The sequence below is a fragment of the Micromonospora sp. DSM 43699 genome (assembly GCF_055517075.1).
This window is the reverse complement of record NZ_JBTMMT010000002.1, coordinates 1-57192: the sequence shown is the minus strand read 5'-3', so window position 1 is coordinate 57192 and position 57192 is coordinate 1. Positions and strand designations below refer to the sequence as shown.

At 72.3% G+C, this 57192-nt stretch carries 52 protein-coding genes, 2 tRNA genes and 1 pseudogene (1 of these 55 only partly in view); 35 read left to right on the top strand and 20 right to left on the bottom strand.

Annotation, left to right across the window (positions count from 1 at the left end; genetic code table 11):
• From AC0AIB_RS01670 to rpmH, 7 genes are all read right to left on the bottom strand, one after another.
• On the bottom strand, window positions 1-320 hold the beginning of the coding sequence (locus tag AC0AIB_RS01670) for a ParA family protein (RefSeq protein ID WP_442930855.1). The gene continues 868 nt to the left of window position 1, outside the view; the window shows 320 of its 1188 coding nt (coding positions 1-320); the start codon lies at window positions 318-320; its stop codon lies off the left edge, out of view.
• 484 nt (window positions 321-804) lie between these two features.
• On the bottom strand, window positions 805-1506 hold the full coding sequence (gene rsmG / locus AC0AIB_RS01665) for a 16S rRNA (guanine(527)-N(7))-methyltransferase RsmG (RefSeq protein WP_328348986.1): 702 nt from the start codon (window positions 1504-1506) through the stop codon (window positions 805-807).
• Between the two features lie 118 nt (window positions 1507-1624).
• Window positions 1625-2203: a Jag family protein gene (locus tag AC0AIB_RS01660; protein WP_328341708.1), complete on the bottom strand. Its 579-nt coding sequence runs from the start codon at window positions 2201-2203 to the stop codon at window positions 1625-1627.
• A 220-nt stretch (window positions 2204-2423) separates the two neighbouring features.
• The gene (yidC, locus tag AC0AIB_RS01655) at window positions 2424-3419 is read right to left on the bottom strand and encodes a membrane protein insertase YidC (protein ID WP_328341706.1); all 996 of its coding nucleotides are present in this window, start codon (window positions 3417-3419) and stop codon (window positions 2424-2426) included.
• 3 nt (window positions 3420-3422) lie between these two features.
• Window positions 3423-3662, bottom strand: a complete 240-nt coding sequence (yidD, locus tag AC0AIB_RS01650; protein ID WP_218108252.1) for a membrane protein insertion efficiency factor YidD — start codon at window positions 3660-3662, stop codon at window positions 3423-3425.
• A 44-nt stretch (window positions 3663-3706) separates the two neighbouring features.
• A complete protein-coding gene (gene rnpA / locus AC0AIB_RS01645) occupies window positions 3707-4138 on the bottom strand; it encodes a ribonuclease P protein component (protein ID WP_465095856.1) in 432 nt (143 codons plus the stop codon).
• 34 nt (window positions 4139-4172) lie between these two features.
• Window positions 4173-4310, bottom strand: a complete 138-nt coding sequence (gene rpmH, locus AC0AIB_RS01640; RefSeq protein WP_067300964.1) for a 50S ribosomal protein L34 — start codon at window positions 4308-4310, stop codon at window positions 4173-4175.
• 634 nt (window positions 4311-4944) lie between these two features.
• On the opposite strand from rpmH, the gene dnaA reads away from it, so the two are divergent.
• The 5 genes and pseudogenes from dnaA to AC0AIB_RS01615 all read left to right on the top strand — a co-directional run.
• A complete protein-coding gene (gene dnaA / locus AC0AIB_RS01635; RefSeq protein WP_328341692.1) occupies window positions 4945-6753 on the top strand; it encodes a chromosomal replication initiator protein DnaA in 1809 nt (602 codons plus the stop codon).
• A 784-nt stretch (window positions 6754-7537) separates the two neighbouring features.
• Window positions 7538-8671: a DNA polymerase III subunit beta gene (dnaN, locus tag AC0AIB_RS01630; protein WP_328341690.1), complete on the top strand. Its 1134-nt coding sequence runs from the start codon at window positions 7538-7540 to the stop codon at window positions 8669-8671.
• Window positions 8672-8712: 41 nt separating this feature from the next.
• Window positions 8713-9585 (top strand): phosphogluconate dehydrogenase (NAD(+)-dependent, decarboxylating), encoded by an 873-nt coding sequence (gene gnd, locus AC0AIB_RS01625; RefSeq protein WP_328341688.1) that lies wholly within the window; start codon window positions 8713-8715, stop codon window positions 9583-9585.
• A gap of 16 nt (window positions 9586-9601) precedes the next feature.
• A complete protein-coding gene (gene recF / locus AC0AIB_RS01620; protein WP_328341686.1) occupies window positions 9602-10735 on the top strand; it encodes a DNA replication/repair protein RecF in 1134 nt (377 codons plus the stop codon).
• 196 nt (window positions 10736-10931) lie between these two features.
• Window positions 10932-11495 (top strand): annotated as a pseudogene (locus tag AC0AIB_RS01615) (DciA family protein); the annotation flags it as partial.
• Window positions 11496-11498: 3 nt separating this feature from the next.
• On the opposite strand, the gene AC0AIB_RS01610 reads toward AC0AIB_RS01615, so the two are convergent.
• Window positions 11499-11726, bottom strand: coding sequence for a hypothetical protein (locus AC0AIB_RS01610; protein ID WP_328341685.1), 228 nt, complete (start codon window positions 11724-11726; stop codon window positions 11499-11501).
• 89 nt (window positions 11727-11815) lie between these two features.
• On the opposite strand from AC0AIB_RS01610, the gene AC0AIB_RS01605 reads away from it, so the two are divergent.
• On the top strand, window positions 11816-12307 hold the full coding sequence (locus tag AC0AIB_RS01605; protein ID WP_465095855.1) for a MarR family winged helix-turn-helix transcriptional regulator: 492 nt from the start codon (window positions 11816-11818) through the stop codon (window positions 12305-12307).
• Window positions 12308-12326: 19 nt separating this feature from the next.
• Here AC0AIB_RS01605 and AC0AIB_RS01600 read toward each other — a convergent pair whose 3' ends face one another.
• On the bottom strand, window positions 12327-12911 hold the full coding sequence (locus AC0AIB_RS01600) for a hypothetical protein (protein WP_328341681.1): 585 nt from the start codon (window positions 12909-12911) through the stop codon (window positions 12327-12329).
• 529 nt (window positions 12912-13440) lie between these two features.
• On the opposite strand from AC0AIB_RS01600, the gene gyrB reads away from it, so the two are divergent.
• The 8 genes from gyrB (at window position 13441) to AC0AIB_RS01560 (ending at window position 22341) form a co-directional block, all read left to right on the top strand.
• Window positions 13441-15387 (top strand): DNA topoisomerase (ATP-hydrolyzing) subunit B, encoded by a 1947-nt coding sequence (gyrB, locus tag AC0AIB_RS01595; RefSeq protein ID WP_328341679.1) that lies wholly within the window; start codon window positions 13441-13443, stop codon window positions 15385-15387.
• A gap of 121 nt (window positions 15388-15508) precedes the next feature.
• Complete coding sequence (gyrA, locus tag AC0AIB_RS01590) at window positions 15509-19291, top strand: intein-containing DNA gyrase subunit A (RefSeq protein ID WP_465095854.1); 3783 nt, start codon at window positions 15509-15511, stop codon at window positions 19289-19291.
• Window positions 19292-19295: 4 nt separating this feature from the next.
• Window positions 19296-20195, top strand: a complete 900-nt coding sequence (locus AC0AIB_RS01585; protein ID WP_328341674.1) for a DUF3566 domain-containing protein — start codon at window positions 19296-19298, stop codon at window positions 20193-20195.
• 298 nt (window positions 20196-20493) lie between these two features.
• Window positions 20494-20567: transfer RNA gene (locus AC0AIB_RS01580), tRNA-Ile, on the top strand.
• 50 nt (window positions 20568-20617) lie between these two features.
• Complete coding sequence (locus tag AC0AIB_RS01575; RefSeq protein ID WP_328341672.1) at window positions 20618-20746, top strand: DLW-39 family protein; 129 nt, start codon at window positions 20618-20620, stop codon at window positions 20744-20746.
• A gap of 42 nt (window positions 20747-20788) precedes the next feature.
• Window positions 20789-20864, top strand: a tRNA-Ala gene (locus AC0AIB_RS01570).
• Window positions 20865-21149: 285 nt separating this feature from the next.
• Entirely contained in the window at window positions 21150-21950 is an 801-nt protein-coding gene (locus AC0AIB_RS01565) for a hypothetical protein (protein WP_328341671.1), read from the top strand.
• 55 nt (window positions 21951-22005) lie between these two features.
• Window positions 22006-22341: a DUF952 domain-containing protein gene (locus AC0AIB_RS01560; RefSeq protein ID WP_328341669.1), complete on the top strand. Its 336-nt coding sequence runs from the start codon at window positions 22006-22008 to the stop codon at window positions 22339-22341.
• Window positions 22342-22362: 21 nt separating this feature from the next.
• On the opposite strand, the gene AC0AIB_RS01555 is transcribed toward AC0AIB_RS01560, so the two are convergent.
• Window positions 22363-22986 carry an NAD(P)-dependent oxidoreductase gene (locus AC0AIB_RS01555; protein ID WP_465095853.1) on the bottom strand — a complete coding sequence of 208 codons (624 nt, stop codon included), beginning with the start codon at window positions 22984-22986 and terminating at the stop codon, window positions 22363-22365.
• Between the two features lie 102 nt (window positions 22987-23088).
• Between AC0AIB_RS01555 and AC0AIB_RS01550 the strand changes: the two genes are divergently transcribed.
• Both AC0AIB_RS01550 and AC0AIB_RS01545 read left to right on the top strand, forming a co-directional pair.
• On the top strand, window positions 23089-23547 hold the full coding sequence (locus AC0AIB_RS01550) for a winged helix-turn-helix transcriptional regulator (RefSeq protein ID WP_328341665.1): 459 nt from the start codon (window positions 23089-23091) through the stop codon (window positions 23545-23547).
• Between the two features lie 494 nt (window positions 23548-24041).
• Window positions 24042-25025 carry an L-threonylcarbamoyladenylate synthase gene (locus tag AC0AIB_RS01545; protein ID WP_465095914.1) on the top strand — a complete coding sequence of 328 codons (984 nt, stop codon included), beginning with the start codon at window positions 24042-24044 and terminating at the stop codon, window positions 25023-25025.
• 99 nt (window positions 25026-25124) lie between these two features.
• Here AC0AIB_RS01545 and AC0AIB_RS01540 read toward each other — a convergent pair whose 3' ends face one another.
• Window positions 25125-29540, bottom strand: a complete 4416-nt coding sequence (locus AC0AIB_RS01540) for an HAD-IC family P-type ATPase (RefSeq protein ID WP_465095852.1) — start codon at window positions 29538-29540, stop codon at window positions 25125-25127.
• A 202-nt stretch (window positions 29541-29742) separates the two neighbouring features.
• Here AC0AIB_RS01540 and AC0AIB_RS01535 point away from each other — a divergent pair, with 202 nt between their 5' ends.
• The 5 genes from AC0AIB_RS01535 (at window position 29743) to AC0AIB_RS01515 (ending at window position 33179) form a co-directional block, all read left to right on the top strand.
• Window positions 29743-30003 carry a hypothetical protein gene (locus tag AC0AIB_RS01535; protein ID WP_328341661.1) on the top strand — a complete coding sequence of 87 codons (261 nt, stop codon included), beginning with the start codon at window positions 29743-29745 and terminating at the stop codon, window positions 30001-30003.
• A gap of 89 nt (window positions 30004-30092) precedes the next feature.
• Entirely contained in the window at window positions 30093-31463 is a 1371-nt protein-coding gene (locus AC0AIB_RS01530) for an MFS transporter (protein WP_328341659.1), read from the top strand.
• Window positions 31464-31558: 95 nt separating this feature from the next.
• Window positions 31559-32344, top strand: a complete 786-nt coding sequence (locus AC0AIB_RS01525) for an SDR family oxidoreductase (protein WP_328341658.1) — start codon at window positions 31559-31561, stop codon at window positions 32342-32344.
• 37 nt (window positions 32345-32381) lie between these two features.
• Window positions 32382-32576 (top strand): hypothetical protein, encoded by a 195-nt coding sequence (locus AC0AIB_RS01520; protein WP_328341657.1) that lies wholly within the window; start codon window positions 32382-32384, stop codon window positions 32574-32576.
• Between the two features lie 54 nt (window positions 32577-32630).
• On the top strand, window positions 32631-33179 hold the full coding sequence (locus AC0AIB_RS01515; RefSeq protein ID WP_328341656.1) for a YbaK/EbsC family protein: 549 nt from the start codon (window positions 32631-32633) through the stop codon (window positions 33177-33179).
• Between the two features lie 65 nt (window positions 33180-33244).
• Here the strand turns inward: AC0AIB_RS01515 and AC0AIB_RS01510 are convergent, their stop codons facing one another.
• From AC0AIB_RS01510 to proS, 4 genes are all read right to left on the bottom strand, one after another.
• Window positions 33245-33877, bottom strand: coding sequence for a DsbA family oxidoreductase (locus AC0AIB_RS01510; RefSeq protein ID WP_328341655.1), 633 nt, complete (start codon window positions 33875-33877; stop codon window positions 33245-33247).
• Between the two features lie 20 nt (window positions 33878-33897).
• A complete protein-coding gene (locus tag AC0AIB_RS01505) occupies window positions 33898-34323 on the bottom strand; it encodes a SufE family protein (protein WP_219465416.1) in 426 nt (141 codons plus the stop codon).
• A gap of 138 nt (window positions 34324-34461) precedes the next feature.
• Window positions 34462-34881 carry a CBS domain-containing protein gene (locus AC0AIB_RS01500; protein WP_465095851.1) on the bottom strand — a complete coding sequence of 140 codons (420 nt, stop codon included), beginning with the start codon at window positions 34879-34881 and terminating at the stop codon, window positions 34462-34464.
• 63 nt (window positions 34882-34944) lie between these two features.
• A complete protein-coding gene (proS, locus tag AC0AIB_RS01495; protein WP_465095850.1) occupies window positions 34945-36768 on the bottom strand; it encodes a proline--tRNA ligase in 1824 nt (607 codons plus the stop codon).
• A 168-nt stretch (window positions 36769-36936) separates the two neighbouring features.
• Between proS and AC0AIB_RS01490 the strand changes: the two genes are divergently transcribed.
• The 5 genes from AC0AIB_RS01490 (at window position 36937) to AC0AIB_RS01470 (ending at window position 41780) form a co-directional block, all read left to right on the top strand.
• Window positions 36937-37266, top strand: coding sequence for a hypothetical protein (locus AC0AIB_RS01490; protein ID WP_465095849.1), 330 nt, complete (start codon window positions 36937-36939; stop codon window positions 37264-37266).
• A gap of 254 nt (window positions 37267-37520) precedes the next feature.
• Window positions 37521-38291, top strand: coding sequence for an SGNH/GDSL hydrolase family protein (locus tag AC0AIB_RS01485; RefSeq protein ID WP_328341644.1), 771 nt, complete (start codon window positions 37521-37523; stop codon window positions 38289-38291).
• Window positions 38292-38293: 2 nt separating this feature from the next.
• Window positions 38294-38848 carry an imidazolonepropionase-like domain-containing protein gene (locus tag AC0AIB_RS01480; RefSeq protein ID WP_328341643.1) on the top strand — a complete coding sequence of 185 codons (555 nt, stop codon included), beginning with the start codon at window positions 38294-38296 and terminating at the stop codon, window positions 38846-38848.
• A 177-nt stretch (window positions 38849-39025) separates the two neighbouring features.
• Window positions 39026-39928 (top strand): sulfurtransferase, encoded by a 903-nt coding sequence (locus AC0AIB_RS01475; RefSeq protein ID WP_328341641.1) that lies wholly within the window; start codon window positions 39026-39028, stop codon window positions 39926-39928.
• 220 nt (window positions 39929-40148) lie between these two features.
• Complete coding sequence (locus tag AC0AIB_RS01470) at window positions 40149-41780, top strand: hypothetical protein (protein WP_465095848.1); 1632 nt, start codon at window positions 40149-40151, stop codon at window positions 41778-41780.
• Here the strand turns inward: AC0AIB_RS01470 and AC0AIB_RS01465 are convergent.
• The gene (locus AC0AIB_RS01465; protein ID WP_328341637.1) at window positions 41752-42162 is read right to left on the bottom strand and encodes a DUF7144 family membrane protein; all 411 of its coding nucleotides are present in this window, start codon (window positions 42160-42162) and stop codon (window positions 41752-41754) included. The genes AC0AIB_RS01470 and AC0AIB_RS01465 overlap by 29 nt on opposite strands.
• A 160-nt stretch (window positions 42163-42322) precedes the next feature.
• On the opposite strand from AC0AIB_RS01465, the gene AC0AIB_RS01460 reads away from it, so the two are divergent.
• Both AC0AIB_RS01460 and AC0AIB_RS01455 read left to right on the top strand, forming a co-directional pair.
• On the top strand, window positions 42323-42928 hold the full coding sequence (locus AC0AIB_RS01460; RefSeq protein ID WP_465095847.1) for a TetR/AcrR family transcriptional regulator: 606 nt from the start codon (window positions 42323-42325) through the stop codon (window positions 42926-42928).
• Between the two features lie 233 nt (window positions 42929-43161).
• Window positions 43162-44499 carry an acetyl-CoA carboxylase biotin carboxylase subunit gene (locus AC0AIB_RS01455; RefSeq protein WP_328341633.1) on the top strand — a complete coding sequence of 446 codons (1338 nt, stop codon included), beginning with the start codon at window positions 43162-43164 and terminating at the stop codon, window positions 44497-44499.
• 46 nt (window positions 44500-44545) lie between these two features.
• Here AC0AIB_RS01455 and AC0AIB_RS01450 read toward each other — a convergent pair whose 3' ends face one another.
• Window positions 44546-45448 carry a hypothetical protein gene (locus tag AC0AIB_RS01450; protein ID WP_465095846.1) on the bottom strand — a complete coding sequence of 301 codons (903 nt, stop codon included), beginning with the start codon at window positions 45446-45448 and terminating at the stop codon, window positions 44546-44548.
• 400 nt (window positions 45449-45848) lie between these two features.
• On the opposite strand from AC0AIB_RS01450, the gene AC0AIB_RS01445 reads away from it, so the two are divergent.
• Both AC0AIB_RS01445 and AC0AIB_RS01440 read left to right on the top strand, forming a co-directional pair.
• Window positions 45849-46004, top strand: a complete 156-nt coding sequence (locus AC0AIB_RS01445) for a hypothetical protein (protein WP_328341629.1) — start codon at window positions 45849-45851, stop codon at window positions 46002-46004.
• 179 nt (window positions 46005-46183) lie between these two features.
• Window positions 46184-47101: a hydroxymethylglutaryl-CoA lyase gene (locus AC0AIB_RS01440; RefSeq protein WP_442930594.1), complete on the top strand. Its 918-nt coding sequence runs from the start codon at window positions 46184-46186 to the stop codon at window positions 47099-47101.
• Window positions 47102-47236: 135 nt separating this feature from the next.
• Here the strand turns inward: AC0AIB_RS01440 and AC0AIB_RS01435 are convergent, their stop codons facing one another.
• Window positions 47237-47806: a snapalysin family zinc-dependent metalloprotease gene (locus AC0AIB_RS01435; protein ID WP_328341627.1), complete on the bottom strand. Its 570-nt coding sequence runs from the start codon at window positions 47804-47806 to the stop codon at window positions 47237-47239.
• 203 nt (window positions 47807-48009) lie between these two features.
• Between AC0AIB_RS01435 and AC0AIB_RS01430 the strand changes: the two genes are divergently transcribed.
• The 3 genes from AC0AIB_RS01430 (at window position 48010) to AC0AIB_RS01420 (ending at window position 53599) form a co-directional block, all read left to right on the top strand.
• A complete protein-coding gene (locus tag AC0AIB_RS01430; protein ID WP_328341625.1) occupies window positions 48010-49542 on the top strand; it encodes an acyl-CoA carboxylase subunit beta in 1533 nt (510 codons plus the stop codon).
• A gap of 159 nt (window positions 49543-49701) precedes the next feature.
• Window positions 49702-50856 (top strand): acyl-CoA dehydrogenase family protein, encoded by a 1155-nt coding sequence (locus tag AC0AIB_RS01425; protein WP_465095845.1) that lies wholly within the window; start codon window positions 49702-49704, stop codon window positions 50854-50856.
• A gap of 124 nt (window positions 50857-50980) precedes the next feature.
• Entirely contained in the window at window positions 50981-53599 is a 2619-nt protein-coding gene (locus AC0AIB_RS01420; protein ID WP_328341621.1) for an ATP-binding protein, read from the top strand.
• 252 nt (window positions 53600-53851) lie between these two features.
• Here AC0AIB_RS01420 and AC0AIB_RS01415 read toward each other — a convergent pair whose 3' ends face one another.
• Entirely contained in the window at window positions 53852-54358 is a 507-nt protein-coding gene (locus AC0AIB_RS01415) for a MarR family winged helix-turn-helix transcriptional regulator (RefSeq protein ID WP_328341619.1), read from the bottom strand.
• A 100-nt stretch (window positions 54359-54458) separates the two neighbouring features.
• On the opposite strand from AC0AIB_RS01415, the gene AC0AIB_RS01410 reads away from it, so the two are divergent.
• Together AC0AIB_RS01410 and AC0AIB_RS01405 are read left to right on the top strand one after the other, a co-directional pair.
• Entirely contained in the window at window positions 54459-55037 is a 579-nt protein-coding gene (locus tag AC0AIB_RS01410; RefSeq protein ID WP_328341617.1) for a YceI family protein, read from the top strand.
• Window positions 55038-55270: 233 nt separating this feature from the next.
• Window positions 55271-56749 carry a glutamate-cysteine ligase family protein gene (locus AC0AIB_RS01405; RefSeq protein ID WP_328341615.1) on the top strand — a complete coding sequence of 493 codons (1479 nt, stop codon included), beginning with the start codon at window positions 55271-55273 and terminating at the stop codon, window positions 56747-56749.
• A 220-nt stretch (window positions 56750-56969) separates the two neighbouring features.
• Here the strand turns inward: AC0AIB_RS01405 and AC0AIB_RS01400 are convergent.
• On the bottom strand, window positions 56970-57192 hold a 223-nt coding region (locus AC0AIB_RS01400; protein ID WP_465095844.1), incomplete at its 5' end, for a hypothetical protein.

Here is a 57192-nt window from a genome sequence, read left to right as displayed (position 1 = left end):
GGGTCATCCTCTTCGCGCGTCGGGGTTTCACGTGAAACGTACGCGGCATCTGCCGGGTCGACAGCAACGGCCCCGAGTTCGGCCGCAGGACTGTCGATCACAGGTGCCGCATCGGGTACCGCACCTGGGTGTGGCTGCACGGGTACCGGTGGTGGATTGCCGTTCGGCGGTGCCTCGAATCGCGAGGGCGCCCCCGCGTTCCGTCGCACCGAGGCCGTCGCCCTTCCGTCCGGGGCATTGGGCGGCCGACTGTCGGAGCCGGCCGGTGCAGCGGGTGGCGGCAGATACGACTGGGGGACGGGGCGCGCGGCACCCACCACCGGGGGCTCGCGTCGCCCCCCAGCCCCATGCTCGGGCGGACGGATCGTCGGCTGTCCGCCGGCCGACCACGCCTGGTGTTCGGTTTCACGTGAAACAGGGTCCACGCCTGAAGCTGGCCCCTCGGGATCGTTCACCCGTGGATCGTCGTACCTGCCGTCGTCATGCACCTGTCATCCCTACCCGCTCCGGATGGTCGGTCCGCACCCCGTCTCATGGCCGTACCCGCGCTCGCACCGCGGAGTGGTACGGCCCGGCGGGGGCGATCGGACCGGTGCACCCGACATCCGCCCGCCCCACACTATCGACGCGCGGCCAGCCTACGGGGGACGGGCACGGCGGGTCCATCGCAGTTCTCGACGGACCTCGGAAGCCGAGCTACCGACATTGCCTCGCTAGACGGCGGAACCCGAACCAGGGAACCCCGGACTACCACAACGTGCCGTACCGGGGTCACTGTGCAAGCACGACAAGACCGGACGGGGTTCAGCGGGAGCGCTTCGAGCCACCCCGCGACCGCCTCGGCGACTTCTTCACACCCGACGGGCGGACCACCCGCTCCCGCACGATCTCCACCACAGTGGTCGGCGGGTCGAGGATGTCGGTTCCACAGAGTCGCACCGTCGGCTCGCTCCCGCCCAGCTTCGCCACCGCCTCGGCATGCTCGGCGACCTCGTCGGCTGCGGACGCACCCTTGAGTGCGATCAACCGCCCGCGGGGGACGACCAACGGCAGGCTCCAGGTGGCGAGCCGATCCAGTGGTGCCACCGCGCGGGCGGTCACCACGTCGGCCGTGAACGGGCCGACCCCGGTCACCCCGGAAGCCGCCTCGTCCGCCCGGCCCCGGAAGACCCGGACCATCCTGGCCAGCCCGAGTCGCTCCACCGCCTCGACCAGGAACGAGGTACGCCGGGCCAACGGCTCGACCAGGACGACGGTCAGGTCGGGACGGGCGATCGCCAGCACCACACCGGGCAGCCCCGCCCCGGAGCCGACGTCGATCACACTGGCGTCGGGCGGAATCAGCTCGGCGACGGCCGCGCAGTTGAGCAGGTGCCGGTCCCAGATCCGGGGCGCCTCCCGGGGGCCGATCAGTCCGCGCACCACACCGTCGGTGGCGAGCAGTTCGGCGTACCCGGCAGCCAGGTCGAGCCGGTCACCGAAGAGTGCCCGCGCGGCGGTGGCCAACTCGGCCGGAAGCGCGGCGTCCTGCGCGGAGGGGACGGGGCGTTCGGGCGACGGCCCGGGCGGCGTACCACCCGGGCCGGGACCGGCATCCGTCGTGAGGTCGTCGGGCGTCACCAGTTCAGTCCGCCGGCCGGACGACGATGCGTCGGGTCGGCTCGACACCCTCGGATTCGCTCTCCACCCCGCTCATCGCGTTGACCACGTCGTGCACGCACTTGCGCTCGAAGGCCGACATCGGCTCCAGCCGCACCGGCTCGCCGTGCTCCTTCACCTTCTCGACCGCGTTCTTGGCGACGGCGGCGAGTTCCTTGCGGCGGGTGGCCCGGTAGCCGCCCACGTCGAGCAAAAGCCGGCTCGGCGAGCCGGTCTGCCGGAACACCGCCAGCCGGGCCAGCTCCTGGAGCGCCTCCAGGGTGGCTCCCCGCTGACCGACCAGGTTCTGCAACCGGCCACCGACCACCTCGACGACCGGGCGGCCACCGGAGACCAGCTCGTCGATGTCGCCGTCGTAGTCGAGAATGTCGAGCAGGCCCTCGATGTAGTCGGCGGCGATCTCGCTCTGCGCGAACAGTTCGCCCTCGCCGGCTTGCTTCTTCTCCCTGCCGCCCTCTTCGGGCTCACCCTCACCGGTCGCGGCGGTCGGGACGGTCTCCTCGTCGAGCGAGGCGTCCGCGCTGGGGATGCTGGTGTCGGTCACGGTGTCATCTCCGTACTAGCTCGGCCGGACCGTCGGGTCCGCTGGTCTCCCGGGCGACCGGCGGGAAGGGGGCCGGTTCGGTCACGGGCACGTCTGGTACGGGCAGTCTCGCCCGTGTCCGCGCGGGGCGCGGCGGTTCCGGCCTTCCGGCGCCGGCCGGGACGGCGGCTGCGCGGCACCGGAAGGCCGCCGTCGGTCTTCCCGACGGCGGCCCGGTGGGTCAGCCCTGACGCTTGGCCGGGCCCTTCTTCGGATTGGCCGGCTTGGCACCCGGCTTCGGCCCGGCGACCTTCGGCGCGGTCGGCTTGGCCGGCACCTGCGCTACGGGCTTGTTCCGGTTGAGGAAGCCGCCGGTCTTGGCCGGCTGCACCGGGCCTCGGCCGGCGGTGGTCGTCGCCTTGTTGCCGGCGACTCCCTTGTTGGTCACCAACGGCGGGAACTTGCGGAGTACCCACTGCTGCTGGCCGAGGGTGAACAGGTTGTTGGTGACCCAGTAGATGATCACACCGATCGGAAAGATCGAGCCGGAGATCAGCAGGGAGAGCGGGATGCCGTAGAGCATCAGGCGCTGCACCATCCGCTGCTGCGGGTCCTCCGCCCAGCCGGTCTTGAGAATCATCTGACGGCTGGTCAGGTAGGTGGTGCCCATCATGACCAGGACCAGGATGCCGGCGATGATCTTCACGGTGGTGCCGTTGGCACCGAGCCGGGCCAGCTCGTCGGCGGTGGAGCCGAACTTGCCGGCGATCGGGGCGGTGAAGATCGTGGCGCTCGATGCGCTGTCGAACTGCTCGGCCGTCCACCCGTAGAGGGTCTTGGCGTCCTTGGCCGGGTCGAGCCGGCGCAGCACGTGGAAGAGGCCCAGGAAGACCGGGATCTGGAGGAACATCGGAAGGCAGCCCATGAGCGGGTTGGCCTTTTCCTTCCGGTAGAGCTCCATCATCTCCTTCTGGAGCGTCTCCCGGTCACCCTTGTGCTTCTCCTGGAGCTCCTTGACCTTCGGCTGGAGCGCCTGCATCGCCCGCTGCGACTTGATCTGCTTGACGAAGACCGGGAAGAGGATCACCCGGACGGTGACCACCAGGAAGACGATGGCGAGAATCCACGACCAGTTCGTGCCGAGCACCGTGCGGACCGGCACTCCGATGGCGTCCCACGCCGAGTGCCAGGTCAGCAGGATCCACGAGATCGCGTAGTAGATCCAGTCGAGACTCAATTCTCAGACTCCAGTCACGTCGGCGCGTCGGCGGCCGCCCGGCTCCGGCACCGGGTCGTGTCCACCAGGGTGGAAAGGGTGGCAGCGCGACAGCCGCCGGACCGTCAGGCCGGCTCCCCGGAGCGCACCGTGACGGGTAACCGCCTCCAGGGCGTAGGCACTGCACGACGGGTAGAACCGGCAGCGGGCCGGCAGCGCCGGGCTTATCCAACGACGGTACGCGATGATGGGACCACTGAGCATCCGGGCACCCATGCTCCGGCGTGCCGACACGACGGGTCCGCTGCTCATCGTGACCGCCGTCCCCGGGACGTCCGGGCGGCGGCGATCGCCGCGTCCAGGTCGGTCCCCAGCCGGGTGTACGGCGTCCCGGCCGCGGTGGGCAGGGCGCGTACCACCAGGGTGCTGCCGGCCGGCAGTGCGGCCAGCCGGTCGCGCACCAGGTGCCGCAGCCGGCGGCGGACCTTGTTGCGGACCACGGCGGGCCCGACGGCCTTGGACACGACGAAGCCGGCGCGGCTCGACTCGGAGATCATCTCCGGGTCGGTGCTCCGCGCCGGCTCCGACGAGGTTGCCCCGAGTGGTGTGGTCCCGAGGGGTGTGGCGGCCGCCGGTAGCGTCAGGTGGACGACCACGGCACCACGCCCGACGCGGCGACCACCCCGGACCGCTGCGGCGAAGTCGTTACTACGCCGCAGGCGCTGCGCGGCCGTCAGCACGACTGTCCACGCCCCCGGACCGGACCCGTCGGCCTCAGGCCGACAGGCGGGTACGGCCCTTGGCACGGCGGGTCGACAGGATGGCGCGGCCGGCACGGGTGCGCATGCGCAGCCGGAAGCCGTGGGTCTTCGCGCGCCGGCGGTTGTTCGGCTGGTAGGTGCGCTTGCTCACGTCAGGCTCTCCGTTTTCGTACGTCCCCGGCACGGGTTCGCCCGGGGTCGTGTGGTGGACCAGACCACCTCGGCGGTGGCCCCCGATCGGTACTGCCCGGTGACGCGGAACCTCGGCGAGACGAGGCTACGACCACGGACAGCAAGCACCCATCACCCTAGCAGAGGGCGATAGAGCAGCCATTCCAGCCTACGCAGGGGGGCAATGACCGTCAAACTGCCCAAGGCCGGCACGGCAGCGGTCGAGACGGCGGCCGATCAGGCGTTCTGCCCCGATCTCGGCGGGGGCGTCGGGATGGCGGCGGTTGATGACGGACCGCCGTCGCTGTTACCGTGCGCGTTTGCGGTCAGCTTCAGATCCGGGTTGTTCCCGGTGGGCAAGACCGGACCCGGCAGTGAATCGTTCGGCACGGTGAACCCGCTTCAACGCCCTCCTCGGCAGGGGGCAGGTCCGACCCGCGTCCGGCGGGCGGCCCCGATCAGTCGGTACACACAGGCTGTGGATAACTTGTGGATGCCGGCCGGTCAGCCGTCCGTGGGTGAGGGGTACCACCCGCTCGAACGCGGTGGCGGGCCCGGCACGACCGCTGGACCACAGCGGCGGCCGGGAGCAGAGGCGAGGGGGTGGCACGACGGTGGCCGGAACGATCGACCTTGCCGCGGTGTGGACCGCGGCGACGGACGAACTCGCCGACGAGATCATCTCCGCCCAGCAGCGCGCCTACCTCCGACTGACCCGGTTGCGGGCGATCGTCGAGGACACCGCGTTGCTCTCCGTACCGGACGCCTTCACCCGGGACGTCATCGAGTCGCGGCTGCGGCCGGCCATCACCGAGGCGCTCACCCGCCGACTTGGCCGACCGATACAGGTCGCGGTCACCGTGCGGATCGCCGAGGACGCCGCCGGCAGGCCGGCCGGCACCGTCTACCGCAGCGGACCGGAACCCTCCCCGGGGGAGGCCGGCCCGCCCCTGGACGACTACCCCGCATTCCGGCCACCGGCCTACGGCGAGCCGGCACCGCCCTACCAGCGGGAGTCCGACCCACCGGAGCAGTCCGGGGACCGTCAGCCCGAGGCCGGCCCACCGGAACACGACGGCCAGCGGCCGGCCCGGGTCCCGGCCAGCCGGGACGGTGGCCAGGACGCCCTCTTCGGCGTCGGCTTCGCCGAACCGATGCGGGTGCACCAACCGGGCCCCGAGCGGCGCGGTTTCGAGGAGCGCGACCGCCCCGAGCCGGACGCCGACCTGCGCGGCTACGAGCCCGCGTACCGGGACCAGGGCCGACCGCCGCGTGATCAGCAGGGTGCCCGCGGCCTGTCCCGCGACGGCGCCACCGACAGCGGCCCCGGTCGGGCCGGTGTCGACCACCGCCCCGGTGGCGGCGACCGACGCCCCGGCGGTACGGAGAGCAGCGGCAACCGGCTCAACCCGAAGTACATGTTCGAGACGTTCGTCATCGGCTCGTCCAACCGGTTCGCCCACGCGGCGAGCGTCGCGGTGGCCGAGTCGCCGGCCAAGGCGTACAACCCGCTGTTCATCTACGGCAGTTCCGGGCTGGGCAAGACGCACCTGCTGCACGCGATCGGGCACTACGCCCAGACGCTCGGCAACGCCCGTTCGGTCCGGTACGTCTCGACCGAGGAGTTCACCAACGACTTCATCAACTCGCTGCGGGACGACAAGACCAGCGCGTTCCAGCGCCGCTACCGCGACGTCGACATCCTGTTGATCGACGACATCCAGTTCCTGGAGAACCGCGAGCGGACCCAGGAGGAGTTCTTCCACACCTTCAACACGCTGCACAACGCCAACAAGCAGATCGTGATCACGTCCGACCGCTCGCCGAAGCAGCTGGCGACGCTGGAGGACCGGTTGCGGACCCGCTTCGAGTGGGGTCTGCTCGCCGACATCCAGCCGCCCGACCTGGAGACCCGGATCGCGATCCTGCAGAAGAAGGCGGCCCAGGAACGGCTCTACGCCCCGCCGGACGTGCTGGAGTTCATCGCCTCCCGGGTGTCGAACTCGATCCGGGAGCTGGAGGGGGCGCTGATCCGGGTCACCGCCTTCGCCAGCCTCACCAGGTCCACCGTCGAGCTGTCGCTGGCCGAGGAGGTGCTGCGGGACTTCATCCCCGACGGCACCGGACCGGAGATCACCGCCGACCAGATCATGGTCTCCACCTCGGAGTACTTCGGAGTGAGCCTGGAGGACCTGCGCGGGCACTCACGCTCCCGGGTGCTGGTCAACGCCCGCCAGGTGGCGATGTACCTGTGTCGCGAGCTGACCGACCTGTCGCTGCCCCGGATCGGACAGGCGTTCGGCGGTCGAGACCACACCACAGTGATGCACGCCGACCGGAAGATCCGTCAGCAGATGGCGGAACGGCGCTCGCTCTACAACCAGATCGCCGAGCTGACCAACCGGATCAAGCAGAACACCTGAGACGTACGCCACTTCCGCTCCGCCACCGACGCCCGGCCGACCACCTCGGCCGGGCGTCTTCGTGCCCGGGAGACCCCGGGGAAGCGTCCCTCCACCGGGCCGACGGGGCAGGATCGTGGAACTTCCACGCCATGTTTGTCCACAGGACGACCCGGTTGTCCACACCCCCTGTTCCACAACCGGTGGATAACCACGCTGTGTTCGACACCGGTTACCCACAGACTGTGGATAAACCCTGGGGACAGTGCTGTGGACGGCTGTGCACAACCGTCGCGTCGTCCACAGCCGACGGTCGGCCTGTGGGCAACCTGTTGAAGGTTCTGGGGACAACGCCGGTCCGGGCCGCCACCGTCGTCCACAGCGCTGGGGGTAAACCCGGTGGATAACCGGTGGATAACCGGTGGACGACGGTGGACAACTGTGGGGACACCGGGTGCCTGTGGACCACCGACCGGGTTTTCCCCCTGGTTCTCCACAGCTAACCCACCGGTGGATAACGTGTCTGAGCTGCGAAGACGCGAGTTACCCACAGTTTGCACAGGTGCGATGAAGACGATGAGTTATCTCTTCTGAAGAATCAAAAACCAATCATCACCGTTGGGCTTCCTGTGGATCGTTGCCGGCGCTGCCGTCGGCAGTCGCCCCGGCACCGGGATCCACGGGGTCGGGCGCACAGCCGATGCCCACGCGCCCTAAGGTGCGATGGGAACCCGCACGGTCGGGCGGGACGGTGGGAAGCGGTCGGCATGAGAGAGTTGTCGCTGACGTCGACGCGGAGGCATTGATGAAGTTCCGAGTGGAGCGCGACGCGCTCGCCGAAGCAGTGGCCTGGACCGCGAAGAGCCTGCCCAGCCGGCCGTCCGTGCCGGTGCTCGCCGGGGTGATGCTGCGGGTCACCGACGGCAATCTCCAGGTCTCCGGCTTCGACTACGAGGTCTCCAGCCAGGTGTCCGTCGAGGTGCAGGGGGACGCCGACGGCGCCGCCCTGGTCTCCGGTCGGCTGCTCGCCGAGATCACCAAGGCACTGCCGGCCAAGCCGGTGGACATCGCCGCGGTCGGCGCCCATCTGGAACTGGTCTGCGGCAGCGCCCGATTCACCCTGCCGACCATGCCGGTGGAGGACTATCCCGCCCTGCCGGAGATGCCGGAGAGCGCCGGCACCGTCGAGGCCGCCGCCTTCGCCGCCGCCGTCGCCCAGGTGGCCATCGCCGCCGGCCGGGACGAGACGCTGCCGATGATGACCGGCGTCCGGCTGGAACTCTCCGGTGGCACCCTGGCGATGCTCGCCACCGACCGCTACCGGCTCGCCCTGCGCGAGATGGACTGGACCCCGGACGACCCGGAGATCAGCATCAACGCCCTGGTGCCCGCCCGCACCCTGAACGACACCGCGAAGGCGCTCGGCCCGCTCGGCGGCCAGGTGACCATGGCGCTGTCGCAGGGTGGCGCCGGTGAAGGCATGATCGGCTTCTCCGGTGGCACCCGCCGGACCACCAGCCGGCTGCTCGACGGGGCCAACTACCCGCCGGTCCGCTCGCTCTTCCCGGCCACCAGCAACGCCGAGGCACGGGTCCCGGTGAGTACCCTGATCGAGGTGGTCAAGCGGGTCGCCCTGGTCGCCGAGCGGACCACCCCGGTGCTGCTCAGCTTCAGCTCCGACGGCCTGGTCGTCGAGGCCGGCGGCACCGAGGAGGCCCGAGCCAGCGAGGCGATGGAGGCCACCTTCACCGGCGAGCCGCTGACCATCGGCTTCAACCCGCAGTACCTGATCGACGGCCTGGCCAACCTGGGGGCCCAGTACGCACTGCTGCGCTTCGTGGACGCCTTCAAGCCGGCGGTGATTTCTCCCGCAGGCGAGGATGGCGAGGTCATCTCCGGGTACCGGTACCTCATCATGCCGATCCGCGTCTCCCGCTGATCGCGCACCGGCACCACCCAGACGCACGGAGGTAGGGGCAGATGCAGCTCGGCCTGGTAGGACTCGGCCGGATGGGCGGCAACATGCGCGAGCGGTTGCGCGCCGCCGGGCAGGAAGTGGTCGGCTACGACCGCAACGCCGACCGCAGTGACGTCGCGAGCCTCGCCGAACTGGCCGACAAGCTGGAGTCACCCCGGGCGGTCTGGGTGATGGTGCCCGCCGCCGTCACCGACACGACCATCGACGCGCTCGCCGAGGTGCTGGGCGAGGGCGACATCATCATCGACGGCGGCAACTCGCGGTTCAGCGACGACGCACCCCGGGCCGAACGCCTCGCCGCACAGGGCATCGGCTACGTCGACGTCGGCGTCTCCGGTGGGGTGTGGGGCAACGTGAACGGCTACGCCCTGATGGTCGGCGGCGCGCAGGAACACGTCGACCACCTGATGCCGATCTTCGAGGCGTTGAAGCCGGCCGGGGACCACGGCTTCGTGCACGCCGGCCCGGTCGGTGCCGGCCACTACGCCAAGATGGTGCACAACGGCATCGAGTACGGCCTGATGCACGCCTACGCCGAGGGCTTCGAGCTGTTGTCCGCCGCCGAGATGGTGACGAACGTGCCCGGGATCATCAAGTCCTGGCGGGAGGGGACGGTCGTCCAGTCCTGGCTGCTCGACCTGCTGGACCGGGCGCTGGACGAGGACCCGGCGCTGGCCACGCTGACCGGTTACACCGACGACACCGGCGAGGGGCGCTGGACTGTCGACGAGGCGATCCGGCTGGCCGTCCCGCTCAACGTCATCACCGCCGCCCTGTTCGCCCGTTTCTCCTCCCGGCAGGACGACTCACCCGCGATGAAGGCGGTCGCCGCGCTGCGCCAGCAGTTCGGCGGGCACGCCGTGCACAAGCGCTGAGCGGCGTCCACAGGCTGTGTACGTCCGCCGGCTCGAACTGGTCGACTTCCGCTCGTACGAGCGGGTCGGCGTCGACCTGGAGCCGGGGCCGAACGTCCTGACCGGGGCCAACGGCGTCGGCAAGACCAACCTCGCCGAGGCGCTGGGCTACGTGGCGACCCTGGACTCGCACCGGGTCGCCACCGACGCCCCGCTGGTCCGGCTGGGCGCCACCTCGGCGGTGATCCGCTGTGCGGTGGTGCACGACGGCCGGGAACTCCTGATCGAGCTGGAGATCGTTCCCGGCAAGGCCAACCGGGCCCGGCTGGGGCGCTCCCCGGCCCGTCGTGCCCGGGACGTGATCGGCGCGCTGCGGCTGGTGCTCTTCGCCCCGGAGGACCTCGAACTCGTCCGGGGCGACCCGGCCGAACGCCGTCGCTACCTCGACGACCTGCTCGTGCTCCGGCAGCCCCGGTACGCCGGGGTGCGCGCCGACTACGAACGGGTGGTCAAGCAGCGCAACGCCCTGCTGCGGACGGCGTACCTGGCCCGCAAGACGGGCGGGTCGCGGGGCGGGGACCTGTCCACCCTGGCGGTCTGGGACGCCCACCTGGCGCAGCACGGTGCCGAGCTGTTGGCCGGCCGGCTGGAACTGGTCGCCGCGCTCACCCCGCACGTGGCGAAGGCGTACGACGCGGTGGCGGCGGGCGAGGGAACGGCCGGGATCGCGTACCGGCCGTCGGTGGAGTTGACCGGGCCGACCACCGACCGGGCGGTGCTGGCCGAGGCGTTGACCGGCGCCCTGGCCGAGTCCCGGTCGGCCGAGATCGAGCGGGGCACCACCCTGGTCGGGCCGCACCGCGACGACCTCGTGCTCACCCTCGGCCCGCTACCCGCCAAGGGGTACGCCAGCCACGGCGAGTCCTGGTCGTACGCGCTGGCCCTGCGGCTGGCCGGGTACGACCTGCTGCGCGCCGACGGGATCGAACCGGTCCTGGTGCTCGACGACGTCTTCGCCGAGCTGGACGCGGGTCGTCGGGAACGGCTTGCCGAGTTGGTGGGCGGGGCCGGTCAGCTGCTGGTGACCTGTGCGGTGGACGACGACGTCCCGGTGGCCCTGCGGGGTGCCCGGTACGCGGTGGGCGACGGGACGGTCCGACGTGTCGACTGAGCCGGAGCGCCCCGTCGCACCCCCGGGCCGGACGGGTGGCCCGAGTCGCTCCTCCTCGGGCGGGGCACGCGGTGCGCGTACCCCCGGGGGAGGCGGCGGGGGCGCGGACGGTGCGCGGGCCCGACCGGCCGGCACCGGTGCGGACGCCGCGCCCGGTGGTGGGGTCGGCGGTCCGGCGACCGGAAGCGGGCCGTCCGGAGCGGGCGGCGACGGCGCGGCGACCGGCCCGGAAGGGGCCGGGGACGGCACGGCGGGGGCGAGCGGCCCGCAGCTGGCGCGGGCTGTGCTGGACGCGGCGAAGGCCCGACGGGAGTCGGCGTCGCGTAACCGCCGACCAGGGGTCACCGGTGCGGCCGACGGTGGCGGGCGGCGGCTGCGTGGCTACTCCGGGCCGGGGCCGGACCCGCGTGACCCGCAGCCGTTGGGTGCGGTGCTGGAGCGGCTGATGAAGGCCCGCGGCTGGCAGCAGCCGGCGGCCGAGGCGACCGTCTTCGGTGCCTGGGAGAAGGTCGTCGGGGCGGAGATCGCCCAGCACAGCCGGCCGGTCAAGCTGGAGGACGGCGAGTTGACCGTGGAGGCCCGGTCGACCGCGTGGGCCACCCAGTTGCGGCTGCTAGCCGGCTCGTTGCTGAAGCGGATCGCCGGGGAGGTCGGCCACAACGTGGTCCGCAAGCTGCACATCCACGGGCCGGCGGCGCCGTCGTGGTCGCGCGGGCCGCGTCGGGTGCGGGGTCGGGGGCCGCGCGACACCTACGGCTGACGGTCACTGTTGCGTGCGCCGGGCCTCCCGCTCGGCACGTTTGCGTTCCCGCTGCTCGCGGCTCCACTGCTTGCGTCGCTCCAGGTCCTGCTTCCAGGCGTCCCGGGCCTGCCGGGAGCCGCCCTGCACCGCACCCTGCACCTCCGGCGGGCCGGCCAGGTTCTTGAAGGCCCAGGCCAGGAGCCGACCGCCCTCGCCGGGGGCCTTCGCCGCCGGCTTCTCCTCGCTCATCGGCTCCGACCTCTCGTCAATGATTGGTGTGCAAACCATTGGTACACCAATCATTGGTACGATCGCAATGACGACGAGGAGGTGCAGAGGTGGGCGCTAAGCCCGACGGGGATCCGTTGGCGTTGGAGGAGCAGGTCTGCTTCGCGCTCTCCGTCGCCGCGCGCGGCGTGGTCGCGGTCTACCGGCCGCTGCTGGAACCGATGGGGCTGACCCATCCGCAGTACCTGGTCATGCTGGCGCTCTGGCAGCACGCGCCGCTGTCGGTCCGCGAGCTGAGCCGGCTGCTCCAACTCGATCCCGGCACCCTGTCGCCGCTGCTCAAGCGCCTGGAGGCGGCCGGCTATCTCCGCCGCGGGCGAGACCCGGCCGACGAACGCAGCCTGGCCGTCTCGCTCACCGGGAGCGGCCGGGCCCTGCGGGACCGCGCCGAGCAGATCCCGCAGGCGGTCGTCGCGCGGCTCGGGCTGCCGCTGTCCGAGCTACGCGACCTGCACGGGGCGCTGACCCGGGTGATCGCCGCCGCCAGCGGCGCGGTCGTGGCCAGCCCTCCCGCCGGGGCGACCCTGACGCCGGAGAGCTAGCCGCCGCTGCGGCCGACTGTCATGGCTGCGGGCCGGGTCGGCGACCGGGCTCGGCGTCGGCGTAGACGGCGAAGCCCCGGTCGGCGCAGCGCCGGTAGAACGCGGCCAGCACGCCCAGCTCGGCACAGGTGAAGTCCCACTGCGGCGGGTCGCCGTTCTCGTCGCGCAACCGGTCGAGCCGGCTACCCAGCCAACGCAACTGCTGTTCGGCGAGGCGGCCGTCGCCGAGCAGCGCGCGGAGCACATCGCTGACCGACTCGAAGGTCACCACCTCGCCGTGCGGCCGGTGCTGGGCGACGAACTTCTCCACCCCGCCGGCGATCCAGGCGCACCCGTCCGGGTCGATCACCGGGTCCTCGTCCTCGGCGGCGGCGTCGGTGGCGTAGAGCACATTCTCCAGGCCGAGGATCAGGTCGACCAGCTCGGTGTACGCGGTGGCCCGGACCGTGCCGGTCTTGGCGATGTGCTCGGCGAGCGCGGCGGTCGGCGCGGAGATCCGCGGGATGTCGACGATCTCGCCGAAGTCGACGAACTCGGCCGGCGCGACCGGGTCGTAGAAGCGGCCGGTCCGCGGCCAGTGCACCGCGACATTGTCCAGCCCCATCTGGTGTCACCTCTCGAGAGCACGTGTCGGGTCGTTCGGGTCCATCGTCCCGGTAACGGGTGGAAAAGATCAAGACGGGCAGCTCTGCCGCGCGCCGCAAAGCTACGGTACGACCGCCTCCGGGCGCGACCCCCGTCCGCCCGCCGACCCGGCCGATCGCAGTGGCGGCGGGCACGGAAGGCGGACCCGGGCGTGTAGGGGGAGTAGCGGACAGCGAGATTCGGCCCGCTACGGGGGTCTGAGCCGCCTTCAAGGGGTGCCGAGTGGCGGTTCTGTCGTGTGCGCACAGTAAGATTGGACCCGAGACGACGACCTGACGCGGTGCGACGGACAGGGGCCTTCACCGGCCCTTGATCAACGTCCCGGGTCGGGTCTGGCCGATCGCGATCCGCGGGCAACCGCGGCGACCGGCGCGCACGATCCGCGACCGCCCTCCGGGCGCGCCGCCCGGGCGCGCCGACGTCGTGTCCTGTCCGCCGAACCCGCGCCCCCGCGCCCTGGTGCGGATGGTGCGAGAAAGTGGCCGAGGGTGGCAGCGCAGGACAAGCAGGAGTACGGCGCAGAGTCGATCACCGTCCTCGAAGGGCTGGAGGCGGTCCGCAAGCGGCCCGGCATGTACATCGGGTCGACCGGCGAGCGCGGTCTGCACCACCTCGTGTGGGAGGTCGTGGACAACGCCGTGGACGAGGCGCTCGCCGGCTACTGCGACACCATCGACGTGGTGCTGCTCGCCGACGGCGGGGTCCGGGTCACCGACAACGGCCGTGGCTTCCCGGTCGACCTGCACCCGAAGCTCAAGAAGCCGGGTGTCGAGGTCGCGCTGACCGTGCTGCACGCGGGCGGCAAGTTCGACGGCAAGGCGTACGCGGTCTCCGGCGGTCTGCACGGCGTCGGCGTCTCAGTGGTGAACGCCCTCTCCACCCGGATGGCCGTCGAGATCCACAAGTCCGGTTTCGTCTGGCGGCAGCAGTACCACAACTCCAAGCCCGACCCGCTGGAGAAGGGCGAGACCACCGACCGCACCGGTTCGGCGGTCTCCTTCTGGCCGGACCCGGACGTCTTCGAGACGACCGACTTCGACTTCCAGACCATCTACCGCCGCCTCCAGGAGATGGCCTTCCTCAACCGGGCGCTCTCCATCCACCTGCTCGACGAGCGGGTCGCCGAGGGCGAGGAGGGCAAGCCCCGCGAGGTCACCTTCTACTACGAGGGCGGCATCGCCGACTTCGTCAGGCACCTCAACGCCTCGAAGAACCCGATGCACAAGACGGTCGTCGAGTTCGCCGCCGAAGAAGAAGGCATGTCGGTCGAGATCGCCATGCAGTGGAACGAGTCGTACGGCGAGTCGGTCTACACCTTCGCCAACACGATCAACACGCACGAGGGCGGCACCCACGAGGAGGGCTTCCGAGCCGCGCTGACCAGCGTGGTCAACCGCTACGGCGCGGACAAGAAGCTACTCAAGGGCGACGAGAAGCTCTCCGGCGAGGACATCCGCGAGGGCCTGGCCGCGATCATCTCGGTCAAGCTGGCCAATCCGCAGTTCGAGGGCCAGACCAAGACCAAGCTGGGCAACACCCCGGTGAAGAGCTTCGTGCAGCGGGTCTGCAACGACCGGCTGGTCGACTGGTTCGACCGCAACCCGGCCGAGGCCAAGACGATCATCCAGAAGGCGTCCCAGGCGGCCCGCGCCCGGATCGCCGCCCAGCAGGCGCGCAAGCTGGCCCGCCGCAAGTCGCTGCTGGAGTCCGGCTCGATGCCGGGCAAGCTGGCCGACTGCCAGTCCACCGACCCGCGCGAGTCCGAGGTCTTCATCGTCGAGGGCGACTCGGCAGGCGGCTCGGCCAAGCAGGGTCGCGACCCGCGTACCCAGGCGATCCTGCCGATCCGCGGCAAGATCCTCAACGTGGAGAAGGCCCGGATCGACCGGGTACTCAAGAACAACGAGGTCCAGGCGCTGATCACCGCGCTGGGCACCGGCATCCACGACGACTTCGACATGGAGAAGCTGCGGTACCACAAGGTGGTGCTGATGGCCGACGCCGACGTCGACGGCCAGCACATCCAGACGCTCCTGCTCACCCTGCTGTTCCGCTTCATGCGACCGCTTGTCGAGTTGGGCCACGTCTACCTGGCCGCCCCGCCGCTCTACAAGATCAAGTGGAACAAGAAGGGTGACGACGCCCAGTACGCGTACTCCGACCGGGAGCGCGACGGGCTGATCGCGCTGCGCCAGCAGAAGAAGCCCAACGCCAAGCCGGACGACATCCAGCGGTTCAAGGGTCTGGGCGAGATGAACTATCCCGAGCTGTGGGAGACCACGATGAACCCGGCCACCCGGACGCTGCGTCAGGTCACCCTCGACGACGCCGCCACCGCCGACGAGCTGTTCAGCGTGCTGATGGGCGAGGACGTCGAGGCCCGGCGCTCGTTCATCCAGCGCAATGCCAAGGACGTGCGGTTCCTCGACATCTGAGCCAGCGGTCGGCCGGTGGGCCACCGGCCGACCGTCGTCCACCGGGTTATCCACAGCCTGGCCGGTTTCCACAGCGTTATCCACAGGACGAACGCGACTCTGAGTCTGATAAGGGTTAACAGTGACCGATACTCCCGAGTCCACCCCGAACGAGCCGGAGACCCCCGAGACACCACTCGCGGCGGTCGTCCAGCACGACCGGATCGAGCCGGTCGGGCTCGAGGTCGAGATGCAGCGCTCGTACCTCGACTACGCGATGAGCGTGATCGTCGGGCGGGCCCTGCCGGACGTCCGGGACGGGCTCAAGCCGGTCCACCGCAAGATCCTCTACGCCATGTACGACTCGGGTTACCGACCCGACCGGGGTTACGTGAAGTGCTCCCGGGTCGTCGGCGACGTGATGGGGCAGTTCCACCCGCACGGTGACTCGGCCATCTACGACGCCCTGGTCCGGATGGCCCAGCCCTGGGCGCTGCGCTACCCCCTGGTCGACGGCAACGGCAACTTCGGTTCGCCCGGAAATGACCCGGCTGCGGCCATGAGGTACTGCGTGACCGGAGATGTCCGGATTCGCACGGCCGACGGTACCGTCCGGATCGGCGACATTGTGCCGGACGCCGCGCCGAGCAGCGAGACCGACGTCGAACTGAAGGTCCGCGACCGCAACGGCGACCTGGTCCGCGCGTCGAAGTTCTTCCACTCCGGCGAGCACCCGACGCTGCGACTGCGCACCCGCGAGGGGTACGAGCTGACCGGCACCCACAACCACCCGGTGCTCTGCCTGGTGGACGTGGCCGGGGTGCCGACCCTGCTCTGGAAGCTGCTCGCTGAGCTCTCCCCGGGCGACCGGGTGGTGCTCCAGCGGACGGTGCCGGACGAGATCGGCTACCCGATGCTGGAGCACGTCGAGGCTGCGGTGCTCGCCGGTGCCTTCGTCAGCGAGGGCTGGGTGTCGGAGGGGCGGGCCGGGTTCAACAACGTGGACCGGGAGTTCTTCGTCCGGGTCCTCGCCGCCTACGATCTCGCCGTCGGCGGACCACGCTATTTGAGCGAGCGGGTCATCGCCTCCGGCAGTGTGCTGCACGAGTTGGACGTCCAGGACCTTTCGGCGCTGCGCGCCAGCATCCTCGGCGAACTGGTCGGCGCACGGAGCGCCGCCAAGTTCGTGCCCGAGTTCGTCTGGCAGGGGCCGGCGGCGATCAAGCGCGCCTTCCTCCAGGCGCTCTTCGAGGGCGACGGATCGTCCTCGCTGCTGCCGCGCAACACCATCCAGGTCTCGTACTCGACCCGCAGTGAGCGGTTGGCCCGCGAGGTCCAGCAGTTGCTGCTGGAGTTCGGCGTGATCAGCCGGCAGACCCGGTACGACGACGGCGAGATTAAGGTCGTGGTGACCAACCGCCGCGACGCCCGGATCTTCGCCGCCCACGTCGGCTTCCTCGGCCGCAAGCAGGCCAAGCTGGAGTCCGAGCTGGCTTCGGTGCCGGCGAGCAGCACGGCGCTCTCCAGCGACCACGTCCCGCTGGTCGGTGACTTCATCCGCGCGCACGGGGCCCGGCGCTGGACCGAGCGGGACTGGCTGCGTCGGCACAACGTCGACCGGATCGAGCGGTGGGAGCGGGACCGCGACGAGATCGCCGCCCGGATCACCGAGCCGGGGATCCTCGACGTGGTGGAGCCGCTTGTCGACGGCCGGTTCTACTACGCCGAGGTGGCGAGCATCACGGATGCCGGCGTGCAGCCGGTCTACAGCGTCCGGGTGGACACCGAGGATCACTCCTTCGTCTCCGACGGCTTCGTCAGCCACAACACCGAGTGCAAGCTCGACCCGCTGGCGATGGAGATGCTGCGGGACATCGACGAGGACACCGTCGATCTGCAGGACAACTACGACGGCCGGGCCAAGGAGCCCACCATCCTGCCGTCGCGGATCCCCAACCTGCTGGTCAACGGCTCCGAGGGCATCGCGGTCGGGATGGCCACCAAGATCCCGCCGCACAACCTGCGCGAGATCGGCGCGGCGGTGCAGTGGTGCCTGGAGAACCCGGAGGCCGACGAGGCGACCACGCTCGAAGCGCTGCTGGAGATCGTCAAGGGGCCGGACTTCCCCACCCACGGCCTGATCGTCGGTCAGTCCGCCATCCAGGACGCGTACCGGACCGGTCGCGGGTCGATCCGGATGCGCGCGGTGGTGGAGGTCGAGGAGGACAAGCGGGGCCGGCCGGCGCTGGTGGTCAGCGAGCTGCCGTACCAGGTCAACCCGGACAACCTGGCGGAGCGGATCGCCGAGCTGATCAAGGAAGGCAAGCTCGCCGGCATCGCCGACATCCGGGACGAGTCCTCCGGGCGTACCGGCATGCGGATCGTGCTGGTGCTCAAGCGTGACGCGGTCGCCAAGGTGGTGCTGAACAACCTCTACAAGCACACCCAGCTCCAGGAGACCTTCGGCGCCAACATGCTGGCCCTGGTCGACGGGGTGCCGCGCACGCTCAACCTGGCCCAGTTCCTCCGTTACTACGTCGAGCACCAGATCGAGGTGATCCGCCGACGGACCGCCTTCCGGCTGCGCAAGGCCGAGGAGCGGGCGCACATCCTGCGCGGCCTGTCCAAGGCGTTGGACGCGTTGGACGAGGTGATCGCCCTGATCCGGCGCTCGCCCACCGTCGATGACGCCCGGCAGGGCCTGATCCGGCTGCTGGAGATCGACGAGATCCAGGCGACCGCGATCCTGGACATGCAGCTGCGTCGGCTGGCCGCGCTGGAGCGGCAGCGGATCCTGGACGACCTGGCCAAGCTCGAGATCGAGATCGCCGACCTCAAGGACATCCTCGCCAAGCCGGAGCGGCAGCGGAAGATCGTCTCCGAGGAGCTGAGCGAGATCGTCGCGAAGTGGGGCGACGAGCGGCGTACGAAGATCATCCCGTTCGACGGCGAGGTCTCGATGGAGGACCTGATCGCCCGCGAGGACGTGGTGGTCACCATCACCCGCACCGGGTACGCCAAGCGCACCAAGGTCGACCTCTACCGCTCGCAGCGGCGCGGCGGCAAGGGCGTGAGCGGTGCGACACTCCGGCAGGACGACATTGTCAGCCACTTCTTCGTATGCTCCACACACGACTGGATGTTGTTCTTCACCAACAAGGGCCGCGTATACCGGGCCAAGGCGTACGAGTTGCCCGAGGCCAGTAGGGTGGCCAAGGGTCAGCACGTGGCCAACCTGCTCGCCTTCCAGCCGGATGAGCAGATCGCACAGATCATCGAAATCCCGAACTACCAGGTGGCCCCCTACCTGGTACTGGCCACGAGAAACGGCCTGGTGAAGAAGACCCGACTCGAGGAGTTCGACTCCAACCGGTCCGGCGGCGTCATCGCGATCAACCTGCGTGACGACGACGAGCTGGTCGGTGCCGTCCTGGTGGCGCCGGAGGAGGATCTCCTGCTCGTCTCGAAGAAGGCGCAGGCGATCCGGTTCAACGCCTCGGACGAGGCGTTGCGCCCGATGGGCCGGGCCACCTCGGGTGTGATCGGCATGCGCTTCACCGACGACGACGTCCTGCTGGCCATGGAGGTCGTCCGGGAGGGTCTGGACGTCCTGGTGGCCACGAACGGGGGATATGCGAAACGTACCCCCATCGAGGAATACCCGGTGCAGGGCCGGGGAGGTAAGGGCGTGTTGACTGCGAAGATCACCGAGCGCCGCGGTGGTCTGGTGGGCGCGGTCGTGATCGACCCGGACGACGAGCTGTTCGCGATCACCAGCAACGGCGGCGTCATCCGGACTCCGGTGAAGCCTGTACGCCGTACGCGTGACCGGAACACAATGGGGGTCAAGCTGATGGACCTCCCGGACGGCGTGACTATCGTGGCGATTGCTCGCAATGCCGACGAGCCTGACGAACAGGACTAGTTGAATGACGGAGACACAGGCGAAGTCGGGGAACAAGGGGACCTCGGCCAAACCGGTCGACGAGGAGGCCGCCAAGAGCGGTCCAACCCCCGCCGGCCGCGCCGCCGTGGGTCGGGCGACCGTCCCCGCCGACGCGCCTGCCCCGAAGTTCACTCGGGCACCCGGCATGGCACCGCCGCCGGACAAGCCGGGTGAGGATTCGGGAACGACCGAGAAGCCCCAGACAACGGGTACCGACGCGCCCTCCTCCGCCACCCAGCCGGTGGCCGCTGCGGCCAGGTCGAGCAACACGACACAGCCGATCTCGGTCGGGGCCGCCACCTCTCCGTCCAGCACCGGCACCCAGCCGAAGGTCGGCGGGTTGCGGCCGTCCCCGGACGGTGGGCGTCCCGCCGCAGGCACGGGCAGCGCCCGCCCGGCCAACGGCGGAGGCCTGCCTCCGGGCCTCGGAGGTCCGGCCGCCGTCGGTGCCGCGCGGGTGGGTGACGCGGTACGCGCCGCGCGTACCTCGGTCAGTTCGGCGGCTTCCCGGGGCCCGCGCCGGGCCCGGCTGAACCTCAAGCGGATCGACCCGTGGTCCGTGATGAAGTTCGCCTTCGCGGTCTCCGTGGTCCTGTTCATCGTGGTGGTCGTGGCGACCTCGGTGCTCTATCTCGCGCTGGACGCGATGGGTGTCTTCCAGAGCGTCAACGACAGCCTGACCGACCTGGTCAGCGCCAGCGGCGGGCAGGGCACCAGCGGGGGCTTCCAGATCACCGCCAAGGGCGTCATCCTGACGTCCGCCCTGATCGGGCTGGTCAACGTGGTGCTGTTCACCGCGCTCGCGACCCTCGGCGCGTTCGTCTACAACGTCTGCGCCGACCTGGTCGGCGGGATCGAACTGACGCTCGCCGAGCGCGACTGATCCGAGCGCGCTCACCGGGCGCGACCGATCCGGCCCGATGCCGGGGCACCGCGGACAGCGGTCGCCCCGGCATCGTGCTTCCCGGCCACCGTCCGGCTGGGCCGGCCCGGTTCCCCGCTCCTTGCCGGTCGACCGGCTCCGGCGCCGCTGGTGGGAGTGGATCTCCGATCCGGGTGACCGGCGGAAAGGACTCGCCCGCTCGCGGGGCGGCCGGGTACGGTCGGGATGGCGCGAGAGCATCGGTCACCCCGATTTGGGAGCGGACGATGCGATGGGTTAACCTTGCTCGTCGCCACACGGGGCTATAGCTCAGTCGGTTAGAGCGCAGAGCTGATAACTCTGAGGTCGCTGGTTCGATTCCAGCTAGCCCCACCGCAACACCGTTCCGACGGGCAGTCGAGTCGAGCGCGAGGGGTCGCCCCATGTTCAAGAAGCTTCTGTTCCTGGTCGGTGTCGTCGGCGTCGCCGCTGTGGTGGCCAGGAAGGTCAAGGCTTCCAACGACGAGCGCGCTCTCTGGCACGAGGCGACCACCGCGCCCGATCTGCGCTGACCAGCCCGGCTCCGGTCGGCACCGGCGGCGTCGTCCGCCTGCGGGGCCCTAGCTCAACTGGCAGAGCACTGCCTTTGCAAGGCAGGGGTTAGGGGTTCGAGTCCCCTGGGCTCCACCAGCACTTTCCTTGGTTGATCTCAGTTCCGAATACAGCCATCCGTACGGCCAAGCTGCTCAGGCCGTCTCCTGTTCGGGCGCGACTGTGAGTGAGGCGAGATCCTCACGAGTACGGCCCAGGACTGTGCGAACTCGTGGAATGAGCGGGGTACCGAATGACCCACCGGTCGTCTTCCTGCGTGCGGACCGATCGGCAGGCAGGGCAATCGGCAGGCAGGGCAGAAGCAGTTCGGACTCTAGTGAAACGTGTCGTGCTTCCGGCACCAGTCAACCGCCAGGGGGAAGGGTGTTCGTCAGCGTCGCAAGTGAGTCGGGACGCCCGGACGGTCGGAACGAGGACTGGGCGGCAGCCACCGCCACGACGGCCGTGGTCCTCGACGGCCTTTCCGAGGCATCGGAGACGGGTTGCGTTCACGGCACGCCCTGGTACGTGCACCAGCTCGGAAGCAAACTACTGGGGCTCGCTGGTAGCCCTGGCCGAAATCTGGCGGAAGCCCTGGCGGAGGCGGTAGACGCGGTGGCGGCCATGCATCGTGATTCCTGCGACCTCGCCCATCCTGGCTCTCCCTGTTCGACAGTCGCCATGGTGCGGCAGTCCGGAGATTCGTTGGAATATCTTGTCCTCTCGGATTCCGTCGTAGCAATTGACCGGATGCACGACGAGCCGGTGGTGGTACAGGACAAGTCGGTGGAAGCCTTCGCGTCGGGCAATGCGCGGGCGGCCCGTGCCGGCAGGGACAAAAGCGATAAGGGTCCACTCTTCGCGCTGATAAGTGAGCAGCAGAAAGTCAGAAACCGGGCCAGTGGCTACTGGGTGGCGCAGGCGGACCCGACAGCCGCTGAACACGCGCTGACCGGCGCTGTGGACGAGGTGCGTGGTGCCGCTCTGCTGTCGGATGGCGCCGCCCTTCTGGTCACCGACTTCAACGCGATGGATTGGCCCGCGCTGCTGGCGTTCGCCTACGACCACGGGCCCGCCGCCCTGATCGCGGCCACCCGGGAGTTCGAGGACCGTGATCCGGGCGGTGTGATCTGGCCGAGGTACAAGCACCGGGACGATGCCACCGCGGTCGTCTGCCGCCTCTAGCGCGGGATTCGCGCGCATGCTGGACCGGTTGCCTGCCGATCTGCCACGCTGAGCCGTGCTGATCTACAAGATCCTGCTGCCGGCCGAGTGGTCGCAGTTCGACGCCACCGGCCGTTTCGACGGTTCACCGCTGGACCACAGCAGCGGTTTCGTCCACTGTTCCTCGCGCGCACAGGTGGCTGCGACCGCGGTGCGGTTCTTCGCGCCGGAGCCGGCCCTTGTGGTCGTCGCGCTCGACACCCGGCGTCTCGGCGCGGCCCTGCGTTGGGAGGACACCCCCGACGGGCAGTCCTTCCCACACGTCTACTCGGCGCTGCCGCTTGACGCGGTGGTCGCGGTCCATCCGGTGGCCGGGGCGTCGTCGGTGGACCGCGCGCTACCACAGGATTAACCCGAACCGACGACCACCGACTCACCGCTGCCGGACGATCGCCGCCGCGCGGCGGTGGCGGGGCGTCTCGATCTCGTCGAGCAGGGCGATGGCGAAGTCCGGGTAGCTGATCCGGCTGCCCGGGTCACCGTGCTCGGCGAGCACGTAGTGGCCGGTGCGGGGGCCGTCGTGGTCGAAGTCACCGGCGGGTGCGAGGTAGGCCCAGTCCAGCTCGGCGGCCCGGAGCTCGGCGAGGCCGGCGGCGTGGCCGAGGTAGAAGGGGCGGTACTCGTTCGGATAACCGGGCTCGTCCATCAGGGCGGCACCGGACGCCCCGGGCATGATCGCGGCGAGGCCGACCACCACCAGCCGGCGTACGCCCGCCTTGGTGAGGCCGTTGGTCAGGGCGCGGGACGAGGCGGTGAAGAAGTCGTGCGGTGGTAGGGACAGGTCCACCGAGGCACTGATCGCGACGTCCTGCCCGGCGGCTGACCGCTCGACGCTCAGCGGGTCGGTCACGTCGCCGGCCGTCACCCGTACGTCGACCAGGTCGCGGTGGCGTGCGGGGTCGCGTACCACGGCGGTGACCTGGTGGCCGCGGCGTTGTGCCTCGGCGACGGCCTGCCGCCCGGCCCGGCCGCCTGCGCCGAAGACCACTATCTGCATGAGGAACCACCCTCCATCGGGGCCGGATTCCGTGCGTCCGACCGAGGTGCCGACGCTATCGAGGGACGTGGTTACCACCGGGATACCGGCTATCGTGAGGCGATGAGGCAGCCCCTGCCGGCCGACATGTTCGACGAGCTGTGCCCGTCGTCGCTCAACCCGATCCGGTTCGGCGACAAGTGGGCGGCGCTGGTCATCCGTTGCCTGGAGCACGGGCCCCGCCGCTTCTCCGAGCTGCGCGTTCCGCTGCACCGGGTCACCGCCAAGGTGCTCACCCGATCGCTGCGTTCCCTCGAACGCGACGGGCTGGTCAGGCGTACCGTCCACCCGCCGCACGTCGAGTACGAGTTGACCCCGCTGGGCCGCAGCCTGCTCGGACCGATCGCGGTGGCCTGTGCCTGGACCGAACGGCACTGGGACGACCTGCTCGACGCCCGCGAGTCGTACGACACCGCCGACCGGGCCGGCGAGGCGTCCGCCCCGGCCCGCCGGGCACACTCGACGTCCAGACCGTCTGCCGGCCGGACACCGCACCGCCGACCAGACGGGACAGCCGCCTGACGAGTTCCGGTGGGGCCGGCGACTGCGGGGGAGCATCGGCCAGGACACCACCGAAGTCCAACAGCAGGGCGAGCGGCGAGCGGAGCATGCCCGCAATCCTCCCCCACGTGACCTACCCTCCGGGAAGGACACCGGGGACCTGCCTGCCGGGAGCGCACAGGGACGACGCGGTTGGCGCGCGTCCTCTAGCCTCTCGGCCATGGGAGCAGTCAAGCCGTGGCACCTGGTCGTCCTGATGCTCTGCTGCCTCGTGCCCACGGTGGTTGCCGTCGGCGGGGGCGTCTGGGCGTTGCGTCGTTCCCGTCGGCGCTGACCCGGATGACGGCCGACGGTGTCCCGGGGGTGGAGTTCCGCGGCGGTGTCTGCTGGGCGGAGGCCGGGCCGCCCCGCACGTCGTTCGGCCCCACCGCCGGGTAGCCGCCGGCCACCCGCACCGGACCGGGCGGGGACGGCAGGCTAGCGTCGGGGACGTGACCATCGGATCTCCCCGCGTCCTGCCCGCCGAGCGCGGCATCGCCGAGGCCGCCGCCGTGCTACGGGCCGGCGGGCTGGTGGCCTTCCCCACCGAGACGGTCTACGGGCTCGGCGCGAACGCGTTGGATGCCCGGGCCGCGGCGCGGATCTTCGAGGCCAAGGCCCGGCCGAGCTTCGATCCGCTGATCACCCACCTGGCCGACGCCGCCGACCTGCCGGCTCTCGTCGGTACGCTGCCCCCGCCGGTCGCGGCGCTGGCCGAGCGCTTCTGGCCGGGGCCGCTCACCCTGATCGTGGACCGGCCGGCCGTGATCCCGCCCATCGTCACCTCCGGCCTGGACACCATGGCTGTCCGGGTGCCCGACGAGGCGTCCGCCCGCGCGTTGATCAGGTCCGCCGGGGTGCCGGTGGCCGCACCGAGCGCCAACCGGTTCGGGCAGCTCAGCCCGACCCGGGCCGAGCATGTCGTACGCGGGCTCGGCGCGGCGGTCGACGTGGTGCTCGACGGCGGCCCCACCCGGTGCGGGATCGAGTCGACAATCGTGGACGCGCGGGGACCGCAGGCGGTGGTGCTGCGCCTCGGGGCGCTGCCCGTGGAGGAGCTCATCGCGGCGATCGGCCCGGTGACCGTCCGACCGGGCAGCTCCGGGCAGCCGGTGGCTCCCGGTACGTTGGCCGCGCACTACGCACCGCGTACCCCGTTGCGGGTGGTGGGGGGTGTGGTGCCGGAACCGGTCGGCGGTGTCCGGCGGGGGTTCCTGGCCTTCCGGGAGCGGCCGGCCGCCGGCTACGCGGCGGTCGAGGTGCTCTCGCCCGCCGGTGACCTGACCGAGGCCGCCGCCCGGCTCTTCGACGCGCTGCACCGGCTGGACGCGGCCGGGGTAACCGAGATTCTTGCCGAACCGGCCCCCGACGAGGGGATCGGCCGGGCGATCAACGACCGGCTGGGCCGCGCCGCCGCCACCTGGTCCCCGCCACCACCTGCCCGGGCCGCCGGGCGATGAGCAGAAGCCGGGCAACAACACGGAAGTAGTGGCCATCCTGCCGCAGGATGCCACTACTTCGTTGTTGGAGCACGATCAGGCGGCAGGCGGCAGGCGGGGTCAGCGGGTGGGTGGGGACGGTAGGTGCTCCACCAGGCGGGTCAACGCGCCGTTGGCGAAGGTCGCGCCGAGCGCCGAACCGGCGGCGATCCCCCAGCCCACCGGGCCGAGCGGGGTGCAACCGAAGAACTGGCTCACCCCTGGCGTCTGCACCACGGCGGCGAGCACGCCGACCGACGCGGCGGTCGACGCGAGCACCGTCGGACTGGTGCCACCGGCGAGGACGGTCTGCCCCAGTTGGGTGCCGACCAGCGAGACCAGGGCCACCGTGCCGGCCCGTCGTTCCCGGCCGGTCCAGCGGGCCACCGTCCAGCCGGCGGTCGCACCCAGGGTGGTGGCGGCGGCGCGCAGCCCGATCTCCCGGGTCATGGTGCCGCCGAGTGAGGCGTCCGGCCCCTCGCGGAGCAGCCCGTCGGCGTGGTCGGAGTCGGGTGGCCGGATCGCGATGGCCAGCGCCGGCGCCAGGTCGGTGAGCAGGTTGACCAGGAGCAACTGTCGGCCGTTGAGTGCCGAGCGGCCGGTGAGGGCGGCGCTGAGCACGCTGAACGCGATCTCGCCGAGATTGCCGCCGACCAGGATGCTCAGCGCGTGGCGTACCGACGACCACATCGCCCGCCCCTCGACCAGGGTGGCGATGATGGTCTCCAACCGGTCGTCGGTGACCACCAGGTCGGCGGCGGCGCGGGCGGCCGGGGTGCCCCGTTGGCCGAGGGCGATGCCCACGTCGGCCAGCCGGATGGCGGGTGCGTCGTTGGCACCGTCACCTGTCATCGCCACGGTACGCCCGCACTTCTGCAACGCCTGGATGATCCGTACCTTGTGCGCCGGGGTGCACCGGGCCACCACGTCGGTACGGCCCAGCAGCTCGCCCAGCGCCGCGTCGTCCAACCGGTCCAGCTCGGTGGCGGTGACCACCCGCTGACCGTCGGTCTCCGGGCTGATCGCCGACGCGATAGCCTCGGCGGTGGCCGGATGGTCCCCGGTGATCATGATGGTGTGCACGCCGGCCTGTCGGATCCGGCGCACGGCCGGGGCGGCGCTGTCCCGTACCCCGTCGGCGAGGGCGAGGAAACCGACGAAGACCAGCCCCCGCACCTCGTCGTCGGTGACCGCCTCGGCACCGGCCCGGCACTCCGCCACGGCGAGGATCCGATGGCCCGCCCCGGCCCGCTCGGCGAGCACGGTGTGCAGCCGGCCCCGACGTTCGTCGTCAAGCGGCTCTTCCCGGCCGCCCGGCAGCCGCCACGCACCGCACCGGGGCAGCACCGTCTCCGGGGCGCCCTTCACGCTGAGCAGCATCCCGTCGGTGGTCCGGCCGACGGTCGCGTGGTAACCCCGGGACGGCTCGAACGGCAGCCCGCCCACCGCCGTCCAACCGCCCGCGTCGGTCTGCTCGGTCACGTCCGCCTGCCGTGCGCCATGACGGACCGCCCGGTCGGTGTGCTGCGGCAACTCCTCCGGATCGGCCGCGTACGGGGTGGCCCGCAGCCCGGCGGCGAGGACCCGGCGCAACCCGTCGTCGAGGCCGTGCAGATCGGCGAACCGGCCGTCGTCGCCGACCCCGGCGAGCAGCAGCTTGCCCTCGGTGAGGGTGCCGGTCTTGTCGAAGCAGAGCACGTCCACCCGGCCCAGCGCCTCGATGGTGCGCGGGTTGCGGACCAACGCCCCGTGCTCGGCCAGCCGCCGCGCGGCGGCCAGCTGCGCCGCGCTGACCAGGAACGGCAGCCCCTCCGGCACCGACGCCACGGCCAGGTTCGCGGCGGTCGCCGCCGTCTGCCCCAGTGGTACGCCCCGCAACAGCCCCGCCCCGGCCACCGCGATCGCCGACGCGGCGGCCAGTGGGATCGCCGCGCGGGTGAGCTTGCCGAGCCGGGCCTCCACCCCGCTTTCCGGTGGGGCCTGGCTGGCCAGCGCGAGGCTCCGGCCGGACTCGGTCCCGGCACCGGTCGCCACCACCACCGCGGTGCCGTGGCCGGCGGCGATGGTGGTGCCCTCGTACAGCATCGAGACGCGGTCGGCCAGGGCGGCGGCGACGACCGGGTCGGCTCCCTTGCTGACCGGCAACGACTCACCGGTCAGCGACGACTCGTCGGCCTCCAGCCCGTCGGCGGTGAGCACCCGGCAGTCGGCCGGCACCGCGTCCCCCGGGCCGACGGTCACCACGTCCCCGGGGACCAGGTCCTCGGCGGCGGTCACCCGTGCGGTCCCGTCCCGCAGCACCCGGGCGGTGACCGCCGACCGGGACAGCAACTCGGCCAGTGCCCGGTCGGTGTTGCGCTGGTGCACCGCCCCGACCAGCGCCGAACCGCCGATCACGCCTCCGACCAGGGCCGCGTCGACAAGTGAGCCGAACGCCGCGGAGAGGACCGCGCCGGCGGCCAGCACCGGCGTGAGCGGGTTGGCCAACTCGTCGACGAAGGCCCGGAACAGGCTGACCGGGCCGGTCGACGCGTCCGGGCCGGCGCGGTGCCGGTGCTGCGCCTCGGCGTCGGTCAGGCCGTCCGGCGTGGTGTCGAGCTGACGCAGCACGGCCGACACCGGCATCAGGTGCCAGGCGGTGGTGGCCGGCACCGGGGCTTGCACCGGGTCGGGCAGCCGGCGGGCCCGCCACACCCCGTTGGCGAAGGCCAGTGCCGCCGCGCCGTTGACGGCGGCGAGGCTGCGGCCAGGCAGTTGCGGTGCGGCGGCGGTGAACGCGCCCAACGCGCCGAGGCCGGTGCCGGCCATGGCGAGGCGGATGTTCTGCCTGGTCATCCGCCGGGCCACCCCGGCCGCCTCGATCAACAGTGCGGGGATCCGCAGGTCGGTGCCGACGAGCAGGTGGGCGCCCCACGGGGGCAGGTCCTCGGGGGCGGCCACGCCGAGCCCGCAGTCGGACCCGGCCAGCGCCGCCCGGTCGCCGGAGACCAGCATCACCACCGCGCCGTCGCGTTGCAGGGTGCGGACGGACTCGGCGAGCCGGTCCCCGCCGGGCAGCACCGCGTCGGCGAAGCCGTACCGCTGCGGGTCGGCACCGGCCACCACCAGGCGCAGGCCGGCGTGCCGGGCGGCGGTGGGCAGCGCGTCCACGCCGGGTGCCGGTTCGGGCGCGACCCGGACGACGGCGGTGAGGGCGTCACCGTGGACGAGACCGAGCAGCGGTCCGCCCGCCGCGCGCAGCCGCCGGCTGTCCGGGGTGTCCCCCGGGTCGGCGGCGTCGAGGTCAGCCAGCGGGCCGAGCCGCCAGCCGTCCGTCTCGTGGACGTCGTCCGGGTGGTCGGGGTCGAAGAGGGCGAACGCCCGGCCGACCACCTCCCCGGTGTCCGCGTCGGCCACCGGCGCCAGGTCGGCGAGGACGCCCCGGGCCGAGCCGAGCACGGCCGCGTCCAGCACCACCGTGTCGATCCGGTCGAGTTCCCGCAGCACACTGCGGTCCATGGCGATCACGCCACGCCGGGCGAGGATCCGGCCGAGCTGGGCGGCGTACCCCTCGCGGCCGCTGCCGGGGGCCTTGGGCAGCGCGGCGAGTCCGAGCGCGGCGGCCCGCTTCGGGCCGGCGACGGGCAGCGCGGCGGCCCCGGCGGTGACCCCGGTGGCGAGCATGGTCGAGATGTACCGCTCGACCGGGCCGTCGGGTCGGGGGCAGGGCCGCCCGGCCCCGGTCAGGCGGGCTACAGCGCGCTCCGGGTCACCGGTCAACTTCGGCTCGGCCCGGGTCCAGGTGGCGAGCTGGGCCCGGGCCTCACCCCACTGCACGATCCGCTGCGCGCCGTCCAGGACGATGCCGGCCCAGCCGCCGGTCAGCCCCTGTACGACCGCCTCGGCGAGCGGGAACAGCACCTCGGCGCGCGGGTCGGCGCGCAACCCCCGGCCGGCGAGGTGGTGCAGCTTCGGGTGCAGGTCGACGGCGGTGAGCAGGCCGGCCACCTCCCCCGGGACCGGGGTGAACGGCAGGATCCGGGTGGCGGCGGAGATGGTCAGGCCGAGCGCGTCGGAGGCGAGCGCGCCGAGGGTCCTGGGGGTACGCGGCCCGTCCTCCGGCGGGTGCGGGGGCGGGATCTCCGGGTCCGGCTCGTGCGGGCAGACCCGTTCGACCCGGCCCACCGTCTCGATCAGGGCCGCCAGCTTCGGCTTCGGTTCCTCGACGGCCACCACCACCCGGCCGGAGGGGGCGTTCACCCGCGCCCAGGCCACCCCGGGCATCCGTTCCAGCGCCGCCTCGACCTGGCGGGCCAGCCGGTCACCGCCGTCCTGGCAGACGCCGTGCACCTCGATGTGGTGCCGGCCGTCGCGGGACCAGACCCGGCGGCGGGTCAGCCCGGCCACCCGGGCCAGCCGCCCGGCGGCCGATCCGACGGTACGGGACGCCCCGCTGACCACTGGCGGCACCGGCACCGACGGGAGGAGCCGACCGGCGACCCGGCCCAGCGCGGTCATCGAGTGGTACGGCCGACTCGTCGGTCCCGCCCACTGCCGCCGTACGCCATCTCGCCTCCCGCGTTCGTCAGGCGGCCTGGCTTCCCGGCAGGGCGTCCGTTATGCCCCCGGACCGGGGGAAGTTTCCGCCGGTGGCGGGGCATGGACGGCGGTGCCTGTGGAATCCGGCTGACGACCCGACGTAGTCGGCAGGGAGGCCGGAATGAGCACGATCACGCGTCACCTCAGCGGCGGCCACGAGATGGTCCGGGCGTACACGAGGCGGGTGGAGGTGCCGATGCTGGGGGAGGTGGCGGTGCCACCGCCGGACAAACTCGCCTACTACGCCGGGCTGGGGGTGCTCGCCGCCCTCCAGGTCATCGAGTGGCCGCTCGCCCTGGTGATCACCGCCGGTCACCTGCTCGCCGACCAGCACCTGTCGGGGCTGGCCAAGGGGGTCGGGGAGGCGCTGGAGTCGGCGTGACGAGACCGGGCTCACCCTTGACCTGAACCGGGGTGCAGGTCGCAGGCTGGGCACATGCCTGACGTACCGTCCCGGGCCGGGGCTGGCCGGTGACCGCGACCCTCACCCCGTCGGCCCGCCTCTATGGTCCGCAACTGCGGGCGATGACGGTGGGCAGCGTCGCCCTGGTGTCGCTGCTGGCCTTCGAGGCGCTGGCGGTGGGCACCGCGATGCCCACGGTGGCCCGCGCGCTTGACGGGTTGGGGCTGTACGCGCTCGCCTTCGGCGGTTCGTTCGCCGCTGCGGTGCTGGCCATGGTGCTCTCCGGCATCTGGTGTGACGCCCGGGGGCCACGCGGCCCGATGTGGTGCGGGGTGGGGCTGTTCGTCGTCGGACTGTTCGTCGCCGGGAGTGCCACCGCGATGGGCACGCTGGTGGTCGGGCGGGCGGTGCAGGGCCTCGGGTCCGGGTTGCTCTCTGTCGCGTTGTACGTGGTGGTCGGGCAGGCGTATCCAGAGGAGCTGCGGCGTCGGGTCTTCGCGGCGTTCGCGGCGGCGTGGGTCGTACCGTCGCTTGTCGGGCCGGCGGTGGCCGGGCTGATCGTCGAGTACCTGGGCTGGCGGTGGGTCTTCCTCGCGGTGCCGGTGGTGGCGCTGCCGGCGGTGCTGCTTGTCGAGTCGGGCCTGCGCACGCTCGACCGCCCGACGCCGGCCGGGCCACCGGCGGGCGCGGCGGCCCGGATCGGCTGGGCGGCCGGGGCGGGGGTGAGCGCCGCACTGCTGCACCACGGGGGGCAGCAGCGCGGCGCGCTCGCCGTGATCCTGGTCTCGGTTGCCCTCGCCGGCTTGGTGGTCAGCGCGCCCCGGCTGCTGCCGGCGGGGTTCCTGCGGGCCGCCCGGGGCCTGCCGACGGTGGTGGGTCTGCGCGGGCTGGCGGCGGCGGCGTTCGCGGGCGCGGAGGTGGTCATCCCGCTGATGCTGTCCCGGGAGCGGGGCTTCACGCCGACCGCCGCCGGTCTGGTGCTGACCGTCGGGGCGCTGTCCTGGTCGGTGGGGTCCTGGCTCCAGGGCCGACTGTCGCCGCCGCGTTCCACGGCGACCCTGCCCCGGTGGGGCCTGGCCTGCGTGGCGGTGGGCACCGCCACGCTCACCCTCGCCGTGTGGCCACCGGTGCCGGTGGCGGTCGGGGTGGCCGGTTGGGCGATCGCCGGGCTGGGGATGGGCTTGGCGTACCCGTCGCTGTCGGTGTTGACCCTGGCCCTGTCGGCCCCCGACGAGCAGGGACGCAACAGTTCGTCGCTGCAGCTTGCCGATTCGTTGTTCACCGCCACCGTGCTGGCGCTGACCGGCTCGGTGCTCGCCACCGGGACGGCACCCGACAAGGCAGGGTACGCGGGGATGCTCGCCGTGGCGGTGGGCTGCGCGCTGCTCGGCGCGGTGCTCGCCGGCCGGGTGGTGCCGGCCCGGGGACAGCCCGCCTGATCCGGCGAATCCCGCCTGGCCGATTGCGAGGATGGTCGGGCCGGCGTCACGTTCCGGGTGGCCGGTTCGTCGGACGGTCGGTGGAGGGAGCCGGGATGCGGGTGCTGGTTACGGGGGCGGGCGGGACGCTGGGGCGGGCGGTGCTGCCCCGGCTGCGTACCGACGATTTCACGGTACGGGCGATGAGCCGGCGGCCCCGGCACGATCCGGCGGCGGACTGGGCGGTCGCCGACCTGGGCACCGGCCGCGGGTTGGCCGAGGCGGTCGCCGGAGTGGACGCGGTGCTGCACCTGGCGTCCCTGCCCGGTGGCGGTGCCCGGACGCACCGGGTGGACGTGCTGGGCACCCGCCGGCTGGCGTTGGCCGCCGCGCACGCCGGGGTGGGCCACCTGCTGTACGTCTCGATCGTCGGCGTGGACCGGGTGCCGATCCCGTACTACCGGCACAAGCTGGCGGCGGAGCGGGTGGTGGCTGCGGGTCCGGTGCCGTGGACGGTGCTGCGGGCCACCCAGTTCCCTGACTTCCTGGACCGGCTGTTGCGGACGGCGAGCCGGCTCGGCCCGGTGCCGGGTGACCCGGCGGTGCTGGCCCAGCCGGTCGACCCGCACGAGGTGGCCGCCCGGCTCGCGGACCGGCTCACCACCGGCCCGCTGACCGGGATCGAGGAGTACGGCGGTCCGCAGGTGCTCCGCTTCGACGAGGCGGTACGGGCCTGGCGGGCTGCCCGGCACTCCCGCCGCCCGCTGCTGCCGGTGCGCCTGCCGGGGCGGCTGGGGCGGGAACTGCGGGCGGGTGGGCTGACCACGACAGCAGTACCGACCGGACGACGGACCTGGGCCGACCACCTGGCCGACACGTACGGGGGACCCGGACGAAGATGAGCCGAACTCTGATTCGCCCGCTGCCTACCGTGACGGCATGCTGCTCTTCGTCGTCACCGTGCTGCTCTACGTCTTCGGTCTGGTCTTCCTCTACGGGGTGATCCGCCTCGCCGTGCGGCACGGCATGGAGGATCTGGAGGCCCGTCGGCCACAGGCGCTGCGGGTGGCCCGCTCGGCGACTGTCGACGACCAGGCGTTCCTGCGGGAGAACTCCTTCCTCGGGGGCAACTGACCCGTCGGGGTCGGCGGGCGACCTGCGGCGTGGGGTGCGAGGATCGCTGCCGTGATGGGAACGTTGCAGACTGAGCCCGCCCGGACCCGACCCGACCTGCTGGCCCCGCCGGTGGCCGCCGCGCTGGCGCAGTGGCCGGCGGAGGCGCCCGTCGACGTCGACGACGTCCTGGTCGCGCCGATCGACGCCACGCTGGCCGACACGGCGGCCTTCTGTGCCGCGTACGAGGTGGGGCTGGACGTGTCGGCGAACTGCGTGGTGATCGCCGGCAAGCGGGAGGGCGAGATCCGGTACGCGGCCTGCGTGGTGCTCGCCACCACCCGCGCCGACGTCAACGGGGTGGTCCGCCGGGCGCTTGACGTCCGCAAGGCGAGCTTCGCCCCGATGGCCGAGGCGGTCGAGTCGACCGGGATGGAGTACGGCGGGATCACCCCGATCGGGCTGCCGGAGTCCTGGCCGATCCTGGTCGACGCCCGGGTGATCGCCACCCCGCACGTGATCATCGGCTCCGGCGTACGGCACAGCAAGATCGCCCTTCCGGGGCCGGCGCTCGGCGCGCTGCCCGGTGCGCGGGTGGTGGAGGGCCTGGCCCGACCCGCCTAACTAATCATGTTCATCGATGTTGTTGCACGTGAAACATCGCGACCGGGTTTCGGCCCGGGTCGGAGTCAGCCGGCCGATTCGCGCTGGGCGACCTCGGTCAGGGCGGCGAGCAACGTCTCCGGCTCCTGCGCCCCGGTGACGCCGTACCTGCCGGCGAGCACGAAGGTCGGCACGCTGGTCACCCCGAGCTGGTGGGCGGTGGTCAGATCCGCGGCCACCTCGCGCCGGCCCGCGTTCGAGGCCAGGTGCTCGCGCGCCTCGGTCTCGTCCAGCCCGACCGAGGCGGCCAGCGTGACCAGCGCCTCCGGCGAGCCGACGTCGACCCCGTCGGTGAAGTGCGCCCGGTAGAGCGCCTCGACCAGCTCGCCCGCCAGCCCGCGCTCGTCGGCGAAGCGGACCAACCGGTGCGCGTCGAAGGTGTTGGCGCTCACCGCCCGGTCGAAGTTCAGGGTCAGCCCCACCTCGGCGGCCACCTCGGTCACCTGGCCGGCCATCGACTGGGCCCGCTCCCGGCCGCCGAACTTCGCGGCCAGCGCGTCCAGCAGCGGCTGCGGCGCGGTCACCGGCGTCGGGTCGAGCTGGAACGGCCGGTACCGGACGGTCACCTCGCCGTCGTACGACGCCAGGGCCTGTTCGAAGCGGCGCTTGCCGATGTAGCACCAGGGGCAGACCACGTCGGCGTAGATCTCGATCTCCATGATCGGAGACAACCCCCAGCTCAGCCAGCTTGTTCCCGCACCTGCCGCTTGAGTCGGGCCAGGATCGCGGTGCCGCCGCGCACCCGCAACGGGCTGATCACCTGGGCCAGGCCCATCCGCTGGTAGAGGTCGTCCGGCACGTCCAGCACCTGCGTGGCGCTCGCCCCGGCCAGCCCTTCGGCGAGGATGCCGGCGAAGGCCCGGGTGGTGGGCGCCTCCGGCGGGCAGTCGAACAGGGTGGTCACCGTGCGGTCCGGGTTGACCTCGGCACGCAGGAAGAACGCCGTCTGGCACTCGGGGACCTGCTCCAGGTCGTCGCGGTCCACCCCGGCCGGCAGCGGCGGGATCACGTCGGCGTACTCCAGCAGCATCTCCAGCACCACGTCGCGGGGGGCGTCGGCGAACTCCCCGACGATCTCGGCCAGCCTCGTCGGCATCTCGGACATCCCGCCAGGCTACCGCCGCACCCGGCGCGGGTCTGCCACCAGACTGCCGTACCGCCCGGGTGCGGGCCGGAAGGAGCCGGGACGAGGGAGTGTCGGGCGGGCGACCACACCGGTCGTGGGTCGCCCGCCCCGGGCGGGTCAGTTGTTCGGTGCGCCCTCGCTGATGTCGGCGAGCGCCGAGCTGGGGTCGAGCTGCATCGCCAGGTCGCCCAGGGAGACGATGCCGACGAGCTTGCGTTCGTTGTCGCAGACCAGGATGCGTCGGATGTTGCGCTCGCGCATCAACGCCACCGCCTCGCCGGCCGCGGCGTGCTGCTCGATCATCACCACCTCCCGGGTGGTGATCGAGCCGATCGAGGTGCTGGCCGGGTCGCTGCACTCGGCGACCGCCCGCACCACGATGTCCCGGTCGGTCAGCAGGCCCGCCAGCGTGGAGCCGTCGGTGACCACCACGTCCCCGATGTCGGCCTCCTTCATCACCCTGGCCGCTTCGTCCAGGGTGGTCTCCGCCGACAGATAGACCACCTGTTTCGTCATCACGTCACTGACCCGGTACATGAGAGCCCTCCGCACAACAAACACCCTTGGACGATCCAACTTTGATACCCTGTGGCGCGTCCGCTACACCCCGTTGCCGCGAACCCGACGCAGGAGCTGGTCGACCAGGCCGTCCCAGGCGACCTCCTCGTGCACGCCGGTGGCCCGCTCACGCAGCTCGACGTACCCCTCGGGAAGTCGGCGGCCGACCACGACGGTGCGGGGGATGCCGATCAGCTCGGCGTCGGTGAACTTCACCCCGACGGAGACGTTGGCCCGGTCGTCGACGAGCACCCGCAGGCCGGCGGCCGACAGCCGACCGCCGAGGTCGAGCGCCGCGTCGAGCTGCGGCCCCTTCCCGGCCACCACCAGGTGTACGTCGCACGGCGCGACCGCCGCCGGCCAGACCAGCCCCCGCTCGTCGTGGTGCTGTTCGGCGATCGCGGCGACCGCCCGGGACACCCCGATGCCGTAACAGCCCATGGTGGGCCGGACCGGTCTGCCCGCCGCGCCCAGCACGTCGAGGGCGAACGCGTCGGTGAACCGGCGGCCGAGCTGGAAGATGTGCCCGATCTCGATGCCCCGCCGCATGGTCAGCTCGCCGCCACCGCCGGCTCCGGTGGTCCCGGTGGTGCCGGTGGTGCCGGTGGTGCCGGTGGTGCCGGTGGTGCCGCAGGCGGGGCAGGGGTCACCCGGGCGCACCTCGGCGGCCTCGATGGTGCCGTCGGGCGCGAAGTCCCGTCCGCAGACCACGTCGGTGGCGTGCCGCCCCGGCTCGTTGGCCCCGGTCAGCCAGGCGGTGCCGGTGACCACCCGGGGGTCGACCAGGTAGCGGAGGCCGAGCCCGGCCAGCACCTGCGGCCCGAGGTAGCCCCGGACCAGCCCGGGGTGGGCGGCCCAGTCGTCGAAGACCGTCACGGCGGCCGGGTGCAGCGCTGCCGCGACCCGCTTGAGGTCCACCTCCCGGTCGCCGGGCAGCCCGATCACCAGCACCTCGGCCGCCTCCGCGCCGGGCCGGCGTACGGTCAGCACCACGTTCTTCAGGGTGTCGGCGGCGGTCCAGTCGTGCCGCCCGGCGAGTTTCCGGTCGTTGGCGAGCGCCACCAGGGCGGCGATGGTCGGGGTCTGCGGGGTGTCGTGCACCTCGGCGGGTTGGTGCGAATCCGGGTCACCGGCGGGCGGGGCGGGGGTCGTCACCGCCTCGGTGTTCGCCGCGTAGTCGCAGGCCGTGCAGCCGACATAGGTGTCCTCACCGACCGGGGTGGTGGCCAGGAACTCCTCCGAGGCCGACCCGCCCATCGCCCCGGAGACCGCCTGCACCACCGTGTGGTCCAGCCCCAACCGGTCGAAGACCCGCCGGTACGCGGCCCGGTGCCGGGCGTACGACTCGCGCAGGCCCTCGTCGTCCAGGTCGAACGAGTAGGCGTCCTTCATCAGGAACTCCCGTCCGCGCAGCAGGCCGGCCCGGGGGCGGGCCTCGTCGCGGAACTTCGTCTGGATCTGGAAGATCGTCAGCGGGAAGTCCCGGTAGGACGAAACCAGATCCTTGACCAGCAGCGTCGCCATCTCCTCGTGCGTCGGGGCGAGCAGGTGCTCGGCGCCCCGCCTGTCGGCGAGGGTGAAGATGTCGTCGCCGTACTCCGCCCACCGGCCGCTGGTCCGGTACGGCTCCGCCGGCAGCAGCGCCGGGAAGTGCACCTCCTGGTCGCCGATCGCGGCCAACTCCGACCGGACGATCTCGGTGACCCGGTCCAGCACCAGTTTGCCCAGCGGCAGCCAGGCGTACCCGCCCGGGGCGACGCGACGGATGTAACCGGCACGCAGCAGGAGCCGGTGGCTCGGCACCTCCGCATCCGCCGGATCCTCGCGCAGGGTCCGCAGCAGGCTGGTCGACGTACGAAGCAACATCCGCGCAGCCTAGAACCCCGCCCCCCGCCCAGCGACCCGTTTCACACCACACCGCCCACCGCCCGCCCCTGGACGCCTCGCCGCGTTGATCAAGAAGTTTGCGTCGGATTTCGAGCTCGTGGGCGCCCAAACCTCTTGATCACCAACGACGAGAGCGGGAGCCGGGGGGTGCCGGTCACCGGCATCGAGCTGTGGGTGCCCGAGCTGCGCAAACTCCCACCCGGGCAGCAGGCCGTCGTCTGGCACTCCGAAGCCGGCTACCTCGGCCTGGAGACCTACGACGTGTTGACGCAGCACGTCGTCTCGCACCACTTCAGGTTCGACGACAGCCGGCGGGCGGAGCTGTTCCGTACCCCGCACCGCTACATCTGGCCCGCCGAGCTGGACCTGATGGCGCAGCTCGCCGGGTTCGCCCTGGAGAGCCGGCACGCGGACTGGATCGGCGGCGAGTTCACCGCCGAATCCCGCTCCCACGTCTCCGTCTACCGGCTGCCGTAGCCGGACCGCCTGCCGGGGCCGGGCGGCGGGGCCGGTAGGCCGGGGGCCGGGCGGGGGCGGCCGGGGCCGGGCGGCGGCACCCGTGGCGGTGTCCGGAGGCAGGAGACACCGCCACGTCGCGGCAAAGTGAATAGATCAAGGGCGCGGGGTGGCGGCCGATGACCTCCGCCACGTTCGGGTGGTGGGTGCCGGCACCCGGGGGCGGACCGGTGACAGACTGGGCGCCGCAGGCAACGAGGGCATCAGGGGGCGGCGTGCGCTGGCGGAGCTTCGTGGCGGTCGGGGACAGCTTCACCGAGGGCATGGACGACGCGTACCCGGACGGCACCTACCGGGGCTGGGCGGACCTGGTGGCGACCCGGCTGGCCGCCGAGGCCGGGCCGGACTTCGGCTACGCGAACCTGGCCATCCGGGGTCGGCTCTTCCCGAGTGTCGTCGCCGAGCAGGTGCCCGCCGCGCTCGCCATGAAGCCTGACCTGATCAGCTTCGCGGCCGGCGGCAACGACGTGCTGCGGCGTACCTTCGATCCGGACGCGCTGGCCACCCGTTTCGACGCCGTGGTGGCCCGGTTGCGGTCCGGCGGTGCCGACGTGATCCTCTTCCGGTTCGCCGACGTGATGACCCGGCTGCCCGGCCAGCGACTCGTCGCGCCCCGGATCGAGCTGGTCAACCGGGCCGTCGGGGAGACCGCCGCGCGGCACGGCGCGATCCTGGTCGACCTCTACGCCGACGACACGTTCCGGCTCAATCCGATGCTCTGGAGCACCGACCGGCTGCACCTGTCCGCCGCCGGTCACCGGCGGGTCGCCGCCCAGGTGCTGACCGCGCTCGGAGTGGGCTGCGACGAGGAGTGGTTGATGGTGCCGGAGCACCCGGCCGCCACCCCGTGGCTCGCCGCCCGCGCCGCCGACCTGCGCTGGGCCGGCCGGCACCTGGCCCCGTGGATCACCCGCCGGCTCACCGGCCGGTCCTCCGGCGACACGGTCACCGCGAAGCGGCCGGTCCTCGGCCCGCTGGCCGACTGACCGTGCGCACCCTCCACACCGCCCCCCTGCTGCGCCTCACCCACGACAACGAGCCGCCGCCGGTCCGGCTGGTGCCGGGTGACGACGATGCGTCGTCGGACCAGCCGGCTCCACTCTCCGCCGAGCCGCCGCCGGACCAGCCGGTCTCGGGCGACGGGGGGCCGCGGTCGGGCTGGGCGGTGCTTGTCGACGGTGACCGGATCGAGGCGGTCGGCCCGATCGGGGAGCTGACGCAGGCGTACCCGATGGTGCGGGTGCGGCGGTGGCCCGGCACCCTCGGGCCGGCGCTGGTGCACGACGGGCCGCTGCCGCCGGCCCCCAGCCCGCGCGAACGGGTGCACGCGCTGCTGCGGTCGGGCGTCGGCGCGGTGCTCGCCGCACACCTCACCGACCCGGCGGTACGGGCGGCGGTGGCCCGCAACGACGTCGCGGTCCTCGACGCGGCGCGGCCTCCCGTTCTCGCTGTCGGCGGCCGGGCCGACCTGGCCGTCTTCGCCGACGACGGCCGCTGCCTCGCCACCGTCGTCGCTGGCCGCCTGGTCCACCGCCGGGCCTGATCAGGTTGGTCGGTGGAGCGCGACGCGATCCTGACCGGCTCCTCGGGGATCGTCTGCCCGGCCCGCTCGACGGGTGCGTCGGCTGGTGGGGCACGGTCGCGTCCGGGCGGGTCGGCCGACGCCGGTCCGGTGCCGTTGGGCGGTCGGCGCCCCGGATTCCGGCGTAACTTGGGGCTCATGTCTGTGCCGAGTGATCCGCATCCCCGCCTCCAGTCGTACGCCGACCCGCAGCGGCTGGTCACCACCGAGTGGTTGGCCGAGCACCTCGGCGACGAGGGTCTCGTCGTGGTCGAATCCGACGAGGACGTGCTGCTCTATGACACCGGTCACCTCCCGGGGGCCGTCAAGGTCGACTGGCACACCGAGCTGAACGACCAGGTCACCCGGGACTACCTGGACGCGGAGAGCTTCGCCGAGCTGTGCGCGGCCAAGGGCATCGGCCGGGGCGACACGGTCGTCTTCTACGGCGACAACTTCAACTGGTGGGCCGCGTACGCGCTGTGGGTGTTCACCCTGTTCGGGCATCCCGACGTCCGGCTGCTCGACGGTGGCCGGCAGAAGTGGGTCGCCGAGGGGCGCGAGCTGACCCGGGACAAGGTGGCCCGGCCGCGTGCCGACTATCCGGTGCCGCAGCGCGACGACGCGCCGGTCCGGGCGTACCGGGAGCAGGTGATGGCGCACGTGGCGGCGGGTCGGCCGCTGGTCGACGTCCGTTCGCCGGGCGAGTACACCGGCGAGATGCTGCACATGCCGGACTACCCGCAGGAGGGCGCGCTGCGCGGCGGGCACATCCCGGGTGCGGTGAGCAAGCCGTGGAAGTCCGCCGCCAACGACGACGGCACCTTCAAGTCGGCCGACGAGCTGCGGGCGATCTACACCGACCAGCTCGGGCTGAGCCCGGCCGACGACGTGGTGGCGTACTGCCGGATCGGCGAGCGGTCCAGCCACACCTGGTTCGTGCTGCACCACCTGCTGGGCTTCCCGCAGGTGCGCAACTACGACGGCTCGTGGACCGAGTGGGGCAACCTGGTCCGGGCTCCCGTGGTCAGGGGCGACCAGCCCGGCGGCCTGGCCGGCTGATCACCACCCGCCGGGCCGCGCCTGGCATCGGTCACGCTCGGGCGGATGTTGCGGTATCCCGGCCCCGGGATACCGCAACATCCGCCAATTGGCGTCACGCCGGGGCGGCACACCGCTCGGCAGGTCGGATCGACGGTGGATCGGCGGGAATCCCGACATGCGGTCGTCGGGCAGGGGAACCTGCTAGTGGAGCCCCAGTCAACCGGTGAGGAGAGAGGGCGTGCGCAGACCGCAACCCCGCCTGTTGGCGCTGTGCGCCCTGGCCGCCGTACCACCGGCGATCGAGGCGGTGCTGCTGGTCCATATCGGGTTCATCGCGGCCGAAGGGCTGTCCTCCCAGGTCACCGCCGTCTGGCCGTACGACACCTACCACGACCTGCGCTGGCTGTACGTCTATCACGACTCGTGGCCAGACTTCCTGGTCGGGCTGCTGGTGGTGATCGGGTTCCGTGGGGTGCTCACCACCGGGCTGGTCGCGCTCGCCTGGCCCGCCGAGGTGGACCGCCCCGGCCTGCGCTGGCTGCTCGGGCGCAACCTCGGGCTGTCCGCGGTGGTCACCGTGCTGGTCTCGCCGTGGGCGCTGATCTCGGTGGCGGCCTCGGTGGTCGCGCTCTCCTGGGTGCTGCTCGCCTCGCTGCTGCCGATGTTCCTGCTCGCCCCGCTCCTGCAACGGGCCGCCGTGGTCGGGCCCTGGTGGCGCGGGTTGCCGTCGATCGCCCTGGTCGGCTGGTCGCTGCTGAACTTCGTGGTGATCACCGTGGCCGGCGCGTTCTGCTGGAGCGTCCCCGGCTGGTGGACGGTGCCGGTGGCGGCGCTCGCCGGGGTGGCCAACGGGTTGCTCTGGGAACGCACCGTGCACGTCGCCGTGCTGGCTCCCCGGGTGCGCTGGGCGCGGGTGCCGGCCACCCCGATCGCGGTCCTGCTGGCCCTCGCCGTGCCGCTGGCGATCCCCCCGCTGGTGCAGGTCGTCCCGGCCGGGGTGACGATCGAGCAGGTGGTGCTCGGGCAGCGGCTGCCGGCCGACGTCGCGCACGCGGTGATCGTCCTCGCCGGCCACGGCTCCGCCTACGACGGCACCCCGCCCGTCGACCCGAACGTGGAACGTTTCTCCTACCGGGGGCTGGCCGGGGACGGTCGGCCGCTGCCCTACCAGCGGGGGGACACCGTCCGGTCACTGGAGAGCGGGGCCGCCCTGCTGGAGACCCAGGTGGACCGGCTGCACCGCCGTACCGGTCGGCCGGTCGCCCTGATCGGGGAGAGCGAGGGGGCGATGCTGGCCCGCACCTATCTCGCGCAGCGACCGCACGCGGCGGTGGACACCCTGGTCATGTTCAGCCCGTTGATCAATGCGGGGCGGGCCTACTACCCGCCGCCCGGGACGCCCCACGGCTGGGGGCTGGTCACCGGCTGGCAACTGCGCGCCCTGTTCGGGGTGGTCGACGTGTTCGGCGGGACCGGCACCGGCCCGGACGAACCGTTCATCCGGTCGCTGCTGGACAACGCGCCCTTCTACCGCAACCAGCTGATGTGCCCGGTGCCGGGTGTCCGGATGGTGGCCTTCCTGCCGACCACCACGGCCACCGAAGCCCCACCCGGCGACTACACCGGCATTCCGGTCTTCCAGACGCCCGGGGTGCACGGCGGGCTGCTGGGCCGGTCGCTGGTCCAGGACCGTCTGATCCATTTCCTGGCCGGGGTGCCGGAAAGCCGGAAACGTCGGGAGTATCCGTTGCTCCAGCAGCTGAGTGCGGCCTGGCAGGCGCCTCCGCTGGCGATCGGGATCAATCCGGCCTGGCACGACAGACGCCAACCGGACCCGTCCTTCACCGGGAGGGTCTGCCAGCCGGTCTGACCCGCGTGTCGCGCTGGTGCCGGACGACCAGCCGCACGGCGGCCAGGGTCAGCCCCACCACGATCAACGCCTCGATCGGGTGGTACGGCGCGAACAGCAGGTGGACGACGACGACCGCCACCCCGACCACCAGGGCGGCCCTGACCCACCGGCGTCGACTGAGCGCGCTGACCAGGCCGGTCAGCACCAGCAGCACCCCGCTCGCCACGTGCAGCCAGGCCCAACCGGTGAGGTCGTAGAAGACCAGCCCGTCGGCGTGCAGCGAGGCGTACACGTCGCCGCTGCCGACGTCGCCGATCCCGGCCAGCAGGTCGAAGATCCCGGCACCGACCAGCAGACCCCCGGCGAGCAGCAACGACCGGTCCGGTAGCCGTACCGTCATCGCGCCCTCCCTCCGGCATGTTGCCCCTCCCAGGCTAGGGGCGGCGGGCCGCGCCGTCCGGCGATCAACCCCGTGCGCGTCGACCGGGTCACCGTCCGCCTGGTGAACCGGCGGGTAACCGAGGGCACCCGGTGTCCGGACCGAGGTCTACGCTTGCCAGGTGACTGTGGGGCAGCAGGCTAGGGGCAGCGCAGGCCGGCGCCGGTCGAGGCGCGACGAGATCCTGGAGATCGCGGTCGGGCTCTTCGCCGCCCGGGGCTACCACGGGGTCTCCATGGACGACATCGGTGCGGCGGCCGGGGTGACCGGCCCGGCCCTCTACCACCACTTCGCCGGCAAGGAGGCGATGCTGGCCGCCGCGCTGATCCCGGTCAGCGAGGGGCTGCTCGACGGCGGCCGGGACCGGGCCGCCGGCCGTCCCGGCGACCCGCGCGGCGCGCTGGAGTCGCTTATCGACTTCCACGTCGACTTCGCGCTGGCGAACCCGGCCGTGATCGCCCTGCACCTGCACGAGCTGGACCGCCTCCCGGACGAGCCGCGTCGCCGCATCCGCAAGCTCCAGCGGATGTACGTCGAGGAGTGGGTGACCGTGCTGACCGCCCTGCACCCGGGGCTGCCCGACGGCGAGGCGCGGGTGCTGGCACACGCCGCGTTCGGCCTGATGAACTCCACCCCGTTCCTCGGCGGTGAGGTCGACCGGCGGCGTCGCGCGGCACTGCTGCGGGCCGCCGCGCTGGCCGCCCTGCTGGCCGAGACCGACTCCTGACCCCACCCGCCCGACGTCTCCCCGGGTGACGCGCGCCCGAGGCACCCGGGCGGCCCGCTGACCCGCGCGCCCGCCGTCCCCGATGCCCGGCGACACCGCCCGCCCCGACGCGCCGGGCGGTCGGGTGACACTCCCGCCCGACTCGATGCCGACGACCCGGCCGTGGTTCCCTAGCATCCGTCCCCACCCTGGACGCTGAACATCCGTCCCCACCCCTGGACGCTGGAGGAAACATGATCGAGTCGCTGTTGGTCGCCAACCGGGGCGAGATCGCCCGCCGGATCATCCGTACCGCGAAGCGGCTCGGTGTCCGTGCGATCGCGGTGCACTCGGAGGCCGACGTCGACCTGCCGTTCGTGGTCGAGGCCGACGAGGCGGTGTGCGTGGGACCGGCGAACCCGGCCCAGAGCTACCGCGACGTCGAGGCGATCCTCGCCGCCGCCGAGGCCACCGGTGCGCAGGCCGTCCACCCCGGTTACGGCTTCCTGTCGGAGAACGCCGACTTCGCCCGTACCGTGCAGGCCCGTGGGTTGATCTGGGTCGGGCCCGGCGCGGACGCGATCACCGCGATGGGCGACAAGATCAACGCGCGGAACCTGATGGCGGCGGCCGGGGTGCCGGTCGCGCCCGGCACCACCGAGCCGGCCGCCGACCTGGCCGCGGCGGTCGCCGCCGCTGCGGAGATCGGCTACCCGGTGATGGTCAAGGCCGCCGCCGGTGGCGGCGGGATGGGCATGGCGGTGGCCGCCGACGAGGCCGCGCTGCGCACCGAGTACGACAGGGTCCGCGCGTTCGCCGAGCGGATGTTCGGCGATCCGTCGGTGCTGATCGAGCGCTACTTCCCCCGGGTACGCCACGTCGAGGTGCAGATCCTCGGCCTGGCCGACGGTCGGGTGGTGGCGCTCGGCGAGCGGGAGTGCTCGGTGCAGCGGCGCAACCAGAAGCTGGTCGAGGAGTCCCCCTCCCCGGCGGTCTCCCCGGAGCTGCGGGCCCGCTTCCTGGCCGCCGCCGTGCGGGCCGGCGAGGCGGTCGGCTACCGCAACGCGGGCACCGTCGAATGCCTGCTCGACCCCGCCACGCAGGAGTTCTTCTTCCTGGAGATGAACACCCGGCTCCAGGTGGAGCACCCGGTGACCGAGCTGGTCTACGGCGTCGACCTGGTCGAGGAGCAGCTACGGGTGGCCGCCGGCCTGCCGCCGACCTTCGACCCGGCGGCGCTGACCCCGCGCGGGCACGCGATCGAGCTGCGGATCAACGCGGAGGACCCGAAGCGGTTCCTGCCCGGCCCCGGGGTGATCAGCACCTGGGTGGAGCCGACCGGCGAAGGGGTACGTGTCGACTCCGGGTATGTCGCCGGCAACACCGTCACCCCGTTCTACGACAGCCTGCTGGCCAAGCTCGTGGTGACCGGCGTGGACCGGGCCGAGGCGTTGGCCCGGGCGCGGACGGCGGTGGCCGCCTTCGCCCTGGTCGGCCCGAAGAACAACCTGCCCTTCTTCGCCGAGCTGCTGACGAACGAGGAGTTCGTCTCGGGCGACTACGACACCGGCATCGTCGGTCGGATGCGCTGACCCGGACGGGCCTGACCGCGCTGGTCTGACCACGCGGGCGGCGTGGTCAGGCCAGCCGGACCCCATCCGACGGGTACGGCAGGGGCACCGGTCGGTGCGTCGGGGTGCCGACGACGTCGATCCGGGGCGGCAGCGACACCGTGTCGATCCGGGGCGGGCGGTGCCGACCGGCCGGGGCGTCGTTGGTCGGGGCCGGGCCGGCCGGGAAGTGCCCGGGGTTGCGGTCCTTGCGGGCCAGCCCGTCCAGCAGGGTGGTCTCCCGTGGTCGCGGTACGTCCCCCGGGCGGCTGCCGCCGTCGAGCGGCCCGGAGCGCGGGCGTCCCGTCCGGGTCGCCTCGACGGTGGCGCGTAGCAGGTCGTTCCGGGCCTTCCACGCGGACAACGTGCGGCGGAGCGAGGCGTTCTCGGTGCGGAGCGAGGCGTTCTCCGTGCGGAGCTGGGCGATGATGCGGTGGGCGTCGTCCCCGGTGGGGTCCACCCCGTCGGGCGTGGCCCCCGGGTCGACGCCCCCGGGCCGGACCGGGTCGTCGGTGGCCGGTCGGCGCTTCGTCGGCGGTTCACCCCGGGCCGCCTCGTAGAGCCGTTCGAGCCGGCGCAGGGTCGCCGCCCGGTCCGTCTCGGCGACGGTGTGGTCGACCACCAGCACGACGGTCTGCCACGGCGGCCCCTTCGTCTCCGTGGTGAAATGCCGGGACAGCCGCTTGCGCCAGGTGGCCCAGGTGCGGCCGGACCGCCTGTCGCAGATCCGGGCGGCCAGCCGGCTCCAGGTGTCGACCGCGCCGATCTCCGGGGACAGCTCGACGAGGTCGCGGACGGTCAGCGCGTACTCGGACACCGCCTTCGAGCCGTACCGGGACTCGTAGTCGGCGGCCAACTGCTCGCGCGGGACGAGACAGTGCCGCTGATGCCGTCCCGTCGGCGGGGTCGGCGTGCTGGTGTCGGAGGTCATGCGCGGACCTTTCGCAGAGCTGCCGGATCGGGTGGTCGTTCGTACCCGTACCCAGCCATGATGACCGCCTCCATCAATGCCCGTGGTCGGTTTCTGGCCGGGTGGTTGTCCGGGTAGGACGTTGCGGTCGTGGTCCCGGTATCCGTTGCCCCGGAAGCGCCCGGCCACGCTCCACTTTGGCCGGGTGGCACCGCGTGCTGCCCGGCCAGAAGGGCGTGCTGGGCGGCCCGACCGGTCGTTGTGCCTGGCGTGCGGGGGCGGCCGTCGACGTGTGGGACGGCCGGCCGGGCACACACCCCGGCCGATGGGTTCCATCGGCGGGTACTGCGTCCTCAAGGGTGGAGACATGGGAAGCGGAAGATCGATCGGGGGCGCCCGCCCGCGCCTGGACCGTCGTCGGGTGGGCCGGCGCCTGCGGTCGACGGCGTTGTTCGCGGAGGGGGCGGCGGCGATGGCGCTGGTGCTGGGCCGCGAGGACGTCGTCGGCTGGGCGGGTGCCGTCGCGGCGGTGTTGCGCAGCGCCGCCGAGCTGGTGGAAGGCCCGGCGCAGCGTTGATCTCCCGGGTGGCGGGGGTCGGTCCCGGCCCCCGACACCCGGGGCAGCGTGGCGGCGGAGGCAGGCGTGGTGTTCCCTGGAGGGACCACCTGTCGCCCGGCGTCGCCCGGTCGTCGTTCCCACGAGGGGCGACGGCACGGGACGACGCTCCGGCGACCCCACGTCACAGCGAGGTGACCATGAGTCAGATGCCAGCGGCGGTGTCGATCCGCGAGGTCGGGCCGCGCGACGGCCTCCAGAACGAGGAGCCGATTCCCACCGAGGCCAAGGTGCGGCTGCTCGACGCCCTGTCCGGCACCGGCGTGCGCCGGATCGAGGCGGTGTCGTTCGTGCACCCGTTGGCCATCCCGCAGATGGCCGACGCCGACGAGGTGTGGCGGCGGGCCGGGAAGGCCGACGGGGTGCGTTACTCGGCGTTGGTGCCGAACACCAGGGGTGCGCAGCGGGCACTGGCCGCCGGTTTCACCGAGATCGAGGTGGTGGTCTCGGCCAGCGACACGCACAACCGGCGCAACGTCAACCGCTCCACCGCCGAGTCGCTCGACGACATCGCCGAGCTGGTCGACCTGCTGCACGGGGCGGGTGCCCGCGCCGAGGTGATCGTGGCGACCAGCTTCGGCTGCCCGTACGAGGGGGACGTCGACCCCGGGCGGGTCGCCGGGATCGTCGAGCGGGTGGTCCGCGACGGCGCCGACCGGGTCGCGTTCGGCGACACCACCGGCATGGGTACGCCCCGACGGGTCCGGGAGCTGGTCACCGCCGTGCGTGACCGTGCCCCGGACGTGCCGGTGCTGCTGCACTTCCACAACACCCGGGGCACCGCGTTGGCCAACCTGCTTACCGCGTTGGAGCTGGGGATCACCGAGTTCGACGCCAGCGTCGGCGGCCTGGGCGGCTGCCCGTACGCGCCGGGGGCGAGCGGGAACCTGGCCACCGAGGAGGCGGTGCACATGCTGCACGACATGGGCATCGACACCGGCATCGACCTGGACGCCCTGATCGCGGTCGCCGAGCTGGCCGAGGACCTGCTGGGCAAGCGGCTGCCCTCCGGGGTGCTGCGGGCCGGCCCGCGTACCCGGCTGACCGCCCGGCCCTGACGACCCGGTGGCGCCGGGGTGGCGGGGTCGGCCTGCGGGCGGCACCGCTGCCCGGGCGTCGGGACGGGCCGGCGCGCGACGGACGGCGGGAGGGGCCGGCGTGGTGCCGGCCCCTCCGTCGGATCGTGCGGTGGTTCAGCCCACGGTGAGCAGGGCCGGCCAGCTGTCCCGGAAGACCTGGCTGCCGGTGCCGCTGCTGCGCTCGGTGGCGCTCAGGGTGCCGGCGAACAGGCTGCTGACCCGGTTCGCCTCGGCGGTGCTCGGGTACGGGTTGGTGCAGCTGGTGCCGGCGCTGCCGCCGGACATCAGGATCGCGCAGTTGCCGTTGTAGTTGTCGGGCAGGCCGAGGATGTGCCCGATCTCGTGGGTGAGGATCCGCAACGGGCTGTACTGGGCGGCCTGCTGGGTGTCGATGTAGACCCGGCCGTTGCCGAGGCTGGTGCGCTGGGCGTACGAGCCGCCGCCGGTGATCTGGTAGATCCGCAGGTTGCTGCCGCAGTTCGCGGTCAGCGTCAGGTTGGTGGTGGCGTTGTTCCAGATCGAGGCGGACTGGCTGGCGATGCCCGCGTAGCTCGGCGCCTGGCTGGTGTTGTAGCAGATGGTCATCGCGGCGGAGGCGGGCGCAGGGTTGGCGACCGTGATGCCGAGGGTGGCGGTGGCCGTCGCCAGGGCGGCGACGGCGAACCGGCCGATGCGTGAGTTCATGACTCACTCCAATCCGGAGGGGGTGTCAGGAGCGTAGCCAGACTGATAGCCAACTATCAATATCTTGAACGGAAGTCGGTCGGGTGGTCGGGCGGGGTCCGGATGCGCTAGCCTAACGATCGTTCAGGCCGGTCGGCGCGGCGACGGCGTAGGCGCGGCACGGCGGTCGGCGCGTCCACGGGGCGCGGGGCGAGGGGGTCGGCGTGACGCTCGACGATGCGGCACTGGAACAGTTGCGCAAGCGCGCCCGCGCGGGCGGTGCGGACAAATACCACGCGGCGAACGCCGGCAAGGGCAAGCTCTTCGCCCGGGAACGGGTCGCGCTCCTGGTCGACGAGGGTTCGTTCGTCGAGGACGGGCTCTATGCCAACGCCCTGGCCGAGGGGCTGCCCGCCGACGGCGTGGTCACCGGCACCGCGACCATCGACGGTCGGCCGGTCTGCCTGATGGCCAACGACTCCACCGTGAAGGCCGGCAGCTGGGGTGCGCGCACCGTCGAGAAGATCATCCGGATCATCGAGCGGGCCTACTCGACGAGCGTGCCGATGGTCTACCTGGTCGACTCGGCCGGTGCCCGGATCACCGACCAGGTCGACCTGTTCCCCGGTCGACGCGGCGCCGGGAAGATCTTCTGGAACCAGGTCCGCGCCTCGGGGGCGATCCCGCAGGTCTGCGCGCTGTTCGGGCCGAGCGCCGCCGGTGGGGCGTACATCCCGGCGTTCTGCGACGTGGTGGCCATGGTCGACGGCAACGCCAGCATGTACCTCGGCTCCGACCGGATGGTCGAGATGGTCACCGGGGAGAAGACCACCCTGGAAGCGATGGGCGGGGCCCGGGTGCACTGCGCCGAGTCCGGCGTGGGCCACTTCCTGTGCAGGACCGAGGCCGACGCGCTCGACGTGGTGAAGACCTACCTGTCCTACCTGCCGTCGAACTGGCAGCAGCAGCCGCCCAGCGCGCCGGCCGTCGCCGCGCCGGAGAAGGCCGACCTGGCCGCGCTGGTGCCGGCCAGCGAGCGGCAGGCGTTCGACCTGCGCCGGTACGTCAAGGGCCTGCTCGACGAGGGTTCGTTCTTCGAGATCCAGGCGCTCTGGGCGAAGGAGCTGACCATCGGGTTCGGTCGGCTGGACGGCGAGGTCGTCGGCGTGGTCGGCAACAACTCGATGTTCAAGGGCGGGGTGCTCTTCGTCGACTCGGCCGACAAGGCGACCCGGTTCGTGCAGCTCTGCGACGCGTTCAACGTGCCGCTGCTGTTCCTGAGCGACGTGCCCGGGTTCATGGTCGGCAGCGCGGTGGAGAAGCAGGGCATCATCCGGCACGGGGCCAAGATGATCACCGCGATCTCCGAGGCGACCGTACCCAAGATCTGTGTGGTGGTGCGCAAGGCGTACGGCGCGGGCCTGTACGCGATGGCCGGTCCCGGCTTCGAGCCGGACGCGACGATCGCGCTGCCCACCGCGAAGATCGCGGTGATGGGGGCCGAGGCGGCGGTCAACGCCGTCTACGCCAACAAGATCGCGGCGATCGCCGACGAGACCGAGCGGGCCGCCTTCGTCGCCGCGAAGCGGGCCGAGTACGAGCAGGACATCGACATCGTCCGGCTCGCCAGCGAGCTGGTGATCGACGCGATCGTCGAACCGCACGAGCTGCGCGCCGAACTGGTCCGCCGGTTCGCCGCCGCCCGGAGCAAGGACCGGCACTTCTCCCGCCGCCGGCACGGCGTCACCCCGGTCTGACCGGCCGCCCCGATCCGCCACCGCCGCTGTCGACCGGCCCGGCCCGACGGGCCGTCACCGATCCGCCATCACCGTCGACCGGCCCGACCGGTCGTCCACCCGACCCGCCGCCCCCGGCGTCACGAGCGCCCGGGGGAGGCACCCGTACAGGAGGAACCGATGGACTTCCGGCTCAGCGAGGAGCAAGAGGCGCTGCGGGAGAGCGTGCGGGACTTCGCCCGCGAGGCGGTCGCCCCGGTGATCGCCGAGCACTACGAGCGGCACACCTTCCCCTACGGGCTCGTCCGGCAGATGGGCAAGATGGGGCTGTTCGGCCTGCCCTTCCCCGAGGAGCACGGCGGGATGGGCGGCGACTACTTCGCCCTCTGCCTGGCCCTGGAGGAGCTGGCCCGGGTCGACTCCAGCGTGGCGATCACCCTGGAGGCGGCGGTCTCCCTCGGTGCGATGCCGATCTTCCGCTTCGGTACCGCCGCGCAGCAGGAGCGGTGGCTGCCCAGGCTGCTCAGCGGCGAGGCGCTGGCCGGGTTCGGGCTGACCGAGCCGGGCACCGGGTCGGACGCGGGCGGCACCCAGACCCGGGCGGTGCTGGACACCGCGACGGACGAGTGGGTGATCAACGGGTCGAAGGCGTTCATCACCAACTCGGGCACCGACATCACCGCCCTGGTCACCGTCACCGCGGTCACCGGCACCAACCCGGACGGCTCCAAGGAACTGTCCACCATCATCGTGCCGTCCGGGACGCCCGGTTTCACCGTCGCGCCGGCGTACTCGAAGGTGGGGTGGAACGCCTCGGACACCCACGAGTTGACCTTCGACGACTGCCGGGTGCCGGCGGAGAACCTGCTCGGCGCGCGGGGCCGGGGCTTCGCGCAGTTCCTGCGGATCCTCGACGAGGGGCGGATCGCGATCGCCGCCCTGGCGGTCGGCCTCGCCCAGGGCTGCGTCGACGAGTCGGTGAGGTACGCGAAGGAACGCCAGGCGTTCGGCCAGCCGATCGGCAACTACCAGGCCATCCAGTTCAAGATCGCGGACATGGAGCTGAAGGCGCACACCGCCCGGCTGGCCTACTACGACGCCGCCGCGCGGATGCTCGCCGGTGAGCCGTTCAAGCGGCAGGCCGCCATCGCCAAGCTGCACGCCAGCACGATCGCGGTGGACAACGCCCGGGAGGCGACCCAGATCCACGGCGGCTACGGCTTCATGAACGAGTACCCGGTGGCCCGGTTCTGGCGGGACGCCAAGATCCTGGAGATCGGTGAGGGCACCTCCGAGGTGCAGCGCATGATCATCGCCCGCGATCTGGGCATGTGACCGTACCGTCCGATCGGGTCGGGCGCAGCACGGCGACGGCGTTTTGTCGGGTATCCGCAGCCCTTCGTCGGTAGGCCGACGAAGGGCTGCTCGGCGTCGTATCCCGTCCGTACCCTTCCTGCCCATGACCCCGGATCATGATCACTTGGCCGACGCGGGTGGTCGTACCCCGATCGGGGAGTTGGTGCGGGCCCACCGCCTGGCCGCCGGTCTCACCCAGGCCGACCTGGCGCAGCGGGCCGGGGTCGGGGTGCGGACCGTCCGTGACCTGGAACGCGGCCGGTCGCAGCGGCCGCAGCGCACCACCGCCGAGCTGATCGCCGGGGCGCTCGGCCTGACCGGCGCGGCCCGGTCCGGCTTCCTCGCCAGCGCTCGCGGCCGGGCCAACGCCGACCCGGCGGTCCCGGCGGCCGTCGGGCTCCCGCACCGCCCGACCCTCGCCGGCACCACCCACCGCGACCCCGACCTCCCGGGTACGCCGATCGCGCTCCCCCCGGCGGTCGAGTTGATCGGTCGGGAACGGGAACTGGACGAGCTGGCCGGGCTGCTGACCGGCGACGGTTGGCCGCCGGTGCTGAGCCTGGTCGGTCTGGCCGGCGTGGGCAAGACCGCGCTGGCCCTGGCCGTGGCGCACGCGGTGGCCGACGCGCATCCCGGTGGGGTGGCCGGGGTGCTGATCGGCGTCGGATCCGACGTCAACGACGTGCTCGCCGCGGCCTGCGCGGTGCTCGGCGCGGCCCGGCTCCCCGAGTTGGCCGCCCGGCTCCGGGGCCGGCCGGCGTTGTTGCTCGTGGACGCGGTCGAGCGGGCGCCCGACCCGGTGGCCGAGGTGCTGCACCTGCTCGTCGCGGCGGTGCCGACCCTGCGGGTGGTGGTGACCGGGCGGCATCCGATCGGCATCCCCGGCGAGATCGTCCGCCCGGTGGCGCCGCTGGAGGTGCCCCCGGCCGACGTGGTCGACCCGGCCGGGTTGGCCCGTTGGCCGGCGGCGGCCCTGTTCACCGCCCGGCTCACCCGGGTCCGCCCGGAACCGCCCGGCCCGGACGAGCTACCCGCCCTCACCGCGCTGGTCCGGCGGCTCGACGGTCTGCCGCTGGCGATCGAGCTGATGGCGGCCCGGGGGCGCATCCTCGACCTGCCCGAACTGCTCGGCCGGTACGGCGACCGGGTGCTCGACCTGGCTGGCCCGGATCTCGGCGGGCGAGGTTGGGAGGCCGCGCCGCCGGGGCGTACCGCCGAGCCGACCCGGGCGGCGACGGTGACGCTGCGGGAGGCGGTGGCGACCAGCTACCGGTTGCTCGACGACGGGGAGCAGGCCGCGCTGCGTCGACTCTCGGTCTTCGCCAACCGGTGGTCGGTGGAACTGGCCGAGGAGTTGCTCGCCGACGAGGCCGACCGGGAGCCGGCGGTGGTGGTCGATCCGGTGCCCCTGCTGGACCGGTTGGTCGAGCTGGGACTTGTCAGTGTCCGGGGTGCCGGTCCGTTGCGGTTCCGCCTGCTCGACGCGGTCCGCGAGTACGCCATCGAGCAGGCCGCCGGCCGGGGCGAACTGACCGCAGCCCGACGCCGGCACGCGGTGGTGGTCACCCGGCTGGCGACCCGTACCGCTCCGGAGCTGGTCGGGGCGCGACGATCCGCCGCCGTACGTCGGCTCGACGAGGCGACCGGTGACATCGGCGCGGCGCTGGCACACGCCGCCCGCGACGACCCGGGCACCGCCCTGCGGCTGGCCGCCGCGCTGCCCCGGTGGTGGCGGATGCGGGGGCGGGACGTCAGTGGTCGGCAGTGGCTGCGCCGGCTGCTCGCCGACCCCCGTACCGCAGATGCTGATCCGGCGCTGCGCGCATGGGCGCTGCTCGGGGTGGCCCGGCTCGCCGCCGAACACGGTGCGGCGGCGCACGAACTGCCCGCCGCCCGCGCCGCGCTCGCGGTGCTGGCCGGGCAGGCCGACGTGACCGGGGAACTGGCGGCGCGGCTCGTCCTCGGCACCCTGCTGGTCGCCACCGGTGGATACGAGGAGGCGGCCGAGCAGGCGCAGGCGGTGCTGACCCTGGCCACCCGGCACGGCCGGACCCGCGACGTGGCAGTCGCCCAACACCAGCTGACCTGGCACGAGATCCGTCTCGGCGAGCTGCCGGCCGCCCGGCGTCGACTCGCCGCGGTGGACCGGCTGGCCGCCCAGTGCGGGGAGCCCCGGCTGCGCCTGCTGGCCCGCGCCGACCTGGCCGAGGTGGCCCGGCTGGAGGGCCGGTACGGCGACGCGGTGGAGCAGGGCCGGCGGGTGGTCTCCGCGCTGGCGGGGGTGGGTGATCCCGGGCAGCGGTGGCGGGTGCTCGGCACGGTGGGCCTGGCGCTGGCCCGGTCGGGCCGGGCGGACGAGGCCGCCGAGGTCCTGGCCGAGCTGCGCTGCGACGGCCGCCCGGGGGCATTCCCGTCCCGGGCGGAGGCGGGGCTGTTCGGGCCTCATCCGGCCGGAGGCGGGTCGGTCCGGGTGGAGGAGGGGGTGTGTGCGCTGATCGAGGGCACCGTGGCGCAGCATCGGGGGGACCGGGAGCTGGCGGCGGAGTGGTTCGCGGTGGCGGTGGCCGCCGGGGCGGTCGGCCAGGACCGGCGGGACGTGATCGAGGCCCTGGTCGGGCTGGCCGCGAACACCGGCTCGACCGAGGTGCGCGAGCGGTTGACGCAGGTGTGCCGGCAGGGCGGAATCCGGTTGCTGCCGATGGAGGAGCGCCTGTTGGGATAGGCGCGGGGGTGGCGCGAGCGAGCAAGCCCCCTGGTCAAACCCCTCGCTCAATCGCTCGCGCCGGCACCCCCCGGTGCTCCCCCGCGCGATGAAGGCTAGCCAGGGTGACCGTCCTTTTTGTGGGCATCGGCGGGTGTGCGTCCGGTGGGTCCGTTGGGTTCTGCCGCTTTTTCTGCCGGTGTGGGTGACGGGTTCCCGACGGCGGATCGGCGGGGTTCCGTACGGCGGACAGGCCGGGCTCCCGGCGGTGGTTCAGCAGTGGAGCGGCGGCTCGTCGGTCGGTGCCCGGTCGGTGCTGCCGGCGGTGGCTCCCGGGTGGACGGCGTCACGCACCTGACGCAGGCCGTCCAGCATCGCGGCGAGGGTCCCGGGTGCGAGTTGGCCGGTGAACCACTGCTCGATGATCCGCAGGTGGCCCGGTAGTGTCTCGTCCAACCGCCGCAGGCCGGCGGGCGTGACCACCGCGTACGAGCTGCGCCGGTCGGACGGGCAGGCCCGGCGGCGGAGCAACCCGTCGCGTTCCATCCGGTCCACCACCCGGGTGACGCCGCTCGTGGACAGGGAGGTCTGCGCGGCCAGGTCGGTCATCCGCAGTTGGTTGCCGGGTGATCGGCTGAGGCGCATCAGCACCTCGAACTCGACAGCCGAGAGTCCGTGTTCCTCGTACTGCGCGGCGAAGCGGGCGGTAAGCCCGGCGTGCGCCTCGACCAGCAGGCCGACGGCGGTGATCCGGGGGTCGTCGAACACGTTGTCGTCCACCTGGTCATCCTAACAGTGCTTGACATGGGGAATATTGCTGCGACTATAGTTGCTCAGGCAGTCGTTGGGCTCCTCACAATCTTCCCCGGAGGGCAGTTACATGACCAGCACCGAGTCGGTTACCCGCGACTGGGACGGCCTCACCATTCCCGCCGCCGGCACCTACCTGCTGGATGCCGCGCACAAGCGGGTGGGCTTCGTCGCCCGCCACATGATGGTCAGCAAGGTGCGCGGTGAGTTCGCCGACGCGACGGCCACCGTCACCGTCGCCGAGGACCCGTTGCAGTCCGCGGTCACCGCCACCATCCAGGCCGCCAGCATCAACACCGCCCAGGCCGACCGGGACGGTCACCTGCGCAGCCCCGAGTTCCTCGACGTCGAGCAGTTCCCGACGCTGGAGTACCGCAGCACGGCGGTGAAGTCCCACGACGGCAACGAGTTCGTCCTGCTCGGTGACCTGACCATCAAGGGTGTCACCCGCCAGGTCGAGCTGGAGGTCGAGTTCGAGGGCGTCGGCCGTACCCCGTTCGGCACCGACGTGTTCGGCTTCACCGCCAGCACCGAGATCGACCGCGAGGACTTCGGCCTGACCTGGAACGTCGCCCTGGAGACCGGCGGCGTGCTGGTCGGCAAGAAGATCAAGATCGAGATCGAGGGCGAGGCCGTCCGCCAGGCCTGAGCCACCCGCCGTCGAGGCCCCCGCTCCCCGCGAGCGGGGGCCTCGACGCGTACGGGTGCGGATTGTCACTGTCCGACGACAGCGCCACCGGTGCGGGTGGGAGCGCCGCTGGGTAGAGAAGCGGTAAGCGCATACCCGGTGGGCACTGGCCCCGGCGCGTGGGCGCTCCTATGGTGGTTCACACTGCGCGCCGGGACGCTCACCGTCCCGCGCGTCTCACGCCTGGAGGAAACATGGGTAGGGACGTCGAGCAGGGCGCGTTCTCCCGGGAGGACCGGGTCCGCTACCGGCAGAAGGTACGGCGTTGTCTGGACGTCTTCGCGCTGATGCTCGACGACTTCGGCTTCGACGCCGACCGGCCGATGACCGGCCTGGAGATCGAACTCAACCTGATGGACCCGGACGCGGAACCGGCGATGCGCAACGACGAGATCCTCGCCGCGATCGCCGACCCGCTCTTCCAGACCGAGCTGGGGCAGTTCAATCTGGAGCTCAACGCGGCACCCCGGCTGATCGAGGGGGCCGGCTTCGCCGACTACGAGAGCGACCTGCACAGCAGCCTGACCCGGGCCGACGAACGGGCCGCCAAGTCGGACGCCCGGATCGTCATGGTCGGCATCCTGCCCACCCTCACCGAGCAGCACCTGGTGGCCGACAACCTCTCCACCAACGAGCGGTACAGGGTGCTCAACGACCAGATCGTCGGCGCCCGGGGCGAGGACATCGAGCTGGACATCCGGGGGGTGGAGGAACTCCGGACGCACACCGACTCGATCGTCCCCGAGGCCGCCTGCACCAGTCTCCAGTTCCACCTCCAGGTGGCGCCGGACAGCTTCGCCGACTACTGGAACGCCTCCCAGGCCATCGCCGGTGTCCAGGTCGCCGTGGGTGCGAACTCACCGTTCCTCTACGGCCGGCAGCTCTGGGCGGAGACCCGGATCGCCCTGTTCCAGCAGGCCACCGACACCCGCCCGGACGAGCTGAAGGCCCAGGGGGTGCGCCCCCGCGTCTGGTTCGGGGAACGCTGGATCACCTCGATCTTCGACCTGTTCGAGGAGAACGTCAGGTACTTCCCGCCACTGCTGCCGATCTGCGCCGACGAGGACCCGGTCGAGGTGCTGCACGCCGGCGGCGTCCCGCAACTCTCCGAGCTGCGGCTGCACAACGGCACCGTCTACCGCTGGAACCGCCCGGTCTACGACATCATGGACGGCCGCCCGCACCTGCGGGTGGAGAACCGGGTGCTGCCGGCAGGCCCGACCGTGGTCGACATGCTTGCCAACGCCGCCTTCTACTTCGGGTTGGCGCGCGGGCTGGCCGAGTCGGACCGGCCGATCTGGAGCCAACTCACCTTCAGCTCTGCCGAGGAGAACTTCCACGCGGCTGCCCGACGGGGCATGGACGCGGTGCTGCACTGGCCCCGGCTCGGTCAGGTACCGGTCACCAGGCTGGTCCTCGACACCCTGCTGCCGAAGGCGGCCACCGGGCTGGACCGGTTCGGCGTCGCCCCCGCCGAACGGGACCGGCTGCTCGGCATCATCGAACAGCGCTGCCGTACCGGCCGCAACGGCGCGGTCTGGCAGACCGAGACGGTGTGGACCGCCGAGCGGCACCGCAACCTCGACCGGGACGCGGCCCTGCACCACATGGCCAACCGGTACGCCGAACTCCAGCGCAGCAACGAGCCGGTGCACACCTGGCCGGTCGACTGATCCACCCCGCCCCGCCCCGGACGCCGCGCCGGGCGAACGCTGTCGACCCGTCGGCTGGTGGAGACCGTTCATCGCCCAGGGCGTATGCCGGACCGGCATATTCATGCCGCAGTGTCATACCCGCTGTGCGGGAGGTGTGTCCCGACGCGGGGAAGGTCTGTCCCCCCGACGAGTCCGCAAGGGGTGCGCGGGCCGGCGAGGATCAGCGTATCCGGCGAGGTCAGGGGGTGCGGCGTCCGGCGCGGGGCCTGGGCACGGCGGGCGGATCCGTCGGCATCCCACCCGAGGCGTCGGTCCGGGTGGCCGGGAGATCCGCCGGGGCGGCCGGGAAGTCGGCACGGGCATCCCGACCGGACGGCGGGACCGGGTCGGACGGGACCGGGTCGGTGGCGGCCGGCCGGTCGTCCAACTCGCCGGTGCGGGGGTGGGGCACCGGCGAGTTG

What these genes read in the sequence shown, in the direction of transcription:
- AC0AIB_RS01435 (WP_328341627.1), bottom strand. Translation starts at nt 47,806, where the DNA reads ATGAACTCACGCATCGGCCGGTTCGCCGTCGCCGCCCTGGCGACGGCC.
- AC0AIB_RS01475 (WP_328341641.1), top strand. Translation starts at nt 39,026, where the DNA reads ATGTCTGTGCCGAGTGATCCGCATCCCCGCCTCCAGTCGTACGCCGAC.
- AC0AIB_RS01515 (WP_328341656.1), top strand. Translation starts at nt 32,631, where the DNA reads ATGGGAACGTTGCAGACTGAGCCCGCCCGGACCCGACCCGACCTGCTG.
- AC0AIB_RS01540 (WP_465095852.1), bottom strand. Translation starts at nt 29,540, where the DNA reads ATGACCGCGCTGGGCCGGGTCGCCGGTCGGCTCCTCCCGTCGGTGCCG.
- dnaN (WP_328341690.1), top strand. Translation starts at nt 7,538, where the DNA reads ATGAAGTTCCGAGTGGAGCGCGACGCGCTCGCCGAAGCAGTGGCCTGG.
- AC0AIB_RS01575 (WP_328341672.1), top strand. Translation starts at nt 20,618, where the DNA reads ATGTTCAAGAAGCTTCTGTTCCTGGTCGGTGTCGTCGGCGTCGCCGCT.
- AC0AIB_RS01600 (WP_328341681.1), bottom strand. Translation starts at nt 12,911, where the DNA reads ATGGGGCTGGACAATGTCGCGGTGCACTGGCCGCGGACCGGCCGCTTC.
- AC0AIB_RS01440 (WP_442930594.1), top strand. Translation starts at nt 46,184, where the DNA reads ATGAGTCAGATGCCAGCGGCGGTGTCGATCCGCGAGGTCGGGCCGCGC.
- AC0AIB_RS01405 (WP_328341615.1), top strand. Translation starts at nt 55,271, where the DNA reads ATGGGTAGGGACGTCGAGCAGGGCGCGTTCTCCCGGGAGGACCGGGTC.
- AC0AIB_RS01455 (WP_328341633.1), top strand. Translation starts at nt 43,162, where the DNA reads ATGATCGAGTCGCTGTTGGTCGCCAACCGGGGCGAGATCGCCCGCCGG.
- AC0AIB_RS01500 (WP_465095851.1), bottom strand. Translation starts at nt 34,881, where the DNA reads ATGTACCGGGTCAGTGACGTGATGACGAAACAGGTGGTCTATCTGTCG.
- AC0AIB_RS01610 (WP_328341685.1), bottom strand. Translation starts at nt 11,726, where the DNA reads ATGAGCGAGGAGAAGCCGGCGGCGAAGGCCCCCGGCGAGGGCGGTCGG.
- AC0AIB_RS01410 (WP_328341617.1), top strand. Translation starts at nt 54,459, where the DNA reads ATGACCAGCACCGAGTCGGTTACCCGCGACTGGGACGGCCTCACCATT.
- AC0AIB_RS01420 (WP_328341621.1), top strand. Translation starts at nt 50,981, where the DNA reads ATGACCCCGGATCATGATCACTTGGCCGACGCGGGTGGTCGTACCCCG.
- AC0AIB_RS01550 (WP_328341665.1), top strand. Translation starts at nt 23,089, where the DNA reads ATGAGGCAGCCCCTGCCGGCCGACATGTTCGACGAGCTGTGCCCGTCG.
- gnd (WP_328341688.1), top strand. Translation starts at nt 8,713, where the DNA reads ATGCAGCTCGGCCTGGTAGGACTCGGCCGGATGGGCGGCAACATGCGC.
- AC0AIB_RS01425 (WP_465095845.1), top strand. Translation starts at nt 49,702, where the DNA reads ATGGACTTCCGGCTCAGCGAGGAGCAAGAGGCGCTGCGGGAGAGCGTG.
- AC0AIB_RS01585 (WP_328341674.1), top strand. Translation starts at nt 19,296, where the DNA reads ATGACGGAGACACAGGCGAAGTCGGGGAACAAGGGGACCTCGGCCAAA.
- AC0AIB_RS01535 (WP_328341661.1), top strand. Translation starts at nt 29,743, where the DNA reads ATGAGCACGATCACGCGTCACCTCAGCGGCGGCCACGAGATGGTCCGG.
- AC0AIB_RS01525 (WP_328341658.1), top strand. Translation starts at nt 31,559, where the DNA reads ATGCGGGTGCTGGTTACGGGGGCGGGCGGGACGCTGGGGCGGGCGGTG.
- AC0AIB_RS01510 (WP_328341655.1), bottom strand. Translation starts at nt 33,877, where the DNA reads ATGGAGATCGAGATCTACGCCGACGTGGTCTGCCCCTGGTGCTACATC.
- AC0AIB_RS01555 (WP_465095853.1), bottom strand. Translation starts at nt 22,986, where the DNA reads ATGCAGATAGTGGTCTTCGGCGCAGGCGGCCGGGCCGGGCGGCAGGCC.
- proS (WP_465095850.1), bottom strand. Translation starts at nt 36,768, where the DNA reads ATGTTGCTTCGTACGTCGACCAGCCTGCTGCGGACCCTGCGCGAGGAT.
- AC0AIB_RS01505 (WP_219465416.1), bottom strand. Translation starts at nt 34,323, where the DNA reads ATGTCCGAGATGCCGACGAGGCTGGCCGAGATCGTCGGGGAGTTCGCC.
- AC0AIB_RS01465 (WP_328341637.1), bottom strand. Translation starts at nt 42,162, where the DNA reads ATGACGGTACGGCTACCGGACCGGTCGTTGCTGCTCGCCGGGGGTCTG.
- AC0AIB_RS01450 (WP_465095846.1), bottom strand. Translation starts at nt 45,448, where the DNA reads ATGACCTCCGACACCAGCACGCCGACCCCGCCGACGGGACGGCATCAG.
- AC0AIB_RS01520 (WP_328341657.1), top strand. Translation starts at nt 32,382, where the DNA reads ATGCTGCTCTTCGTCGTCACCGTGCTGCTCTACGTCTTCGGTCTGGTC.
- yidD (WP_218108252.1), bottom strand. Translation starts at nt 3,662, where the DNA reads ATGCTCAGTGGTCCCATCATCGCGTACCGTCGTTGGATAAGCCCGGCG.